The 55,654-nt window shown below is 60.1% G+C and carries 57 protein-coding genes (2 of these 57 only partly in view); 27 read left to right on the top strand and 30 right to left on the bottom strand.

Annotated elements, in window-relative coordinates; genetic code table 11:
• The 3 genes from CIB54_RS13175 to CIB54_RS13165 all read right to left on the bottom strand — a co-directional run.
• On the bottom strand, positions 1–1,350 hold the 5' portion of the coding sequence (locus tag CIB54_RS13175) for an amidase family protein (RefSeq protein WP_420094156.1). The gene continues 192 nt to the left of window position 1, outside the view; only the first 1,350 of its 1,542 coding nucleotides appear in the window; the start codon lies at positions 1,348–1,350; the stop codon falls past the left edge of the window.
• A gap of 110 nt (positions 1,351–1,460) precedes the next feature.
• Complete coding sequence (locus tag CIB54_RS13170) at positions 1,461–2,198, bottom strand: hypothetical protein (protein WP_178084445.1); 738 nt, start codon at positions 2,196–2,198, stop codon at positions 1,461–1,463.
• Positions 2,199–2,307: 109 nt separating this feature from the next.
• Positions 2,308–3,366, bottom strand: coding sequence for an MBL fold metallo-hydrolase (locus CIB54_RS13165; RefSeq protein ID WP_101219983.1), 1,059 nt, complete (start codon positions 3,364–3,366; stop codon positions 2,308–2,310).
• Positions 3,367–3,487: 121 nt separating this feature from the next.
• On the opposite strand from CIB54_RS13165, the gene CIB54_RS13160 reads away from it, so the two are divergent.
• The 3 genes from CIB54_RS13160 (at position 3,488) to CIB54_RS13150 (ending at position 6,302) form a co-directional block, all read left to right on the top strand.
• Positions 3,488–4,114 (top strand): TetR/AcrR family transcriptional regulator, encoded by a 627-nt coding sequence (locus CIB54_RS13160; protein WP_101219982.1) that lies wholly within the window; start codon positions 3,488–3,490, stop codon positions 4,112–4,114.
• Positions 4,115–4,391: 277 nt separating this feature from the next.
• The gene (locus CIB54_RS13155; protein WP_065949433.1) at positions 4,392–5,711 is read left to right on the top strand and encodes a methyl-accepting chemotaxis protein; all 1,320 of its coding nucleotides are present in this window, start codon (positions 4,392–4,394) and stop codon (positions 5,709–5,711) included.
• A gap of 72 nt (positions 5,712–5,783) precedes the next feature.
• Positions 5,784–6,302, top strand: coding sequence for a DUF1003 domain-containing protein (locus tag CIB54_RS13150; RefSeq protein WP_065949432.1), 519 nt, complete (start codon positions 5,784–5,786; stop codon positions 6,300–6,302).
• Here CIB54_RS13150 and CIB54_RS13145 read toward each other — a convergent pair.
• Positions 6,299–7,183: a LysR family transcriptional regulator gene (locus CIB54_RS13145; RefSeq protein WP_065949431.1), complete on the bottom strand. Its 885-nt coding sequence runs from the start codon at positions 7,181–7,183 to the stop codon at positions 6,299–6,301. The genes CIB54_RS13150 and CIB54_RS13145 overlap by 4 nt on opposite strands.
• Positions 7,184–7,263: 80 nt before the next feature.
• Between CIB54_RS13145 and CIB54_RS13140 the strand changes: the two genes are divergently transcribed.
• Both CIB54_RS13140 and CIB54_RS13135 read left to right on the top strand, forming a co-directional pair.
• Positions 7,264–7,971 (top strand): CTP synthase C-terminal region-related (seleno)protein, encoded by a 708-nt coding sequence (locus CIB54_RS13140; protein ID WP_101219981.1) that lies wholly within the window; start codon positions 7,264–7,266, stop codon positions 7,969–7,971.
• Entirely contained in the window at positions 7,968–8,288 is a 321-nt protein-coding gene (locus CIB54_RS13135; RefSeq protein WP_065949429.1) for an antibiotic biosynthesis monooxygenase family protein, read from the top strand. The genes CIB54_RS13140 and CIB54_RS13135 overlap by 4 nt, the downstream gene beginning before the upstream one ends.
• Positions 8,289–8,333: 45 nt before the next feature.
• On the opposite strand, the gene CIB54_RS13130 is transcribed toward CIB54_RS13135, so the two are convergent.
• Complete coding sequence (locus tag CIB54_RS13130) at positions 8,334–8,657, bottom strand: DUF2025 family protein (protein WP_065949428.1); 324 nt, start codon at positions 8,655–8,657, stop codon at positions 8,334–8,336.
• Positions 8,658–8,889: 232 nt separating this feature from the next.
• Between CIB54_RS13130 and CIB54_RS13125 the strand changes: the two genes are divergently transcribed.
• From CIB54_RS13125 to CIB54_RS13110, 4 genes are all read left to right on the top strand, one after another.
• Positions 8,890–10,041: a glycerophosphodiester phosphodiesterase family protein gene (locus CIB54_RS13125; protein WP_101219980.1), complete on the top strand. Its 1,152-nt coding sequence runs from the start codon at positions 8,890–8,892 to the stop codon at positions 10,039–10,041.
• Between the two features lie 91 nt (positions 10,042–10,132).
• A complete protein-coding gene (locus CIB54_RS13120; RefSeq protein ID WP_101219979.1) occupies positions 10,133–10,441 on the top strand; it encodes a PepSY domain-containing protein in 309 nt (102 codons plus the stop codon).
• A gap of 148 nt (positions 10,442–10,589) precedes the next feature.
• Entirely contained in the window at positions 10,590–11,618 is a 1,029-nt protein-coding gene (locus tag CIB54_RS13115; RefSeq protein ID WP_065949425.1) for a transporter, read from the top strand.
• Positions 11,619–11,714: 96 nt separating this feature from the next.
• Positions 11,715–13,319 carry an inorganic phosphate transporter gene (locus tag CIB54_RS13110; RefSeq protein WP_065949424.1) on the top strand — a complete coding sequence of 535 codons (1,605 nt, stop codon included), beginning with the start codon at positions 11,715–11,717 and terminating at the stop codon, positions 13,317–13,319.
• A gap of 160 nt (positions 13,320–13,479) precedes the next feature.
• Here the strand turns inward: CIB54_RS13110 and CIB54_RS13100 are convergent, their stop codons facing one another.
• Positions 13,480–14,376 (bottom strand): LysR family transcriptional regulator, encoded by an 897-nt coding sequence (locus CIB54_RS13100; RefSeq protein ID WP_101219978.1) that lies wholly within the window; start codon positions 14,374–14,376, stop codon positions 13,480–13,482.
• Between the two features lie 105 nt (positions 14,377–14,481).
• Between CIB54_RS13100 and CIB54_RS13095 the strand changes: the two genes are divergently transcribed.
• Positions 14,482–15,243 carry an SDR family NAD(P)-dependent oxidoreductase gene (locus CIB54_RS13095; protein ID WP_101219977.1) on the top strand — a complete coding sequence of 254 codons (762 nt, stop codon included), beginning with the start codon at positions 14,482–14,484 and terminating at the stop codon, positions 15,241–15,243.
• A gap of 11 nt (positions 15,244–15,254) precedes the next feature.
• Here the strand turns inward: CIB54_RS13095 and CIB54_RS13090 are convergent, their stop codons facing one another.
• On the bottom strand, positions 15,255–15,692 hold the full coding sequence (locus CIB54_RS13090) for a multidrug/biocide efflux PACE transporter (protein ID WP_065949422.1): 438 nt from the start codon (positions 15,690–15,692) through the stop codon (positions 15,255–15,257).
• Positions 15,693–15,780: 88 nt separating this feature from the next.
• On the opposite strand from CIB54_RS13090, the gene CIB54_RS13085 reads away from it, so the two are divergent.
• Both CIB54_RS13085 and CIB54_RS13080 read left to right on the top strand, forming a co-directional pair.
• Positions 15,781–16,635: a LysR family transcriptional regulator gene (locus CIB54_RS13085; protein WP_101219976.1), complete on the top strand. Its 855-nt coding sequence runs from the start codon at positions 15,781–15,783 to the stop codon at positions 16,633–16,635.
• 93 nt (positions 16,636–16,728) lie between these two features.
• Positions 16,729–17,226, top strand: coding sequence for a GNAT family N-acetyltransferase (locus CIB54_RS13080; RefSeq protein ID WP_101219993.1), 498 nt, complete (start codon positions 16,729–16,731; stop codon positions 17,224–17,226).
• A gap of 8 nt (positions 17,227–17,234) precedes the next feature.
• Here the strand turns inward: CIB54_RS13080 and CIB54_RS13075 are convergent, their stop codons facing one another.
• Complete coding sequence (locus tag CIB54_RS13075) at positions 17,235–17,717, bottom strand: GyrI-like domain-containing protein (RefSeq protein WP_065949420.1); 483 nt, start codon at positions 17,715–17,717, stop codon at positions 17,235–17,237.
• A 195-nt stretch (positions 17,718–17,912) separates the two neighbouring features.
• Between CIB54_RS13075 and alaC the strand changes: the two genes are divergently transcribed.
• Positions 17,913–19,130 (top strand): alanine transaminase, encoded by a 1,218-nt coding sequence (gene alaC / locus CIB54_RS13070; protein ID WP_101219975.1) that lies wholly within the window; start codon positions 17,913–17,915, stop codon positions 19,128–19,130.
• Positions 19,131–19,251: 121 nt separating this feature from the next.
• Here the strand turns inward: alaC and CIB54_RS13065 are convergent, their stop codons facing one another.
• Positions 19,252–20,604, bottom strand: a complete 1,353-nt coding sequence (locus CIB54_RS13065) for a GntP family permease (protein ID WP_065887726.1) — start codon at positions 20,602–20,604, stop codon at positions 19,252–19,254.
• A gap of 82 nt (positions 20,605–20,686) precedes the next feature.
• Positions 20,687–21,220, bottom strand: a complete 534-nt coding sequence (locus CIB54_RS13060; RefSeq protein ID WP_101219974.1) for a gluconokinase — start codon at positions 21,218–21,220, stop codon at positions 20,687–20,689.
• A gap of 212 nt (positions 21,221–21,432) precedes the next feature.
• On the opposite strand from CIB54_RS13060, the gene CIB54_RS13055 reads away from it, so the two are divergent.
• The 6 genes from CIB54_RS13055 to CIB54_RS13030 all read left to right on the top strand — a co-directional run bounded on the left by CIB54_RS13055 (position 21,433) and on the right by CIB54_RS13030 (position 26,596).
• Entirely contained in the window at positions 21,433–22,464 is a 1,032-nt protein-coding gene (locus CIB54_RS13055) for an HTH-type transcriptional regulator GntR (protein ID WP_175413236.1), read from the top strand.
• Positions 22,465–22,776: 312 nt separating this feature from the next.
• The gene (locus CIB54_RS13050; protein ID WP_101219973.1) at positions 22,777–23,016 is read left to right on the top strand and encodes a DUF6124 family protein; all 240 of its coding nucleotides are present in this window, start codon (positions 22,777–22,779) and stop codon (positions 23,014–23,016) included.
• Between the two features lie 169 nt (positions 23,017–23,185).
• Complete coding sequence (locus tag CIB54_RS13045) at positions 23,186–23,818, top strand: glutathione S-transferase family protein (protein WP_101219972.1); 633 nt, start codon at positions 23,186–23,188, stop codon at positions 23,816–23,818.
• A gap of 15 nt (positions 23,819–23,833) precedes the next feature.
• Positions 23,834–24,571 carry an NAD-dependent epimerase/dehydratase family protein gene (locus CIB54_RS13040; RefSeq protein WP_101219971.1) on the top strand — a complete coding sequence of 246 codons (738 nt, stop codon included), beginning with the start codon at positions 23,834–23,836 and terminating at the stop codon, positions 24,569–24,571.
• A gap of 11 nt (positions 24,572–24,582) precedes the next feature.
• Complete coding sequence (locus tag CIB54_RS13035; protein WP_065949413.1) at positions 24,583–25,992, top strand: MFS transporter; 1,410 nt, start codon at positions 24,583–24,585, stop codon at positions 25,990–25,992.
• A gap of 133 nt (positions 25,993–26,125) precedes the next feature.
• A complete protein-coding gene (locus CIB54_RS13030; protein ID WP_101219970.1) occupies positions 26,126–26,596 on the top strand; it encodes a hypothetical protein in 471 nt (156 codons plus the stop codon).
• Positions 26,597–26,625: 29 nt separating this feature from the next.
• On the opposite strand, the gene CIB54_RS13025 is transcribed toward CIB54_RS13030, so the two are convergent.
• Positions 26,626–27,552, bottom strand: a complete 927-nt coding sequence (locus CIB54_RS13025) for an aliphatic sulfonate ABC transporter substrate-binding protein (RefSeq protein ID WP_101219969.1) — start codon at positions 27,550–27,552, stop codon at positions 26,626–26,628.
• 184 nt (positions 27,553–27,736) lie between these two features.
• Here CIB54_RS13025 and CIB54_RS13020 point away from each other — a divergent pair, with 184 nt between their 5' ends.
• On the top strand, positions 27,737–28,135 hold the full coding sequence (locus CIB54_RS13020; protein WP_101219968.1) for a GNAT family N-acetyltransferase: 399 nt from the start codon (positions 27,737–27,739) through the stop codon (positions 28,133–28,135).
• Between the two features lie 140 nt (positions 28,136–28,275).
• Here the strand turns inward: CIB54_RS13020 and def are convergent, their stop codons facing one another.
• The 3 genes from def to CIB54_RS13005 form a co-directional block, all read right to left on the bottom strand.
• On the bottom strand, positions 28,276–28,815 hold the full coding sequence (gene def, locus CIB54_RS13015) for a peptide deformylase (protein WP_065949410.1): 540 nt from the start codon (positions 28,813–28,815) through the stop codon (positions 28,276–28,278).
• Positions 28,812–29,765 carry a YihY/virulence factor BrkB family protein gene (locus CIB54_RS13010; protein WP_065949409.1) on the bottom strand — a complete coding sequence of 318 codons (954 nt, stop codon included), beginning with the start codon at positions 29,763–29,765 and terminating at the stop codon, positions 28,812–28,814. The genes def and CIB54_RS13010 overlap by 4 nt, the downstream gene beginning before the upstream one ends.
• 179 nt (positions 29,766–29,944) lie before the next feature.
• The gene (locus tag CIB54_RS13005) at positions 29,945–30,130 is read right to left on the bottom strand and encodes a CsbD family protein (RefSeq protein ID WP_065949408.1); all 186 of its coding nucleotides are present in this window, start codon (positions 30,128–30,130) and stop codon (positions 29,945–29,947) included.
• Between the two features lie 201 nt (positions 30,131–30,331).
• On the opposite strand from CIB54_RS13005, the gene CIB54_RS13000 reads away from it, so the two are divergent.
• On the top strand, positions 30,332–30,709 hold the full coding sequence (locus CIB54_RS13000; protein WP_065949407.1) for a hypothetical protein: 378 nt from the start codon (positions 30,332–30,334) through the stop codon (positions 30,707–30,709).
• Between the two features lie 71 nt (positions 30,710–30,780).
• On the opposite strand, the gene fadD1 is transcribed toward CIB54_RS13000, so the two are convergent.
• Together fadD1 and fadD2 are read right to left on the bottom strand one after the other, a co-directional pair.
• Positions 30,781–32,472, bottom strand: a complete 1,692-nt coding sequence (fadD1, locus tag CIB54_RS12995) for a long-chain-fatty-acid--CoA ligase FadD1 (protein WP_065949406.1) — start codon at positions 32,470–32,472, stop codon at positions 30,781–30,783.
• 379 nt (positions 32,473–32,851) lie between these two features.
• Positions 32,852–34,540 (bottom strand): long-chain-fatty-acid--CoA ligase FadD2, encoded by a 1,689-nt coding sequence (fadD2, locus tag CIB54_RS12990; RefSeq protein ID WP_101219967.1) that lies wholly within the window; start codon positions 34,538–34,540, stop codon positions 32,852–32,854.
• Between the two features lie 213 nt (positions 34,541–34,753).
• On the opposite strand from fadD2, the gene CIB54_RS12985 reads away from it, so the two are divergent.
• The 3 genes from CIB54_RS12985 to CIB54_RS12975 all read left to right on the top strand — a co-directional run bounded on the left by CIB54_RS12985 (position 34,754) and on the right by CIB54_RS12975 (position 37,913).
• Complete coding sequence (locus CIB54_RS12985; protein WP_065949404.1) at positions 34,754–35,698, top strand: alpha/beta hydrolase; 945 nt, start codon at positions 34,754–34,756, stop codon at positions 35,696–35,698.
• A gap of 57 nt (positions 35,699–35,755) precedes the next feature.
• Positions 35,756–36,226, top strand: coding sequence for a MaoC family dehydratase (locus tag CIB54_RS12980; RefSeq protein ID WP_065949403.1), 471 nt, complete (start codon positions 35,756–35,758; stop codon positions 36,224–36,226).
• Between the two features lie 328 nt (positions 36,227–36,554).
• Positions 36,555–37,913 carry a sialidase family protein gene (locus tag CIB54_RS12975; RefSeq protein WP_101219966.1) on the top strand — a complete coding sequence of 453 codons (1,359 nt, stop codon included), beginning with the start codon at positions 36,555–36,557 and terminating at the stop codon, positions 37,911–37,913.
• A gap of 172 nt (positions 37,914–38,085) precedes the next feature.
• On the opposite strand, the gene CIB54_RS12970 is transcribed toward CIB54_RS12975, so the two are convergent.
• Positions 38,086–38,553, bottom strand: a complete 468-nt coding sequence (locus tag CIB54_RS12970; protein ID WP_065949401.1) for a ferritin-like domain-containing protein — start codon at positions 38,551–38,553, stop codon at positions 38,086–38,088.
• A gap of 205 nt (positions 38,554–38,758) precedes the next feature.
• Between CIB54_RS12970 and CIB54_RS12965 the strand changes: the two genes are divergently transcribed.
• On the top strand, positions 38,759–38,995 hold the full coding sequence (locus tag CIB54_RS12965; protein ID WP_065887770.1) for a DUF3820 family protein: 237 nt from the start codon (positions 38,759–38,761) through the stop codon (positions 38,993–38,995).
• An 18-nt stretch (positions 38,996–39,013) separates the two neighbouring features.
• Positions 39,014–40,189: an aminotransferase class V-fold PLP-dependent enzyme gene (locus tag CIB54_RS12960; RefSeq protein WP_101219965.1), complete on the top strand. Its 1,176-nt coding sequence runs from the start codon at positions 39,014–39,016 to the stop codon at positions 40,187–40,189.
• A 199-nt stretch (positions 40,190–40,388) separates the two neighbouring features.
• Here CIB54_RS12960 and CIB54_RS12955 read toward each other — a convergent pair whose 3' ends face one another.
• From CIB54_RS12955 to zwf, 3 genes are read right to left on the bottom strand one after another with little or no spacing between them, the layout of a single operon-like run.
• Entirely contained in the window at positions 40,389–41,054 is a 666-nt protein-coding gene (locus CIB54_RS12955; protein WP_065949399.1) for a bifunctional 4-hydroxy-2-oxoglutarate aldolase/2-dehydro-3-deoxy-phosphogluconate aldolase, read from the bottom strand.
• Positions 41,055–41,071: 17 nt separating this feature from the next.
• Positions 41,072–41,785 carry a 6-phosphogluconolactonase gene (gene pgl / locus CIB54_RS12950; protein ID WP_101219964.1) on the bottom strand — a complete coding sequence of 238 codons (714 nt, stop codon included), beginning with the start codon at positions 41,783–41,785 and terminating at the stop codon, positions 41,072–41,074.
• Entirely contained in the window at positions 41,772–43,238 is a 1,467-nt protein-coding gene (gene zwf / locus CIB54_RS12945; protein WP_065949397.1) for a glucose-6-phosphate dehydrogenase, read from the bottom strand. The genes pgl and zwf overlap by 14 nt, the downstream gene beginning before the upstream one ends.
• A gap of 220 nt (positions 43,239–43,458) precedes the next feature.
• Here zwf and CIB54_RS12940 point away from each other — a divergent pair, with 220 nt between their 5' ends.
• Positions 43,459–44,319 (top strand): MurR/RpiR family transcriptional regulator, encoded by an 861-nt coding sequence (locus CIB54_RS12940; protein ID WP_170039859.1) that lies wholly within the window; start codon positions 43,459–43,461, stop codon positions 44,317–44,319.
• 121 nt (positions 44,320–44,440) lie between these two features.
• Here CIB54_RS12940 and CIB54_RS12935 read toward each other — a convergent pair whose 3' ends face one another.
• The 10 genes from CIB54_RS12935 to CIB54_RS12890 all read right to left on the bottom strand — a co-directional run.
• Positions 44,441–45,286, bottom strand: coding sequence for a D-hexose-6-phosphate mutarotase (locus CIB54_RS12935; RefSeq protein ID WP_065949396.1), 846 nt, complete (start codon positions 45,284–45,286; stop codon positions 44,441–44,443).
• Positions 45,287–45,386: 100 nt separating this feature from the next.
• Positions 45,387–46,733 carry a carbohydrate porin gene (locus tag CIB54_RS12930; protein WP_065949395.1) on the bottom strand — a complete coding sequence of 449 codons (1,347 nt, stop codon included), beginning with the start codon at positions 46,731–46,733 and terminating at the stop codon, positions 45,387–45,389.
• A gap of 85 nt (positions 46,734–46,818) precedes the next feature.
• On the bottom strand, positions 46,819–47,979 hold the full coding sequence (locus tag CIB54_RS12925) for an ABC transporter ATP-binding protein (protein ID WP_065949394.1): 1,161 nt from the start codon (positions 47,977–47,979) through the stop codon (positions 46,819–46,821).
• Between the two features lie 2 nt (positions 47,980–47,981).
• Entirely contained in the window at positions 47,982–48,827 is an 846-nt protein-coding gene (locus CIB54_RS12920; protein WP_065949393.1) for a carbohydrate ABC transporter permease, read from the bottom strand.
• The gene (locus tag CIB54_RS12915) at positions 48,820–49,728 is read right to left on the bottom strand and encodes a carbohydrate ABC transporter permease (protein ID WP_065949392.1); all 909 of its coding nucleotides are present in this window, start codon (positions 49,726–49,728) and stop codon (positions 48,820–48,822) included. The genes CIB54_RS12920 and CIB54_RS12915 overlap by 8 nt, the downstream gene beginning before the upstream one ends.
• Positions 49,729–49,848: 120 nt before the next feature.
• Complete coding sequence (locus tag CIB54_RS12910; RefSeq protein WP_065949391.1) at positions 49,849–51,135, bottom strand: ABC transporter substrate-binding protein; 1,287 nt, start codon at positions 51,133–51,135, stop codon at positions 49,849–49,851.
• 104 nt (positions 51,136–51,239) lie between these two features.
• Positions 51,240–52,499 carry a D-mannose isomerase gene (locus tag CIB54_RS12905; protein ID WP_101219963.1) on the bottom strand — a complete coding sequence of 420 codons (1,260 nt, stop codon included), beginning with the start codon at positions 52,497–52,499 and terminating at the stop codon, positions 51,240–51,242.
• Between the two features lie 264 nt (positions 52,500–52,763).
• Positions 52,764–53,588 carry an ATPase gene (locus CIB54_RS12900; RefSeq protein ID WP_101219962.1) on the bottom strand — a complete coding sequence of 275 codons (825 nt, stop codon included), beginning with the start codon at positions 53,586–53,588 and terminating at the stop codon, positions 52,764–52,766.
• Between the two features lie 127 nt (positions 53,589–53,715).
• Positions 53,716–54,714, bottom strand: a complete 999-nt coding sequence (locus tag CIB54_RS12895; RefSeq protein ID WP_065949388.1) for an NAD-dependent epimerase/dehydratase family protein — start codon at positions 54,712–54,714, stop codon at positions 53,716–53,718.
• Between the two features lie 97 nt (positions 54,715–54,811).
• Positions 54,812–55,654, bottom strand: partial view of a LysR family transcriptional regulator ArgP gene (locus CIB54_RS12890; RefSeq protein WP_065949387.1) — the 3' portion only. It continues 54 nt past the right edge of the window; only the last 843 of its 897 coding nucleotides appear in the window; its start codon lies beyond the right edge, outside the window — the gene reads right to left on this strand; the stop codon is at positions 54,812–54,814.

Here is a 55,654-nt window from a genome sequence, read left to right as displayed (position 1 = left end):
ATCCATGCCCGAGGGAACGGACATTGCGGGGTAACCTGCCGCAGCACTGAAAAAATAATTGTTTGAGAGGAAATTCGACACCATGGCGTCGAGCTTGTGCTCTTTCATCGGATCATCGATGGTCTTTTGAAAAACAGGGAGGACGGCGTCCCACAGCTTATCGCGCTGGTCCTCGGTCGTTTCCAGGCCGTTGATAAGCTCAAGCAACTTGTGATCAGGCTCACCAGGTTGCTGGTTACGCTTATTGAATGCGATCAGCTCGGTGAGCGATTTGACAGGCAAGCCTTCGCGTCCGGCAAGATACTCTTCCAAGTGATGCTTGACGTCTGAAAACAACGCTTCGTTGTAATCGGTGTAGGTTTGCTCCTCGACGCCATCCTCGAGGGTGCCAACGGGCACCAGGATCGCACCTTGAGCCCGCAACACCTCAAGCGCCTGTGCGTAATGCTTGCTGTCGGCCCGCTTCGCGGGGTCCCTGGCCTCCTCTGCAGACAATTCAGGCACAGGCGTGTAGCCAATGCGCTTGCCTTTCAACGCGTCGGGCCGCAAGCCTTCGGTATAGACACGGGTTTCGGCCATGGCGTTGAGCGCTTCTGCCGCATCACAGACATTACGGGTGAATGTGCCAATCGTATCCATGCGTGAACTGGTCATGACCCCCTCGTTGCTCAGCAAGCCTACGGAGGTTTTCAAGCCAAAAACGCCGTTATAAGCCGCTGGAGTAATGACCGACCCGCTGGTTTCCAGCCCCAACGCCAGCGGCACATGCCCCTGGGCAACTGCCACTGCTGAGCCTGAACTCGACCCTGCCACCGCCCCTCCGAGGCGATGTGGGTTCAGCGTTTGGCCGCCTCGCGAACTCCAGCCATCCACGGGCAGTTTGGAGCGGAAGTTAGACAGTTCGCTCATGTTGGTTTTACCAACCACCACTACCCCTGCCCCCAGCAAGTTGTCCACAACCCTGGCATTTTTAGTCGCGCTCTCTCCCACCAACGCCTTGGAACCAGCGCTTGTCTGCATACGGTCCCCGGTTTCGAACACATCCTTGAGTGCAATGGGAACGCCATGCAAATACCCGCGCAAATGGCCCTTTTTACGTTCCAGATCGCGAGCCCTGGCGTCCTTGAGGGCATCCGGGTTGGTTTCTACAAACGCGTTACCGCCCTGCAGTCCACGATCAACATTAGCGATTTGTCTGAGGGAGTCCTTCACCAGCGACTCTGAGGTGACCGCACCACGGCTGGACATCTCCCCTGCCATTTGACAGGCGCCCTTGAAGCCCTGCGGCGGATTTGAAAGTTCTTGCACCAGGCCTGACGCCCACCCACCTGCCGAAACGGGTCCGATCATAAAATACCCCTTTAAGTGACTGAATGAGGGCTATCGTCCGATAACCCGACAGCAGTCTAAGAGGTTGTTCCGGCAGCTCTATGCAGAGCTAATCCCACTGCCCGGTATGATCATTCCATAACTGCTGTAGGTACGCTGGATGCTATCAGTTGAGCATAAATTCGCAGCAGAACCTTCACCCGCTCACCCGCCCAGCGGGCCCCATAAAACCAGAGCCTGGCCCCCTCTTCCAGTGCCTGGCAGCCACTGGGGTAGCCGCTTCTGCAAGCGGCATGAAACGCCTGGCTTTGCTCGTCTGACATCAAGGCATCCAAACGATGACGGGTCACAAGCCCATCGATGGCAGTGCCGGATTCAAGCGGGTCGCTCGTACACTGCGCGTCCACTGCTACTAACTGCACGCCCGCCTGGCGCAGGATGACGAGCGCGCGCTGCAGGGTCGCACTGTGATCGGCGGGTTCGATTTGACCATCGCGTACATATCGGCTGGCATAACCGATACGCCATCCCTCCAGCACCAGGGATGCATCCGAAGCGCTGCTGTTTTGCACCAGGGGGACTTCAACCATCACGGGCTCAGTGGGGTCGACACCACTGATTGCGATCAGTGATAAAGCCGGGTCTCGCGTGGGCCTGATCATTGGCGCCAAAGCATTGTAGCCGGGTATGAGCACCGCTCCCTCAGCGCGCGTAGCACCGAAGACGATAGCACCGGAGTTGGCGTTGTCGGTTCGCGCCTGGATGGGGCTGGAAGAACCAGGATCAGCGCTCTCATGCGCAACGGCGTGCGTGCACGCCGGTAAGCAGGGTATGCCCAATCGCCACACTTTCTTGCAGTTATCGTTCATGACAACGTCTCCCCCTACATTAAATTTCCGAGGGATCATCGCACTCCCGTCCGACGTTTGTCGCAGCGTTGAAACACCCTGAAAACACCTTTTTCCCCACGCTCGTTAATCAGCCTGCAGCGTGTTCTTTTGCATCTTGAGTCTCTACTTCCAGCCACCACGCATGCCCTCGCTCGGGCTGGTTGAGCCTGAACGCCTGCCCCATGGCCGGTGTAGTGATCGACACATTGCGCTCCCAGGCCAGTGCCATGATGCGGTCGAACGGCTCGTGCCAGGCGTGGAACGCCAGGTCGAACGTGCCGTTGTGAATCGGTAGCAGCCAACGGCCCCTGAGGTCGATATGCGCCTGCAATGTTTGCTCCGGCTGCATATGCACGTGAGGCCAGTCGACGTTGTAGGCCCCGGTTTCCATGAGGGTCAGGTCAAACGGTCCGTATTGCTCGCCGATCCGCTTGAAGCCGTCGAAATACCCCGTATCGCCGCTGAAAAATATCCGCCGCGCGTCATCGATCATCACCCAGGAACACCATAGAGTCTGATTGCCGTCAAACAGGCCACGCCCGGAAAAATGCTGCGCCGGCGTGGCAACAAAACGGATGCCATCGACCTCGATGCCCTGCCACCAGTCCAGTTGCCGCACTTTGCCGGCATCCACACCCCATTTGACCAGCGTGTCTCCCACCCCCAAAGGCGCCAGAAAGTAGCGCGTCTTGTCGGCTAATTGGACGACCGCCGCGCGGTCGAGGTGGTCGTAGTGATTGTGGGACAGGATCACCGCCTCCAAGGGCGGCAATGCTTCAAGGGTGATAGGCGGTGGGTGGAAACGCTTGGGGCCGGCCCAACTGAACGGCGAGGCGCGCTCGGCGAACACCGGATCGGTGATCCAGAACTTGTCGCGCATTTTCAGCAGCACGGTTGAATGGCCCAGGCGGAACACACTGTGATTGGGGGCTGCCTCCAGGTGTTCACGGGTCAGGCTCTGTACCGGGATGTTGCCCACAGGCCTTGTAGTAAGCGGTTTGTTAAACAACATGTTCCAAAAGATGCGCAAGGTCTTGCCAAAGCCACCGTGCGGCACCGGCGCATCGTTATGGAAGTGGCCCTGCTCCCGCTCGGCAGGCTTGAGCGCAGTGGGTGCGGGATCGAGACGGGTTGAAAGGGTGCCCATTACACAGTGACTCCTACGTCTGCTCATGAATTACACTGCACAGTGTAGTTTCTACATTGCAACAAAATCCTGAACAAGTAAACTGCCGAGTGTAATTTCATTTTTGAGCCGAACGTCCTCCATGAATGCCTCCCCACGCCTCACCGACCGTAAACGCGAAGCTATCGTGACGGCGGCCATCGCCGAATTTCGCAAGAATGGCTTCGAGGTCACCAGCATGGACAGGATCGCCGCCACTGCCGGCGTTTCCAAGCGTACGGTCTACAACCACTTCCCCAGTAAAGAAGAGCTATTCGCCGAAATTCTCCATCAGTTGTGGGCCAGCAGTGCCGCGCAGCTGGATGTGGCATACAGCAGCGATCAACCGTTGCGCGATCAACTGCGCAAGTTGCTGGAAGCGAAAATGAAGATGATGTCGGACGCCAACTTCCTCGACCTGGCGCGCGTGGCCATTGCGGCCACCATTCATTCGCCGGAACGCGCCCAGGACATGGTCAGCCGCCTGAGCGCGCGTGAAGAAGGCTTTACCCTGTGGGTACGCGCCGCCCAGGAAGACGGCCGACTGAGTGGCGACGATCCGGCGTTCGCCGCTCACCAGATACAAAGCCTGCTCAAGGCCTTTGCTTTCTGGCCGCAGATTACCCTTGGCCAACCCACCCTCGACGCAGCGTCCCAGGCCCATGTGATCGAATCGGCGATCGATCTGTTCCTCGCAGGTTATGAGGTCAATACCCACCGTCACCGGTAAGACGTCGGCCTGAGTCGTCTTACAACTCTTCGTCTGAATCTTCCTCCGAAAGCCTGCCGAGATAGCATACTGCCACCACTGGTCACCTAGTCAGAAAAAAGCTTCCCAGGAGGCGAACTTCCTGGCTGGCCAATCACTCTGAACCCGTTGTTCCACCCCCCTCTGTCAGCACAAGGAAGCTGGCAATGAGCAAGTCAACCGTGAGGCCCAGATGCCCTACGGGGTCAGGCGCATCTACATGGAATCCTCATACGCATGCCTGCTCGAGCTCCCGAACATGCTATTCAACGCTTACAAAAAAACCATCACTGCCTTGCAACACACCACTGCGCAACAAGCCAGCCTGCTGGACGCGATCGAGCGTTCCATGGCGGTTATCGAATTCGACCTGCAGGGCACGGTGCTGCGCGCCAATGACAATTTCTTCAAGACCATGGGCTACCGCGCCGAACAGATCCTGGGCCAACCCCACCGCATGTTCTGCACACCGACGTTCGCCCGCAGCGCCGAGTACAACCAGCTGTGGACGCAGTTGCGTAACGGCCAATTCCAGTCAGGCACCTTTGAACGGGTAGGCGCCGATGGCCAATCGGTATGGCTGGAAGCCAGTTACAACCCGGTCAAGGATGAAGCCGGCCGCGTGATCAAAGTGGTGAAGTACGCGATGGACGTCACCCCACGCCTGCAGGCCGAAAGTGAAGCCAACGCCAAGCTGCAAGCCATCGACCGCGCCATGGCGATGATCGAGTTCAACCTCGATGGCACCATCATCACCGCCAATGCGAACTTCCTGCAGCGCACGGGCTACAGCCTGGCGCAGATCCAGGGCAAGCATCACCGTCTGTTCTGCACCCCGGCGCTTGCCGGCAGCGCTGCCTACAGCGAATTCTGGAAGCGTCTGAACCAGGGTGAACTGTTCAACGGCCAGTTCGAGCGCGTGGACAAGCACGGCAACGCGCTGTGGCTCGAAGCCAACTACAACCCGGTGTACGACGCCAGCGGGCGTCTGTGCAAAGTGGTGAAGTTTGCCTCGGATGTCACCGCCCGTGTGCAACAGCATGCCGCTGACGCGCAAAGCGCTGCGCAGGCGTATCACCTGTCGCTCAATACCCAGGACATGGCCGAAAAGGGCGCCGACGTGATTCAGAAAACCGCCACCGGCATGCGCGAAATCGCCGTCGATATTGACGCCTCCTCGCAACTGATCGCCAAGTTGGGTGAGCGGTCGCAGCAGATCACCACCATCGTCAACACCATTCGCGGTATCGCCGACCAGACCAACCTGCTGGCCCTCAACGCCGCCATCGAAGCGGCCCGCGCGGGGGAGCAAGGCCGTGGCTTTGCCGTGGTCGCCGATGAAGTCCGCCAATTGGCGGCGCGTACCAGCGGCTCCACGGCGGAAATTTCCGGCATGATCGCCATGATCCAGGACGAAACCCGCCAGGCCATCGACAGCATGGACGCCACCCGCGACCGCGCGGCTCAGGGCGTGGAGCTGGCCAACCAGGCCGGTACGGTGATCCTGCAGATTCGTGAAGGCACCAGCGAGGCGGTGCAGGCGGTGAGCGCGTTCGCCAATGAGCGGGGCAATCGCTGACGGCTTCTTCATGTGCCTGGCCGGGGCTCGGTCTATAGTGCGTAAGCCTTACGCCATCGACTCGAGCCTGCCATGACTTCAGATAAACCTGACCCAATCCCTGTCGACCACCTGCGTTTCCATCGCCACCACGCTCACCTGGCGCCGACCTTTGGCAACGACACCTTTGCCCTCAAGGCCGAAGCCTTCGCGCGCTTCTTTGGCACCCCAACGTTCCTTGGCGCGCAAACCGCCATTGTGGTGCTGTGGGTGGTGCTGAACATGACCGGCATCACCCACTTCGACGTCTACCCCTTCATCTTGCTCAACCTGGCCTTCAGTCTGCAATCGGCCTATGCCGCGCCGCTGATCCTGCTGGCCCAGACGCGCCAGGCGGCACGCGACAAAGCCCAGTCCGACGCCGACGCACAACACCGCGAAGCCCTGGCCACCGCCAATACCGCACGCCAGGCCCAGGCGGAACAGACCACCCAACAGCTGCTGGAACTGTTGGAGCAGAACACGCGGCTGACGGAAATGACCAAACAGCTGACCGAGCGTATCGAAACCCTGACCTGTGAAATGCATCAGCACTTTGTGCGCAAAACCTAATGGCGCAGCCAGCGCACGTGTCGCCCCAGCTCATCAAACAGCGTCACCACCGAACGCAACGCCCGGCAATCAGGGCGCGTCAACAGCCACAGCGCCGTCTCATGCCCTGCCAACGCGGGTCCCAGGGGTTGCAGGCCATCGTTTATCAGGAAATCCGGCAACGCGGCCACCCCAAGCCCGGCGCGTACCAATTCCGTCACCGACTGCATGCTGTTGCAGCGATAACCGGGACGCACGCCCGGCAGATGCTCACGGCGCCAGGCCACGGTGGGGTGGTCGGGCAAAAAGTCGTCCGGCGCGATCCAGGCCAGGTCGGCCAGTTCCTGGCCTGCATGCCGACGGGCATAGTCGGCACTGGCGCACACCTGATAGGTCACCGTGCCCAGGCAACGTCCGACAAGATGCTCCGGTGGCTTGCGGGTCAGACGCAGCGCGATATCCGCATCGCGACGGCTGAGGTTGGCGAAATCGTTGGAGGTGCTCAGTTCCAGGATCAACGCCGGATAGTCCGCCATGAACCTGGCCAGGGCGGGTAGCAGCAGACCTTGCAGCACCGAGTCGGTACAGGTCAGGCGCACCGTGCCGCTGATCACTTCACCGCCCTGCTCCACACCGATACGCGCAGCCTCCAGGGCAAGCTCCGCGCGCTCGGCCTGCTGCGCCAAGTGGTTGGCTAAACTGGTAGGCAGATAGCCAGCGCGGCTTTTTTCAAACAACGTCTGGCCCAGGGCTGCTTCCAGGCGCCGCACCGCCCGGAACACTGTGGACACATCCACCCGCAGCAACCCCGCCGCCCGCGCCAGCGTGCCGCCACGGACCAGAGCGAGGACCAGCGACAGGTCGGTGTAGTCGACCTGATAGTGCGCGGCTGCATTGACCATGTGGGAAAACGCCAATATCGATTGCGTGAGCGCCAATCTATAGTGCCCTTCAGGTCACCACAAGCCATGGGATGCACACGATGAACGACACCCCGCTGCACCTCGCTCTGATCGGCGATTACAACCCCGACGTGATTGCGCACCAAGCCATCCCGGTAGCGCTGCAACAAGCGGCCCAAGCCCTGAAGCTGAGCGTGAACCTGCACTGGCTCGGCACCGATACCCTCACCTCAACGGCCTCGCTGCACGGGTTCGACGGCTTTTGGTGCGTGCCTGCCAGCCCTTACCGCGATACCGAAGGCGCGCTGCGAGCCATCCGCTTTGCCCGCGAACAGCGGCGGCCGTTCCTCGGCACCTGCGGCGGTTTTCAGCACGCTGTGCTCGAATATGCCCGCAACGTGCTGGGATGGGCGGATGCCGAACACGGCGAGTTGGTACCGGGCGCCAGGCGCGCAGTCATTACGCCATTGAGCTGTGCGCTGGTGGAAGCAAGCGACACCGTGCGCCTGCTACCCAACACGCGTATCGCCCAAGCCTACGGCAGCCTGGATATCCACGAAGGTTATCGTTGCAGCTTCGGTATCAATCCAGAGTTCGCTCATGCACTGCTCGAGGGGGAGATGATTCCCGGCGGGCATGATGCTGCCGGCGAACTTCGTGCGATGGAACTGCAGAACCATCCTTTTTTCGTCGCCACGCTGTTCCAACCCGAACGTGCCGCCCTCAAAGGCACCACGCCACCGCTGGCAATTGCCCTGCTCAAGGCGTGCCGGGAGGCCTCGGCATGATCGCCAAGACACCGACACCCCCCTACTACGCGGTGATCTTCAGCTCACTGCGCACCGAGGGCGACCAGGGCTACGCTCAGGCCGCCACGCGCATGGTGGAGCTGGCGCGTGCACAGCCGGGATTTCTCGGCGTGGAGTCGGCGCGGGAAGAGGGATTGGGGATCACCGTGTCTTACTGGAGCAGCGAAGCGGCGATCCTGGCCTGGAAACAGCAGGCCGAACATCGACAGGTGCGAGAGCAAGGGCGTTCCCTCTGGTACACAGCGTTTCAAACCCGCGTATGCAAAGTAGAGCGGGACTACAGATTCCCGACGTGAACCTTCGGCCCGCCCCCACAGGTTGACCTTCACACAGGTGCAGGCCTAGCTGACCAGGCTACGCAACGCACTGATCTGCGGGATCTCGGCCCGGCGCATGTACACCCGCAACGGTTCGCTGATGTTGAGCCGATCGTCGATATTCTGCTCCAGCAGTAATTGAATGCGTGCGCGCGACAGGATCATGGTGTGGTCGGCAGCCGGTACCCAGACGAACTCGGCGGTGGGAATGATGCCGTCATCGGCCACGTCCATGCCGAAGGCATCTTCGCTGAAACGCACGATGTACTGACCCGTCTTGCGATTCAGGCCGACAAAACCGTGGAGTTGGTCGGCGGCCTGGCAGATAAGCTCGGAAGTGATGCGCATGGTAAACCTCACTGAAAAGTCCCACAGGGACTGGAAAGATGGTTTACACGCGTGGCAAAAAATACCGCCCTCTGACGGGGCAGCTGTGGCTAAGAGTACTGCAATACATCGCAGAAAAACCCACAAAATTGGCGCGTGCGCACGTTAATGTCGGTTTGGTGATAGCGCCTTTCGCAATCAATTGTTAAAAAGGACACCTTCTCAAAGCTACCTCCACGAAAGGACTTCGCATATGCCTGTCACGTTAACCAACGGCCCGGTGCGCACCACGATAGGGAGTGCCGTGCTGCTGGCGCTGATGCTCGGCCTTGCTCCCGCACAGGCTGCCGACCCGATCAGCCCGGCTGAACTGGCAACAAACGAAGGCATCCCCTACCCTGCCGTGATCGCCCACCGCGGCGCGTCCTATGACGCCCCCGAGTCCACCGCCGCCGCTTACAAGGTCGCGCGCGACCTGGGCGCCGACTACCTGGAACTGGACCTGCAGCGCAGCAAGGACGGCGTATTGTTCGCCCTGCACGACAACAACCTGCAACGCACCACCGACGTGGCGACCAAGTTCCCCGAGCGTAAAGACGCGCCAGCCAACGAATTCACCTGGAAAGAACTGCAAAGCCTGGACGCCGGCAGCTGGTTCAACGCCGCCTACCCGGACCGTGCACGCCCAGGTTTCGTCGGCCTGAAAATCCAGAGCCTGGATGACATCATCAAGATCGCCGAAGGCAATCCGCAACATAAGCCCGGCCTGTACATCGAGACCAAGGAGCCCAAGCAATTCCCGGGCATCGAGGCCGACCTGAAAAACAAGTTGCTGGACAAGGGCTGGTTGAGCTCTGCCGGCTCCAAGCTGGGCAAGAGCAACACCGGTGTCGGCCAGGGCAAGGGCCGTGTGGTGCTGCAAACCTTCGAGGTGGCCAGCCTGAAAGAACTGCAGAAAGAAATGCCCAACACGCCGAAGATCCTGCTGTTGTGGGTCGGTGAAGGCAGCATTGAACCCAAATCCAAAGTGACCTTCGCCGAGTCCGGTGAAGCGACCAAAGCTGCCTATTACGCCAAGCAGGAACCGAAAGACGCGGCCGAGTTCGAAAAATGGGTCGACCAGGCCAAAAGCCTCGGCGCCATCGGCACCGGCCCGTCGGCTGAACTGACCGACCATGGCGACCAGAGCTACACCGACCTGGTCAAGCCTGAGATGAACAAGCTGACCCACGACAAGGGCCTGTTGGTGCATGTGTACACCGTGGATGAGCCGGTTGATTTCGACAAAGTGATGAAGGCCGGTGTCGATGGCATCTTCACCAACCGGGCGGCCGAACTGTTGAAGTTCTACAAGCGCTGGCCGTCGTCCAGCGTGCAGGACCTGCTGAGCGATCATAAATACTGAGGCGTTGGTGTCAGTGAGCCATTAAGGATGAGTTAAGTTGCGCCGGTTAATCTGGCGCCACTTAAACAGCTCAACCAGAAGGACACACACCATGAAAACCTTGACCGCTCTGTTCGCCGCCACCGCCCTGACGCTGACTGCCGGCCTGGCCCAGGCGGATGTTCGTCCGGATCAGATTGAAGGCCTGCTCAAGTCCGGTGCCGTGATGCCATTCGAAAAACTCAACGCTGCGGCCGTCGCCAAACATGCTGGCGCAACGATCAACGACACCGAGTTGGACCACAACAACAGCGGCGTACTCGTTTATGAAGTTGACCTGACCGACACCGCCGGCAAGAAATACGAAGTCAAGCTCGACGCCAAAACCGGCGCTGTGCTGGAAGACAAACTCGATACCTGAGTTCAATCCCAAAAAAACGCGCCACCTTCGGGTGGCGCGTTTTTTATGGGCGCGCGCCGTGCTGTCACATAATCGTCATCACGCCTTGCAATGATTCGAGCATGCGAACCTGTGAAATATCCTACAGGCGCTTTCTGTGCGAGCCCCCATGAACCACAGCATTGACCACGCCCATCAGGATCCCGACCTGTTTGGCCTGCTTTACGGTTTCCGCTTTCTCCCCGGCGAAAAAGGCCAGCAGATTGACTCCGCTGCCGCGCTGCAGTGGCTGCAACAACCCGGCGACCCGCAGGCATTTCTCTGGCTGCACCTGAACCTGGCGCATGCCGCCTGTGAGCGCTGGATGCAAGCGCACCTGGAACTGCCCGAGGAGTTTTTCGAAGCGCTGCACGAGGGCTCGCGCTCCACGCGCATCGAGCATGTCGATTCGGCCCTGCTGGCGGTGGTCAACGACGTGGTATTCAATTTCAGCAGCATGGTTTCGTCGGATATATCCACGTTGTGGGTGTGTGCGCGCAGTCGCTTGCTGATCAGTGCGCGCCTGCAACCGCTGCACTCGGTGGATAAGTTGCGCTCGTCGGTGAAGGCCGGTGAACGTTTTCGCTCGCCGCTGGAGTTGCTGGTGCATTTGCTGCGCGACCAGGGCGAAGTGCTGACGCAGATCGTGCGCAAGACCAGCCTCAGCGTCGATCATATCGAAGACCAGTTGCTGTCCTCGCGCCTGTCCACCAACCGCGCCGAACTCGGTGCCGCGCGCCGCGTGCTGGTGCGTTTGCAACGCCTGCTGGCACTGGAACCGGGCTCGCTGTTGCGCCTGCTCAACCGGCCGCCGCACTGGCTGCAAAAGGAAGACGTGAAGGAGCTGCGCAAATCCACTGAAGAGTTCGCGCTGATCATCAACGACCTGACGGCCCTGGGCGAGCGCATCAAGCTGTTGCAGGAAGAGATCGCCGCCAACCTCAACGAGCAAAGCAACCGCACGCTGTTCACCCTCACGGTGGTGACAGTGCTGGCGCTGCCGATCAACATCATCGCCGGCTTTTTCGGCATGAATGTGGGTGGGGTGCCGCTGTCACAGGACCCGGAAGGCTTTTGGATATTGGTCGCGCTGGTGGCGACCTTCACCCTGATTGCCGGGCGCTGGGCATTCAGAAAGCGTAAGGATTTAATGAACTGACAGGCACTCCCCACCTAAACACTGACCTGTCGCAGCATCTCTGTAACAATTTGCAATGATCATGAACGCCATCCTCCTCACACTGGATGCTCCGGCATGGCCACCCCTTCCCTGACTGCCTCACCCTCTGCCCCAACACCGCGCCTGGACACCAAGCCCGGCCTGGTCACGGTGATCATGTTCTTCGCCGTGCTCGCCATGGGACTGCTGTTCACCGCCTACAGCCTGATGCATGACATGCACGAAATGGGCGCTCAGCTCACCACCTGGACCCCATTCCTGCTGCTCGGCGTGGCGCTGCTGATCGCCCTGGGCTTTGAGTTCGTCAATGGCTTTCACGACACCGCCAATGCGGTGGCCACGGTGATCTATACCAACTCGCTGCCGCCGCATTTTGCGGTGGTGTGGTCGGGCTTTTTCAATTTTCTCGGCGTGCTGCTATCCAGCGGCGCGGTGGCGTTCGGCATCATCGCCCTGCTGCCGGTGGAGCTGATCCTGCAGGTGGGCTCATCGGCCGGCTTCGCGATGATTTTCGCCCTGCTGATCGCCGCGATCCTGTGGAACCTCGGCACCTGGTGGCTGGGTTTGCCGGCGTCGTCGTCCCACACACTGATCGGCTCGATCATTGGCGTCGGCGTGGCGAATGCGTTGATGCATGGTCGCGATGGCACCAGTGGAGTGGATTGGAGCCAGGCGGCCAAGATCGGTTACGCGCTGCTGTTGTCGCCGCTGATCGGCTTTGCGTTTGCCGCCTTGCTGTTGCTGGCGCTGCGCGCCTTTGTGAAGAATCGCTCGCTGTACAAAGCGCCCAAGGGCGACACCCCGCCGCCGTGGTGGATTCGCGGCATGCTGATCGTCACCTGCACCGGTGTGTCGTTCGCCCACGGCTCCAACGATGGGCAAAAAGGCATGGGCCTGATCATGCTGATCCTGGTGGGCACCCTGCCGATGGCCTACGCCCTGAACCGCACCATGCCCGCCGACCAGTCGCTGCAATTCGCGGCGGTCGCCGAAGTTACCCAGGCTGCGTTGGTAAAAACAACACCGCAGCCGGCACCCGCCGATTCCCGTGCAACCTTGTCGACCTATGTGCGCACCCAGCAGGCCACGCCGGAACTGGTGCCCGCGCTCGCCGCCATCACCGGGCACATCGGCGCCGAAGTCAAAGGCTATGGCTCCCTGGCCGCAGTACCGGCTGAAGCGGTGGGCAACGTGCGTAACGACATGTACCTGACCAGCGAAACCATCCGCCTGATGGACAAGGGCAAAGTCGGCGATTTCGACGCCGACACCCAGGGCAAACTGCAGCTGTTCAAGCAACAGATCGACAGCGCCACGCGCTTTATCCCGCTGTGGGTCAAGATCGCAGTGGCCATCGCCCTGGGGCTCGGCACCATGGTCGGCTGGAAGCGCATCGTGGTGACGGTGGGCGAGAAGATCGGCAAGACCCACCTGACGTACGCCCAGGGCGCCTCGGCCGAGACCGTGGCGATGCTGACCATTGGCGCGGCGGACATGTTCGGTCTGCCGGTATCGACCACTCATGTGTTGTCATCGGGTGTGGCCGGGACCATGGTGGCCAACGGTGGCGGCTTGCAGATGCGCACCATCCGCAATTTGTTGATGGCCTGGGTCTTGACGTTGCCGGCGGCGATTGTGTTGTCGGGCAGCCTTTACTGGCTGTTCACCCAACTGTTCTGACCCTCCCTCAATCGAATGTAGGAGCGAGCTTGCTCGCGAAAAACGTCAACGATAACGCGTGCTTTCTGAATGAGCGCGGTGCCTGTGAGTTTTTCGCGAGCAAGAGCTAGGCGCCCCCCTCGCTCCTGCAAAAAGCGTTATTAGTGGTTGGCGGCGCAAGTCAAAGATGGGCTTGCAGGGTGGCGGCCAACCATTCCATGAACACCCGCACGCGCAACGGCAAATGCCGCTGGCCGGCGTAGAGCAACGACACGTCCAGCGGCGGCGCCGGGTAATCAGCCAGCACCGCGACCAATTCACCACTGGCCAGCAAGTCGCGAATGCCGAGCCGTGGCACTTGAATAATGCCAAAGCCGCCCAGGCACGCCGCCTGGTACGCATCGGTGCTGTTGACGGTCACCCGCCCGGCCATCGGCAACCGCTGCACCTTGTTGCCTTGCAGGTACTCGAACCCCGTTGACCGTGCGCCCAGCGGCCGTACGTAATGCACCAGCCGATGATGTTGCAGGTCAGCCAGGGTGTGCGGAATGCCGTAGCGCTGCACATACCCTGCGCTCACACAGTTGACCATCGCCATGCTGCACACCCGCCGCGCCACCACGCTCTGGTCGGGCTGGGCCCCCACGCGCACCACGCAATCGAAGCCTTCGGCGATCAGGTCCACCTGGCGGTCCGAGCTGCCGATTTGCATCTCGATCAGGGGGTGGCGTTCCATGAACGGGGGCAGGTTGGGCACGATCAGCGTGCGCGCTATCACGTTGGGCATGTCCACCCGTATGCGCCCGGCCAACTGGGTTTCGTCCTGTCGAAACAGGCCCTCCAGTTCCTCCATGTGCGCCAGCAAATCCTTGCTGCGCTCATACAACACCTGGCCGTCCTGGGTGGCCTGCACCTTGCGCGTGGTGCGTTGCAACAGGCGTGCACCGAGCAGTTCTTCCAGGGCGCGTACCTGTTCGGACACGGTGGAGCGCGGCAGGCCGAGGCTTTCACCGGCCTGGGTAAAGCTCGACAGTTCGGTCACGCGCACAAAAGTGCGCAGCAGCTCAAGTTTATTCATGGGATTGTTCGCCATGTCCGACCAGTGATTCCGGTACAGCGTTGTTTATCACGTTATGGGCGGACAAATACACTCAGTCCCACCATCACTCAAGAGGACTGCACCATGACCCCACGTAAAATCGCACTGATCACCGGCGCCAGCCGCGGCTTGGGCAAAAGCGCTGCACTGCACCTAGCCGCCCAGGGCGTCGATATCCTCGGCACTTACCACAGCAAGGCCGATGAGGCGCAGGCGTTAGTGGCGCAAATCGAACAACTGGGCGGCCGTGCGGCGATGGTGCAACTGGATGTCAGCCAGAGCGCAACGTTCGAAGGTTTCGCCGATCAAGTGACTGACGCGCTCAAGGATGTGTTCGCACAGGATCACTTTGATTTTCTGGTCAACAACGCCGGTATCGGCATTCACGCAAGCTTTGCCGAAACCACCGAAGCCCAGTTCGACCAACTGGTCGCTATCCAATTCAAAGGGCCCTTTTTTCTGACACAGAAGCTGTTGCCGTTGATTCGCGACGGTGGTCGCATTCTCAATGTGTCCAGCGGCCTGGCGCGCTTCAGCCTGCCGGGCTACGCGGCCTACGCGGCGATGAAAGGCGCGATGGAAGTGCTGACCCGCTACCAGGCCAAGGAGCTCGGCGCGCGTGGCATCAGCGTAAATATCCTCGCCCCTGGCGCGATTGAAACCGACTTCGGCGGCGGTGCGGTACGCGACAACGCCAACCTCAATGCCATGGTCGCCAACAACACCGCCCTGGGCCGCGCCGGTCTGCCCGACGACATTGGCGGGGCCATCGCGCTGCTGCTGGCCGATGGCGGCCAATGGATCACCGGCCAGCGGATTGAGGCCTCGGGCGGCATGTTTCTGTAAGCGGCTGACGGCTACAGGGCGATGGGTGTTTTGCGGGTGACTCGTTCCCGAATCACGTCATACGCCCAGTGGTACACATAGGTGTACGGCAGGAAGAACAGCAGCACGCCGATGTCGAGCATGAACGCCTGCAGCAGGCTGATATTCAGCCATCCGGCTACCAACGGCACCACCACAATAATCAACCCGCCCTCGAACAGCAGCGCATGCACTATGCGGGTCCGGCCGTTGTTGCTCAGTTGCAGACGCGCCTTGAGGCGGTCGAACAGGCTGTTGAAGAGGATGTTCCACGTCAGCGCGATCAGGCTGATCGCCAGGGCGACCATGCCCATCTCCAGCGCAGGCTTGTCCATGATCCACGCCAGCAACGGCGTGCACATCAACAACGCCAGCGCTTCGAAACCGATGGCCTGGCAAACACGTTCAGTAATCGACTTGGTAGGGTTCATGACCCGGCTCCTTGAGTGACGATGGTTGCCATGATCACGCGTGGAGCCGATACTTCATAACCAATAACCATCGATCAAGGCGATAGTCATGGCCTCCCATGAAGTGCTCCAGGCGTTTGTCCAGGCCGCCACCCAGGGTTCGTTTTCCGCCGCCGCACGCAAGTTGGGCAAGAGCCAGTCGACCATCAGCGCAGCGGTGGCAAGCCTGGAAATCGATCTGGATGTGATGTTGTTCGATCGCAGCAGCCGCAAGCCGGCGCTGACCCCCGCCGGCCAGGTGCTGTTGCAGCGTGCCGAACAGGTGCTGGAGGCCAGCAGCCGACTGGAACTGGCGGCCAGTCAATTGGCCCAGGGGCTGGAGCCGAAGCTGAGTATCGCCATGTCCGATACCTACCAGTCCGACCGTTTCGAAGTCGCCCTCAGCGCCTTTGAACAACGCTACCCGGACCTTGAGTTGGAATGCCTGATCGCCGAGTGCGAAGACCTGATCGCCCTGGTGCAAAGCGGCCGGGCGCACATCGCGTTTATCGAGCAGCAGGAGGTTTATCCCCCTGACCTCAGTTGCTCGCCGGTTGAAGAACGCACCGAAATCGCCTTGTTCGTCTCGCCCAAACACCCGCTGGCGAGCCTGCCCAGTCTTGATCCGCACACCCTGCAACAGCATCGGGAGCTGCGCCTGGCAAGCATCATCAACCCTGACGAAAACCGTGGCGCCCAACGCGTGTGGTCGGCGCCGAGCTACCTGATGCTGATGGAGATGGCGCAACTGGGCTTTGGCTGGGCCCCCATACCGCGCTGGTTGGTGGAGCGCTTCGGCGGCAACCAGTTGGTCGAGCTCAAGGTGCGCGGTTGGCCGCGCTCGGTGGCGGTGGACGCGATGTGGTCGCGGCAGCAACCGCCGGGCCCGGCGGGGAGTTGGTTGCTGGCGAAGATGCTTGAGTAAGCAATCAAGACCGACGTATGCAAGAGGCAAAAGCGCCGTAAGCGAATGAGGTAGAATTCCCGCCCCTTCGTAGGATTTCAGGATATGCCGCTCATGCAAACCCGCCTCGCCCCCTACGAAATGCTGAACGTTGTGCAAAAACAGCAACTGGACGGCCTGACCGTGCATCCCGAGCAACTGGCTTACTCCGGTGATATCTACTGCGCGCTGAACAGCCTGCTGGTCAATCCCAACCCCGACAGCATCAAAGGCTTCGCCCTCCTCGCCGGCGACGTGCCGGTCGCCTTCCTGCTGCTCAAACGCCCACCGTGCCTGCCCCATTGGGCCCACGAGGACAGCGCCACATTGCACGCATTGCAGGTAGACAGGCGCCAGCAAGGGCACGGCTTCGGCAAGGCCTGTCTGCAGGCACTGCCCGAAGCCGCGCTACAGGCGTGGCCGCAGATCAAGGCGCTGGAATTGTCGGTGGATGCGGACAATGAGGCGGCGATGAGGCTGTATCTGGCGGCAGGTTGGGTGGACAGCGGTGAGGCGTACAAAGGGCGGATCGGGTATGAGCGCAGATTGAGTCTGCCGCTCATACGCCACTGACATCCGCTTCAGCCCTTCTCGCCCACCGGTAGCCAAATCTCCACCGTCCCGGTGCCCTTCCTTCCATCAAAATCCGCACTGTAGCGCTCGAAATCCGCCCCCATCACCTTGTAGCCCGAGTGCGGCAGCCACTCGAACATGATGCGCTCGTAGGTTTGCTCAAGCGCTTGCACCGGCCCGTGATGAGGGAAGACGGCATAGTTCAGTGGTGGAATTTCAATGCTCTGGAAATTGCTCGGCACATCGCTTTTGCTCGGGACTTCAACACCGGCCATGTAGTCGAATTCGCCATGCCTGGGATTATGGCAAACCCCATACGTCACGCCGCCGACGCGCTTCTTGATGTCCTTGACGCAGTCATCGAACAATTCCCATAGCCGTGGAATATCCCCCACGGTGGCCTTCGAATAACGCCCTTGGACGCCTGCGATCACCAGGGCCTTGCCGGCTTCCATGCGTGGCTCCAACGGTTGTCTTGTCTGCTGATCCATACGAACAGTCTCCTTCTTATGAGGGAACAAACCCGTAACGAGTATAGGGGCATATCCGCGCGGTACTCCATGTAGAAATTTTTCCAGCGCATCTGGACAACTTGCCATCATCGACCGTATTGTCTGCCCCGCAGGCCACCGCAGTGGCCGACGTCGCTCGGACGGTTCCGGGCGCTTACGTACTTCGAGGCCACAATGGCAAACCCAGGTTCGCCGCGCCGCTTTGCGCGCATAGATCGACTCCCCCCCTATGTTTTCAATATCACTGCCGAGCTGAAGATGGCTGCGCGTCGGCGCGGCGAAGACATCATCGACTTGAGCATGGGTAACCCCGACGGCGCCACGCCACCGCACATCGTGGAGAAAATGGTCACCGTCGCCCAGCGCGAGGACACCCACGGCTACTCCACCTCCAAAGGCATTCCGCGCCTGCGCCGCGCTATTTCGCGCTGGTACAAGGACCGTTATGAAGTGGACATCGACCCCGAAACCGAGGCCATCGTCACCATCGGTTCCAAGGAAGGCCTGGCGCACTTGATGCTGGCCACCCTGGACCAGGGCGACACGGTTCTGGTGCCGAACCCGAGCTATCCAATTCACATCTACGGTGCCGTGATTGCCGGCGCCCAGGTGCGGTCGGTACCGCTGGTGCCCGGCGTGGACTTCTTCGACGAACTGGAACGGGCGATTCGCGGCTCGATCCCCAAGCCAAAGATGATGATCCTCGGCTTTCCCTCCAACCCCACTGCGCAGTGCGTGGAGCTGGATTTCTTCGAACGCGTGATCGCGCTGGCCAAGCAATACGATGTGCTGGTGGTGCACGACCTGGCCTACGCCGACATCGTCTATGACGGCTGGAAAGCGCCGTCGATCATGCAGGTGCCCGGCGCCAAGGACATCGCGGTGGAGTTTTTCACCCTGTCCAAGAGCTACAACATGGCCGGCTGGCGCATCGGCTTCATGGTGGGCAACCCGGAACTGGTCAACGCCCTGGCGCGCATCAAGAGCTACCACGACTACGGCACCTTCACCCCGTTGCAGGTGGCGGCGATTGCTGCGCTGGAAGGCGATCAACAGTGCGTCAAAGACATCGCCGAGCAGTATCGCCAGCGCCGTAACGTGTTGGTCAAAGGCCTGCATGAGCTGGGCTGGAAGGTGGAAAATCCGAAGGCGTCGATGTACGTCTGGGCCAAGATTCCCGAGCAGTATGCCGCCATGGGCTCGCTGGAGTTTGCCAAGAAACTGCTGCTGGAGGCCAAGGTGTGTGTATCGCCGGGGATCGGCTTTGGCGAGTATGGCGATGATCATGTGCGCTTTGCGCTGATCGAGAACCAGGACCGGATTCGCCAGGCGGTGCGCGGGATTCGGGGGATGTTCAGGGCCGATGGTCTAGCACCGAAAGCCAGCGTCTGACTCGGTCAAAATGTGGGAGGGGGCTTGCCCCCGATAGCGGTGTATCAGTCACCAAATACAGTGACTGACACTCTGCTATCGGGGGCAAGCCCCCTCCCACATTTGTCTTGCGGTGTGTCTGTCAGACCACCAACGACAGCAGCATGATGAAGATCAACGCCACCACCGACAGAATGGTCTCCATCGCCGTCCACGTCTTGAACGTCTCGGCCACGGTCATATTGAAGTACTGCTTGACCAGCCAGAACCCCGCATCGTTGACGTGAGACAGAATCAACGACCCCGCCCCCGTCGCCAGCACCAGCAGTTCACGGTTAACCCCGGGGATCATCCCCACCACCGGCACCACGATGCCCGCGCCGGTAATGGTCGCCACGGTGGCGGAACCTGTGGCCACGCGAATCACCGCCGCCACCAGCCACGCCAGCAGGATCGGGTTGATCTGTGCGTTCACCGCCATGTGGCCGATCACGTCACCCACACCGCTGGTCACCAGCATCTGCTTGAAGCCGCCACCGGCACCGATGATCAGGATGATCGCGGCGGTCGGCGCAAGGCTGGCGTCGAGCAGTTTGAGGATCTGCTTGGAATGGATGCCCTGGCGATGGCCGAAGGTGTACAGCGACAGCAGCAACGCCAGCAGCAGCGCGGTGATCGGGTGACCGATCATGTCCATCCAGTTGCGCACCACGTTGCCTTCGGCAAAGGCGATGTCGGCAAAGGTTTTGAGCAGCATCAGGAACACTGGCAGCAGCACGGTGACCAGAGTAATGGCGAAGCTGGGCAGCGCCTTGTTATCGGTCTCGCGGGCCAGTTGGTCGACCAGTTCCTGGGACGGGTTGCCCGGGATGTACTTGGCGATGAAGGTACCGAAGATCGGGCCGGCAATGATGGCGGTCGGCAAGGCGACGATCAGGCCGTACAGAATGGTCTTGCCGATGTCCGCGCCAAACACGCCGATGGCCAGCAGCGGGCCCGGGTGCGGTGGTACCAGGCCGTGTACGGCCGACAGGCCGGCGAGCAACGGAATGCCGATCTTGATCAGCGACACGCCGGTACGCCGCGCCACGATGAACACCAGCGGGATCAGCAGCACAAAGCCGATCTCGAAGAACAGCGGGATGCCCACCAGGAACGCGGCGAACATCATGGCCCACTGGACCTTTTCCTTGCCGAAGGCGCGGATCAGGGTCTGGGCGATCTGATCGGCACCGCCGGACTCGGCCATCATCTTGCCGAGCATGGTCCCCAGCGCGAGGATGATGCCGACAAAGCCGAGCACGCCGCCGAAGCCGTCCTGGAACGCCTTGATGATCTTCTCCACGGGCATGCCCGAGGTCAGGCCGAGAAAGCCCGCCGCGATGATCAGTGCGATGAACGGGTGCACCTTGAACTTGGTGATCAAAACGATCAAGCCGATGATAGTGACGACTGCATCCAGCAGCAGGTATGACTCGTGGGACATGCCAAACATGGGGGTCTCTCCTGTTTGTTGTTGTTATTAAAGCGGGTGTTGAACTTCCTGCCGGGGATAGCGCTATCTTTCCGGCAAAAAATCAATGAGTGGGTTCAAAGCCGTGCTCGCGCCACCAGGCATTGGTCTGCTCGGCCAATTGCTCGACGCTGTCTTCGCTGGCGTTGAGGGCCAGGGTCAGCGGCTCGCCCTTGGGCGACTCGAGGGTGGCGAACTGGCTGTCGATCAGGCTAGCCGGCATGAAATGGCCGGGGCGATGGGACACGCGGTCGGCGGCCACTTCACGGGTCAGCTCCAGGAATACAAAGCCCAGGCCCGGCGCGGCTTCGCGCAGGTGGTCACGGTATTTCCTTTTCAGGGCCGAACAGGTGAGCACCGGATGTTCACCGGCCTTGAGCGAGCGGCGCAATTCATCGCAGAGGATGTCGAGCCAGCCGGCACGGTCGTCGTCGTTGAGGGGGTGGCCGGCGCTCATCTTTTCAATGTTCGCGGCGGGGTGAAAGCTGTCGCCTTCAATGGCGGTGGCACCGTTCAGACGGCACAGGGCCTCGCTGACGCTGGTTTTGCCACAGCCGGCAACACCCATGATGACCAGGGCGGTAACAGGTTGACTCATAAACACCTCAGGACGCAGATAGCGCTACCTTTGCACAGCATAAGGCTAGTGCAAAAACAGGCTTTTCCCGCGCCGTCTTGTCTTTTTTTATGGAGTGACGCGTGCATCCGCTCCAATCATTTGAACGGGATCAGGCAACCCAACGTTCAAGCATTTGCAGCCGTTTGGAGACAGCGCTACCTTAGTGCCTCGATTTTTGTTTGGCAAGCCGCCTGATGACCTCCAAGAACGATAAAAATACCCGCACGACCGGTCGCCCTACATTGAATGAAGTTGCCCGTCTGGCCGGCGTCAGCCCGATTACCGCCTCCCGCGCCCTGCGTGGCATCAGCACGGTCGCCACCGAACTGGTGGAGAAAGTGCAGCAGGCCGCCGCCGAACTCAGCTACGTGGTCAACCCCGCCGCCCGCGCCCTGGCGTCGGCCCAAAGCCATTCGGTGGTGGTATTGGTGCCGTCATTGTCCAACCTGCTGTTTATCGAAACCCTCGAAGCCATCCACCAGGTGCTGCGGCCCAAGGGCTTTGAAGTGCTGATCGGCAACTTCCACTATTGCCGCGACGAAGAAGAAAACCTGCTGCGCAACTACATGGCTTACCAGCCTCGGGGCTTGCTGCTGACCGGGTTCGACCGCACCGAAAGCGCGCGACGGATGGTCGAGACCAGTAATGTGCCCTGCGTGTACATGATGGACCTGGACCCCAACGCCGGCGTCAACTGCGTGGGCTTTTCGCAACTGGCCGCGGGTGAAACGGCGGCGGCGCATCTGCTCGCGCGCGGGCGCAAGCGCCTGGCCTATATCGGCGCGCAATTGGACCAGCGCACCTTGCTGCGTGGCGAAGGCTTCCGCCGCGCTTTGCAGCAAGCGGGCCTGTACGACCCGGCGCTGGAATTGCTGACGCCCCGCCCTTCTTCCGTGGGCCTGGGTGGCGAACTGTTCCTGCAATTGCTGGCGACGCATCCGGACGTGGATGCCATTTTCTTCGGCAACGACGACCTGGCCCAGGGCGCCTTGCTGGAAGCCCTGCGCCACGGCATCAAAGTGCCGGAGCGCGTGGCCGTGCTGGGTTTCAACGACCTGCCCGCCTCGTCGTTCATGGTGCCGCGCCTGAGCAGCATCAGCACACCACGCGAAGCCATTGGCCGGCGTGCGGCGGAGCATTTGCTGACGATCATGGCGGGTAACAGGATCGCCAAGCCGGTGGTGGATATGGGGTTTGAGTTGCAGGTGCGGGAGAGTACGTAGGACAGCTGTAGGAAGTGGCTGACATTACGGCAAGCGCCTTGCTCCGTTACCTACGCTTACGTCAGAATCCGCCGGCTTGTGTGCCTGGGTGGCGGTCTTTAAGGTTTGCCGGTCACTGAATGTCTCGGTGATCGGGTTTAGTAGCCTGAGTTTGGTCACTCCAAGTGCATAAGTCTGCCCGCGTTAATGGCGGCTGTGCGTAGGGCACTTTCGAGTGCGCCGGCTTTGAGTGTCCACCGGTCTACTAACCTGCGTACAGTTGCCACCCTCGTTTAGTAGCGATACGGCGGCAGCCCATTCCAGGATGCTCTCATGATCAAAAAAATCGATACGCCGCCAACCACCCTCTTCACCCTCGTCCCCGATGTTTCCACCGAAACCCTGCTGATCAACAGCTACGAAACCGTATGCTCCGTCAGTACCTTGCTGCTCGACCTGTCCGACGACCTCACCGGCAAGCAGCGCGATATAGCACTCGCCATTCATCAATTGAGCGAGCTGAGCGTCTTGCTGGTGGGCAAAGCCATGGACCAGCACACACCACGCGCTTAAGTCCCTACTCGATCAAAATGTGGGAGGGGGCTTGCCCCCGATAGCGGTGGGTCAGTCAACTTATCTGTGGCAGACCCACCGCCATCGGGGGCAAGCCCCCTCCCACATTTTTTAACCGTGCCCACTTGGCCCCTGCTAGATTAACCACTCTCCAAGCCAGGGAAGCACCATGGGACACTCACTGAAAATCTTGGGTCGCACCTCTTCCATCAACGTGCGCAAAGTACTCTGGACCTGCCAGGAACTGGGCATCGACTATGTGCGCGAGGACTGGGGCATCGGCTTCAAGCCTACCCAATCCGCCGAGTTCCTGGCCCTGAACCCCAACGCCCAGGTGCCGGTGCTGATCGACGACCACGGCGTGCTGTGGGAGTCCAATACCATCTGCCGCTACCTCGTCGGCCTGTATCAACGCACTGACCTGCTGCCCTTCGAGCCCGCGCCCCGCGCCCGCGTCGAGCAATGGATCGACTGGCAAGCCATTGAGCTCAACCGCGCCTGGGGCGACGCATTCACCGCGCTGGTGCGTAACAATCCCGATGGGCTGGACGCAACGCAAATAGCCGCCGCCGTGCAGGTGTGGAACGACAAGATGGGCATTCTCGAACAGCAGTTGGCCAGGACCGGCGCTTATGTGGCCGGCGATGAGTTCACCCTCGCCGATATCCTCATCGGCCTCTCGGTGCACCGCTGGCAGGCGACGCCCATGGCGCGTCCGCCCTACCCGGCCATTGCCGCCTACTACCAGCGGCTCAGCCAGCACGCCGGTTTCAAGACCTTCGCCCTCGACGGCCACAACTAAGCAAGGCACAACCTCTTGAACGGACTCAACGTACTCCTCACCGGCGCCTGCGGCAGAATCGGCAAGACATTTTTCCAGGCGTCGAAAGATCGCTACCGTTTCACCCTCACTGACCGCATCGCGCCGGACTTCGACGTGGGCGGGCACCGCTTCGTACACGCCGATCTCAGTGCTAAATCCAGCCTCGCAACCCTGCTCGAAGGCATCGATGTGATCGTGCACCTGTCGGGCATCCCCCATGCCAGCGCCTCGTTCGACGAACTGTTGCCCAATAATATCCTCGCCACCACCTACCTGTTCGAAGCCGCCGTGAACGCCGGCGTGCAGCGCCTGGTATTCGCCAGCAGTGCGCAAACCATCGAAGGCTACCCGGTGGATCGCCAGATAACTCCGGGTATGCCGGTGATGCCCGCCAACCTGTATGGCGTGAGCAAATGCTACGGCGAGGCGCTGTGTGGCTACTATGCCGCCAAGACGCCACTGTCGACCATCGCCCTGCGCATCGGCGCGTTTGAATTCCCCGAAAGCCACGACCTGAACAACGCCCGCGACCTCAGCGCGTGGCTCAGCCCCCGCGATGCCGTGCAATTGCTGCAGCGTTCGGTAGAGGCGCAGGGCGTGAAACACTTGATCGCCCATGGCATTTCCAATAACCGCTTCAAGCGCCTGGACCTGAGCGAAACCACGCGGGTGCTGGGTTACCAGCCGGTGGATGATGCGTTCCAGATAGTTGAAATCCCGATCACTTACTGAGTTCTGTCACCATGCCTGCACCTACCGCCATCGATGGCATCGACCCGACCCGCGCTGCCCACATCAGTGCACGCATCGACCGTCTGCCCGCGGTCGCCAGCATCTGGCGCCTGGTGGCGTTGCTGTCGATCGGCGGTTTTTTCGAGCTGTATGACCTGTTCCAGACGGCCTATATCAGCCCCGGCCTGATCAGCGACGGGCTCTTCCACACCGGCAGCGAAGGCGTGTTTGGCTTCTCCGACCAGGCTGCGTTCGCCTCGGCCACGTTCTTCGGCCTGTTCCTCGGCGCCAGCCTGCTCAGCCCCGTCGCCGACCGTTTCGGACGCCGGGCGATCTTCACCTTTGCCTTGATCTGGTACACCGTCGCCACGGTGTTGATGGGCCTCCAGACATCGGCGCTGGGCATTATCTGCATGCGCTTTCTGGTGGGTATTGGCCTGGGCATCGAGTTGGTGACCATCGACGCCTATCTGTCGGAACTGGTGCCCAAGCGCATGCGCAGTTCGGCGTTTGCCTTTGCGTTTTTCATCCAGTTCCTGTCGGTGCCGGCGGTGGCGCTGATGTCGTGGTGGCTGGTGCCCCAGGCGCCGTTCGGTATCTCCGGCTGGCGCTGGGTGGTGCTCAGCAGTGCGGTGTTTGCGCTGTTCATCTGGCAACTGCGCAAGCGCCTGCCGGAGTCACCGCGCTGGCTGGCGCAGAAAGGTCGTTTCGAGGAAGCCGGCGCGATCATGGACAACCTGGAGGCACGCTGCCTGAAGGATCACGGCCAGCCTCTGGATACACCGGAACCGGAGGCTGTCAGCGTGCAGGGCAGCGGCCGTTTCGCCGATATCTGGCAGCCGCCCTACCGTCGCCGCGCTTTGATGCTGATTGTGTTTCACGTGTTCCAGGCCATCGGTTTCTTCGGCTTTGGCAACTGGTTGCCGGCCTTGCTGTCGGGCCAGGGCGTCAGTGTGACCCACAGCCTGCTTTACGCCTTCATCATCACCCTCGCCTACCCGCTGGGCCCGTTGCTGTTCGTCAAGGTCGCCAACCGTTTTGAAAACAAATGGCAGATCGTCGGCTCGGCCATGGGCGCGGTGATCTTCGGCAGCCTGTTCGCCCTGCAAACCACGGCGGTGGGGCTGATTTTCTGCGGGGTGATGATCACCTTCTGCAATGCCTGGCTGAGCTTCAGCTATCACTCGTATCAGAGCGAGTTGTTCCCCACCAATATCCGAGCGCGGGCGGTGGGGTTCTGTTATTCGTTCAGCCGCTTGTCCACGGTATTCAGCAGCCTGCTGATCGGCTTTATCCTTGAACACCTGGGCACGCCGGGCGTGCTGGCGTTTATTGCCAGCAGCATGTTGATCGTGATGATTACCATCAGTTGGTTCGGGCCGCGTACGCGTAACCTGGCGTTGGAGCATATCGCCCACTGACGGCAACGCTTGGCCGTCGATGGGACAGTGTTTGCCGCGACGGCGGCTTCTACCCCAGTAAAAGCACGTACACACTGCCCGGCATGCTAATTGCTCCAGCTGTCACACCGCATATTTGCACAGGTGACCGATCATGCTGGTTAACACCACCACCCAAGCCGTTTCGACGGTTCAACAGATCAAACGACCCGACATGGACCCGGCCAACGCGGCCGCCAGCGCGTTGTACAGCGGCGCCCTGCAGGGTGCGCAGCAAGGCGTGACGATGCCGGCCGCGCAGAAGGAGCTGGACAAGGCGAGCGATCGCATCGATGAGGCCTTCGCCAAGACTCGCGTGCAGCTGCAGGCCACCGCGCCGACCTCGGGGGCACGGGCTGAATTCACCGAGTACATGAGTAAAACCCCGGCCGAACGCATCCGCGAACAGTTGCTCAAGGAGCAGGGGATGACCGAGGAACAAGTGCAGGCCCTGCCGCAGGAAAGGCAAGACGCCATTGCCAGCCAAGTGGCTGAGCGTCTGAAGGAGCAGCAACAGCAGCAAGTAGCGGCGAAGACGGCTGCTCCACAAACCCAGGCACTGAAAGACACCTTGGCAGCTATCTAAGCTACACCGCAGAACAACTCACCCTGGGGTTATGGGCCTTTGAACACCACCTGCTGCACATCGATCTTTTTCGGGATCAGGCCATTGGCGAAAAACAGGTCGGCGGTGCCTTGCTGAGTGGCGATGTCGCCCCCCTGCAGCGGCCGGATCGGCGCCGGCGAGCGGTGCTCGAAGTAGCTTTTGACCACGGCCGGTTGCAGGCCCAGGGTCTTGGCCATCAGCGCGATGCTGGCCTCGGGCTGGTCCAGCGACAGACGCTGCGCCTTGCCGAGGGTCTGGAGGATGGTGGCTATGGCCTGGGGGTTTTGCCGGGCAAACGCGCCGCTGGTCACGAAGAAACTGCCGGCAGGGTTCAGACCTTCGCCGGTGCCCAACACACGGGCGGCACCGTCGACCACGGCGGCCGAGTAATACGGGTCCCACACGACCCAGGCGTCCACCTTGCCTTGCTCGAATGCGGCACGCCCGTCGGACGGTGACAGGTACACCACGTTCACATCCTTCCACTGCAAGCCTTCGCGCAGCAGGCTCTTGAGGAACAGGTTGTGCGCGCTGGAACCCTTGAGCAGTGCCACGCGCTTGCCCTTGAGTTCGGCCACGCTCTGAATCGTACTGCCTTTGGGCACAAGCACGGCTTCGGTCTTGCCGTCATTGGGTTCGACGGCGATGTACTGCAACTCGATACCGGCGGCCTGGGCGAAAATGGGCGGGATGTCGCCGATATTGCCGATGTCCAGGCTGCCGGCGTTCAGCGCCTCGATCAGCGGCGGGCCACCGAGGAACTCGGTCCACTGCACCTGGGTGCCGGGCAGTGCGGCTTCGAAGAGCTTGTGCTCACGGGCGAGCACCATGCTCACCGAGCTTTTCTGATAGCCAATGCGCAGAGTGGACGGATCGGCGGCCAGCACGTTGGCAGCGACCAGCGAAAGAATGGCGACAACAATTATTTTCAGCATAAGAGCGCTTCCTTGGCCTTGGCGGGGGGTGCGGGTTGGGAGCGATCCTAACAAGCCCTCTTATTCTTTAATAATATTTAAAAGTCATTTTCTTATAACTTTATAAAAGGAAAGGGTAGCCGTTGTTTGCGCTTTGCCGGCACCGGTTACAATGCGCGCCTTGCCCTCTCCATTTGGTTTGACCATGCATATCGAACGGCTGGCAGCGCCGCTATGGCCGTTGCTGAACAAGTTTTACCGCAACCATAACTCGTCGATGAAGGCGCTCAAGGGCGGGCAGTTATGGGTGGCGAGAGACGGTGAGATCGTGGCCGGGTTGTGCCTGACACCCGTGGTCGGTGGGCAATGGCTGACGGGGGTATTCGTTGACCCGGCCTATCGCGGCCAGGGGCTGGCGGCGCGATTGATCCACCAGGCGGTGGCGGGTGTGGACGGCACGGTCTGGCTGTTGTGCCATCCGGACCTTGAAGGGGTGTACCAGCGCATGGGGTTTTCTCAAGACACCGTGCTGCCGCAATCGCTCAGCGAACGGCTGGTGCGCTACAAGCGGAATAAGCCGATGATCGCGATGGGACGTCAATAACCTGGATGGCTTGCGCCCGATAGCGGTGGGTAGGAGCGAGCTTGCTCGCGAAAAACTCACAGGCACCGCGTTCATTCAGCAAGCACGCGTTATCGTGACGTTTTTCGCGAGCAAGCTCGCTCCTGCAGAGGGCCTGCAGGTCATTCGTCGGCGGTTGGGTCCATTTCCGGGAACATCACCTCGATAAACCCGAATTTGCTGAAGTCGGTAATCCGCGACGGGTACAAGCGACCGATCAGGTGGTCGCATTCATGCTGCACCACCCGGGCATGGAAGCCCTCGGCGAAGCGTACGATCGGCTCGCCCTTGGGGTCGAAACCTTCGTAGCGGATCTGCTGGTAACGGTCCACGGCGCCGCGCAGGCCGGGAACCGACAGGCAACCCTCATAACCCTCTTCCAGCACCGGGCTGAGCGGCGTGATCAGCGGGTTGATCAGGATAGTCTGCGGTACCGGTGGCGCCTCCGGGTAGCGTTCGCTGGCCTCGAAACCGAAGATCACCAGTTGCAGGTCCACGCCGATCTGCGGCGCAGCCAGGCCGACGCCGCCCACATGTTCCATGGTCTGGAACATGTCATCGATCAGTTGCCACAACTCGGGGCTGTCGAACATTTCCGGTGGTACGGGCGGGGCGATGCGCAGCAGACGTTCATCGCCCATTTTGAGGATTTCACGGATCATTGATCAGGCTCGGCGAGGGGCTTGGAGTGGTCCCGGCCTAGGCCTGAGACATGCTGTTTTTCAGAGGTATGACCCGGTTCGTCGATTTCCTTCTCGCCGGGGTCCTTGCCCTCGGCGGACATGTGTTCGATCACGGCGTTCATCTCCGCACCGAGCAACAGCACGGCGGCGGATATATAGAAGTACAGCAGCAGGACGATGATCGCACCGATACTGCCATACATGGCGTTGTAGTCGGCGAAGGTCTTGACGTAGTAGCCAAAGCCAAGGGAAGCGACGATCCACACCACCACCGCCAGTACGGAGCCCGGTGTGATAAAGCGAAACTCCTGTTCGACGTCCGGCATCACGTAATACATGAGGGCCACGGCGAACATCAGCAGGATCACGATCAGCGGCCAGCGCAGGATGGTCCACAGCGTGACGACGAACTCCTGCATGCCGATCTGCCCCGCCAGCCACTCCATCACTTGCGGGCCGAGCACCATCAGCGCAGCGGCGGCCAGGAGCATGCCGGCGATGCCGACGGTGTAGAAAATCGACAGCGGAAAACGCTTCCAGATCGGCCGCCCTTCCACCACGTCATACGCCGCGTTCATCGCACTCATCATCAGGCGCACGCCGGCGGAGGCGGTCCACAGAGCGATCACGATACCCACCGACAGCAGCCCGCCCTTGGATTGCTGCAGTTGGTCGATCACCGGGTTGACCTGCTCCAGGGCCTGGGGCGGCAATACCAGCTCCGACTGCAGGCGCAGCCAGGTGAAAAAGTCCGGCAGATGCAGGAAACCGATCAGCGCAATCAGGAACAGCAGGAAGGGGAACAGCGAGAACAGCATCTGGTACGCCAGTGCCGAGGCATAGGTGGGCATCTCGTCGTCGACGAATTCGGTGACGGTGCGCACCAGCACCTTGTGCAGCTTGAGACCATCGAGTACCGGAAAAATCATTAGCGTCTCCTTTCGCCGCAAAGAGTTGAAGTCGTGGGCGACTCAGGGGCCGTTTTCTACATCAAAGTAGCCCATTTGGCGACTTTGAAACAATTTCTAAAGTTTAGTTGCGCCAGTACCCACAAAAACGGCCATCCGTGGATGGCCGTCGGGCTGCTGGAGGAGCCAGCCAAGCCGCTTTACTCGGTGGCTTTTTTCACCGCATCCTTGGTCTTGCCGACTGCCTGCTGTACTTCGCCTTTCTTTTCCTGGACCACGCCTTCAGCACGCAGCTTGTCGTTATCCGTAGCCTTGCCGACGCCTTGCTTGACGTTACCGACGGCTTCGTTAGCCATGCCTTTTACCTTATCGGAAGTGCTGCCCATGGTATTACTCCTGATAACAATCAAATGGTTTTTGGTCACTACGCTGCGGTTGACTCAAAGCCAAGCGCCAGAGTTTCAATTATTTTCAGCGGCCATTTCATCGAAAGGGGCAGGTTTGCCTTTATGTTTTGCGGCCAACCCACGAGAATGCCCGGCACATTCAGGCTCACACGCTGAATAACAGATCCCCGTAGGAAGGTTATGAAACTCGATAAAGCACAGGCCATCGCCCGCAGAAACCAGGAACTGGGGGGTGCCGTACTCGGCGTCAACAATTGCCATTTCACCGACCTGGACCGCAAACGCAACATCTGGTGGTTCGACCTGCCAGTGGCGCGGATCGCCGTGGGCCAGTACGAGTGGATCCACCTGTTGATGCACAACGCCGAAACCGACCAGTTGCTGCACCTGAAGGTGCCGACTGTGTTCCTGCGCGAAAACCTCGAAGGGCTGGTGGTGCGCAATGCCGGCAAACGCAAGCCGGAGATCACCCTTGAACTGAGCGCCGACAAGGACTCGTTCCTCAAGGACGTGCGGCCGGCCGGTGCGGGAATCAGCTTCGCCCAGTTCGCGCTGTAAGAACGCGTGCAAAAAATGTGGGAGGGGCGGTGCGACGATTCGACTTGCCCCCCTCCCAACTTTGAATTGCGTTACTTTTTAAGACCGAGCTTCTTCAGTTCTTCATCGCGCAATTCACGCCGCAGGATCTTGCCCACGTTGGTGGTCGGCAATGCATCACGGAACTCAACGGCCCTGGGCACTTTGTAGCCGGTGACGTTGGCGCGCATGTGCTCCATCACCTGCTCCTTGGTCAGGGTGGCCCCTGGCTTGACCACGATGAACAGCTTGATGTGCTCCCCGGACTTTTCGTCCGGTACGCCGATGGCCGCGCACTGCAACACACCCGGCAGGCCTGCCAGCACGTCTTCCAGCTCGTTGGGATACACGTTGAAGCCCGAGACCAGGATCATGTCCTTCTTGCGGTCGACAATTCGCATGTAGCCATCGGGCTGGATGATCGCGATGTCACCGGTCTTCAGCCAGCCTTCGCTGTCGAGCATCTCGGCGGTGGCGTCTTCACGCTGCCAGTAGCCCTTCATCACTTGTGGGCCTTTGACGCACAGCTCGCCGGTTTCACCCAGCGCCAGCTCGGTGCCATCGTCAGCAATAACCTTGCACACGGTGGACGGCACCGGAATGCCAATGGTACCGATCTGGATATGCTGGATCGGGTTCACAGTGGCCACCGGGCTGGTTTCGGTCATGCCGTAGCCCTCGCAGATGGCACAACCGGTCACGGCCTTCCAGCGTTCGGCCGCCGCCAGTTGCAGCGCCATGCCGCCGGACAGGGTGACCTTCAGCGCGGAGAAATCCAGCTTGCGGAAACCTTCGTTATTGCACAGCGCCACAAACAGGGTATTAAGGCCGACAAAGCCGCTGAACTTCCACTTCGACAGTTCCTTGACCATCGCCGGCAGGTCGCGCGGGTTGCTGATCAGGATGTTGTGGTTGCCGATCAGCATCATCGCCATGCAGTGAAAGGTGAACGCATAGATGTGATAAAGCGGCAGCGGCGTGATCAGGATTTCGCACCCTTCATTGAGGTTGGAACCCATCAGCGCCTTGCATTGCAGCATGTTGGCGACCAGGTTGCGATGGGTGAGCATCGCGCCTTTGGCCACGCCGGTGGTGCCGCCGGTGTATTGCAGCACCGCCACATCGCCGCTGGCCGGGTTGGCATCGCTGACCGGTTGGCCGTGCCCCTTGGCCAGCACGTCATTGAACTTGATCGCTTGCGGCAAGTGGTACGCCGGGACCATTTTCTTCACGTACTTGATCACGCTGTTGATCAACAGGCGCTTGAACGGCGACAGCAGGTCGGCCACTTCGGTAACGATCACGTGTTTGACGGCGGTCTTGGGCACGACTTTTTCGGCCAGGTGCGCCATGTTGGCCAGGCAAACCAGGGCCTTGGCACCGGAGTCGTTGAATTGGTGTTCCATTTCCCGCGCGGTGTACAGCGGGTTGGTGTTGACCACGATCAGCCCGGCACGGATGGCGCCGAATACGGCGACCGGGTACTGCAGGACGTTGGGCAGTTGCACGGCGATTCGATCGCCGGGCTTCAAGTCGGTATGCTGTTGCAGGTAGGCGGCAAATGCGCCGGACAATTGGTACAACTCACCGTAGGTGATGGTCTTGCCCAGGTTGCTGAAAGCCGGTTTGTTGGCGAAGCGTTGGCAGGACTGCTTCAGTACCGCCTGAATATTCGGATACTCGTCTGGATTGATTTGTGCAGCAATCCCGGCGGGGTACTTATCCTTCCAAAAGTCTTCGTTCATGGAAGCCCACTCCTCAGCGACGCGAATTCATCATCGCATTTGATGCGATTATTATTGGTGTGTGTTTTAAGGTGAATCTGGCGCTTTCAAGCAGGCCTAGACGTCACAAAGCGCGCCGAGAGTAGCAGCTTTGCCAAGGCCCGCCTAGAGCCAAAAGAGGGCCCTACAGTCATAAACATGACTCAAGAATATCCAATGGTCATTTTTAGAGCAAAGATTCTATATCACTGAAATCCGCTCTGGAATGGGCTTACTGGGCAACAAATACCCAATGTGGGAGGGGCTTGCCCCCGATAGCGGTGTATCAGTCACCCCATATGTCGACTGAACCACTGCTATCGGGGGCAAGCCCCCTCCCACATGTTGAGCCTGTTTCACATCAGGCGATGTCGCGTAGCTCCCGCCGCAGAATCTTGCCCACCGGCGTCATCGGCAGCGAATCCCTGAGCACAATATGCTTGGGCACCTTGTACCCGGTGAAATTGGTCTTGCAGTACGCCTTCAACTCCTCAAGGCTCACCCCCTGGGCACGCGCCACCACAAACAGTTTCACCGCCTCCCCGGTACGCTCGTCCGGCACGCCGATCACCGCACAGTTGGCCACGGCGGGATGCGCCATCACCACGTCCTCGATTTCGTTGGGATACACATTGAAGCCCGACACGATAATCAGGTCTTTCTTGCGGTCCACAATACGGATAAAGCCATCGGCATCGATCACGGCGATATCGCCGGTCTTGAGCCAGCCTTCGGCGTCCAGCGCTTCGGCGGTGGCCTGCGGTTGCTGCCAATAGCCCTTCATCACCTGCGGGCCCTTGATGCACAGCTCACCGCGCTCGCCCAACGGCAGCTCGGCGCCCTCGTCATCGATCACTTTCATGGCCGTGGCCGGCACCGGAATACCGACGGTACCCAGTCGTGACTTATGGCCATACGGGTTGGTGCTGGCCACCGGCGAGGTTTCGGTCAGGCCATAGCCCTCGCCGATCGCACAACCGGTGATGTGCTGCCAGCGCTCGGCGGTGGCCTTGATCAACGCCGTGCCGCCGGAGTTGGTCAGCTTGAGATGGGAAAAGTCCAGGTTCTTGAAGTCCGGATGGTCCATCAGCGCCACAAACAAGGTGTTGAGCCCCAGCAACCCGGTGAAACGCCACTTCTTCAACTCCTTGATGAACCCGCCAATGTCCCGCGGGTTGGTGATCAGCACGTTGTGGTTGCCGGACACCATCATGCACATGCAGTTCGCGGTGAACGCATAGATGTGGTACAGCGGCAGCGGCGCAATCATCACCTCCTGCCCTTCCTTGATCAACGGGTGACCATCGTCGCCGGTCTGGGACATGCACGCCCGCACCTGCTGCATATTCGCCACCAGGTTGCCGTGGGTGAGCATCGCGCCCTTGGCCAGGCCCGTGGTGCCACCGGTGTATTGCAGCACAGCGATGTCGTCGAGCGTCACCGGATGGCGGGTCACGCCCAGGCCGGCGCCCATGCGCAGGGCGCGCTTGAACAACACCGCACGCGGCAGGTGATAGGCCGGGACCATCTTCTTCACTTTGTCGACCAGTGTGTTGACCAGCCAGCCCTTCACGGCGGGCATGAAGTCGCCCATTCTGGCTTCGATCAGGTAGTCGATCTCGGTGTCGGCACACACCTCCTGAACCCGCGCACCGAACAGATTGAGGTAGACCAGCGCGCGCACGCCGGCATCCTTGAACTGGTGGCGCATTTCACGCGGGGTGTACAAGGGGTTGGTATTGACCACGATCAGCCCGGCGCGCAGTGCGCCAAAAACGGCAATCGGATAATGCAACACATTGGGCATCTGCACCGCGATGCGCTCGCCGGGCTTGAGGTCGGTGTGCTGTTGCAGGTAACCGGCGAACGCCGCGCTGTGGCGCTCAAGCTCGGCGTAGGTGAGGGTAATGCCCATGTTGCTGAACGCCGGACGGTCGGCAAAGGTCTTGCAGGAGCGCTCGAAGACTTCGATCACCGAGGTGTAACTGGTGAGATCAATGTCATTGGGAACGCCCGCGGCGCGTTTGTCATTCCAGAAATCAGGTTGCATTATTCTTGTCCTCTTTACCTGAACAGGTCCGGCCGCTTTTCTATGCAGCTATAAAGAGCGGAGCTTTGAGGACGTTAGCAGTAATGGCCAAACAGGCAAATACGCTGAACTGTGTCATTGATTGTATGAATCTTGTTGCTGAGGCGTAGGCAGATACCCCGCCCTCGGGCAGATGAGCTATACACTGCAACGACCCTGAGCAAAGGAACCGCCATGAACCACAGCACTTTCTGGCTGACCGCGAACGACCACAGCCGCCTGTACGTCAATCAATGGATGCCTGACGTTCCGCCCAAGGCCCTGGTGATGCTGTCCCACGGCATGGCCGAGCACAGCGGCCGCTATGCACGCCTGGCCCAGGCAGTGTGCGGCGCCGGCTATGGTGTATATGCGCTGGACCAACGCGGGCATGGCCGCACCGCCGACGAGGGCACCCTGGGGCTTTATGCCGATAACGATGGCTGGAACAAGGTCGTGGGCGATCTGGCCAGCCTCAATCAGCACATCGGCCAGCAGCATCCGGGGCTGCCGATCATCTTGCTGGGCCACAGCATGGGCAGCTATATCGCCCAGGCGTACATGCTGCATCACAGCGCCAGCTTGCACGGCGCGATTCTGAGCGGTTCGAATTTCCAGCCGGTGGCGCTGTATCGCGCAGCGCGGCTGATTGCACGTATCGAACGCGCACGCCAGGGCCTGCGCGGGCGCAGTGCGTTGATTGACTTCCTCTCGTTCGGTTCATTCAACAAAGCGTTCAAACCCAATCGCACCGCCTTCGACTGGCTCAGCCGCGACCCGGTTGAAGTCGACACGTACATCCATGACCCGCTCTGCGGTTTTCGCTGCACCAATCAACTGTGGGTCGACCTGCTCGGCGGCTTGCAGCACATCGGCAAAGCGTCCAACCTCGCGCAGATCGACCCGGGCCTGCCGATTCTGATAATCGGCGGTGAATGTGATCCGGTGAGTGAAGGCAAGCGTCTCAAGAGCCTGGCCCACGCCCTGCGTGAGGCCGGCTGCCAGCACCTGCAATTGACGATCTATCCGCAGGCGCGTCATGAAGTGTTCAACGAAACCAACCGCGACGACGTCACCGCGGATGTACTGACGTGGCTCGAGTACGCCCTGACATTGCGCAGGCCCACCCGCTGCGAATGACTTTGCGTTTAAAATCAGCCGATTAAATTCCCGATTAGCCACAGGATGCACGTTTAGATGACCCAGGTAACCAACACCCCCTATGAGGCCCTTGAAGTCGGCCAGACCGCCAGCTTCAGCAAGACTGTCGAAGAGCGCGATATCCAGTTGTTCGCCGCCATGTCCGGCGATCACAACCCGGTGCACCTGGACGCCGACTATGCCAAGGCAACCATGTTCAAGGAGCGTATCGCCCACGGCATGTTCAGCGGTGCGCTGATCAGTGCGGCCGTTGCCTGCGAACTGCCTGGGCCGGGCACGATTTATATCGGCCAGCAGATGAGCTTTCAGAAGCCGGTCAAAATCGGCGACACCCTGACGGTACGCCTGGAAATCCTGGAGAAGCTGCCGAAGTTTCGCGTACGCATTGCCACTCGCGTGTTCAACCAGCGTGATGAACTGGTAGTGGATGGCGAAGCGGAGATCCTTGCGCCGCGTAAGCAGCAGGTTGTGACGCTGACCGAACTGCCGCCGATCAGCATTGGCTGACCCATGGCATCGGGTAAGGGACGGCCTTCCATTGGCCGTCCTGATCGATAACCCCGGACTTCACGTCCGGCACCTGCTTTACACCCGTCTTATTCATACCGTGCAACTAACCTAGTACACATACACTTGCCCGCGGGTAATCCCCACGCAACGACCCTCAGTGAACAGGGCGTTGTCCCACGTCCAGCGCCCGCAATACGGACTGGCCCGGTCCTGTACGTTCGATAAAAATCAACAGGCTTTCAATATGTATTGCCGGTTGCCTATTCAGTCGCCGTCTCCACTGTACGACTGACAACGTATCTAGAACACGCCAGGAAACTATACAATGAAGAACCCACTCGACAATGTGGTTTATGAAAACAACACGTTCAAGGAATCGGGAACTTGGTTCAGCGGTACACACCTGCCGGACAGATCGTCGGCCAGTATCAGCGCGGTGGTCTTCAAAGGCGACCTGTATGTATTTATTCAACATTACGGCAGTATCGACAACGGCAAAGTGGATTACCTGATCTTCCAGCGTATGCCCTCGGGCCAACTGAAAAACACTGCCAAACACACCATCCCCCATATCTATGTCACCGGTACGCCTGCAGTAGCGGTGTACGACAATAAAATCTATTGCGCGTTTCGGCCCGGTGGCGACTCGCAAAAGTTAACGTACACGACCTTTGACGGAGACACCTGGTCAAACGTCATTACCACGAAGAAAGGCATCTTGACCTCCCCCTCCCTGGCGGTTTATCAGGATAAATTATATTGCTTCCATCAAGGCTGGGAGGAAGACCGTGGCACCCTGTGGTATTCGACATTCAATGGCACCGACTGGGACCAGGATCAGCATATCCGCAACCTTGAGATAACTGAATCACCCACCCTTGCCGTGTACAAGGGCGAACTCTACTGCGCCTATCACAAGGCAAGTACCAAAACTGCCTGGTGCATTAAATTCGACGGTATACAGTGGTCTCACGAAATGAGCCTGTCTGCCAATGTTTCGGAAAGCCCTTCCCTTTATGTTTACAACGACAGCCTCTTCAGCGCACGTACCGTAAAGTCCGAACACACCAGTCTCTGCGTCAACTATCTGGATAATGGAACGTGGTGCCCTGACAAGATTATCGTGAAGGACGGCATCTCAAACAGTCCGTGCCTGGTAGAATACGAAGGGCTGCTTTATTGCTTCTATCGAAATAATGACCACTCCCTGTCATACGCCTTCCAGCATTATCAAATTATTAACCGAACCGTGCCTCTACTCGATGTCTGGGGAGAAGGACGCATCCACGCAGGTACCTTGATATCCGGTTTCGACGCGGCCGTTAATCTGAATTTATACCGTCAGCCCGTTTCCAATGGCGTCAACCGCCACAGTGCAATCCCGAATATCATGCCGGTCGCTACTTACGATGATCCTGATTTTCCCCTCGCCTGCGAGCAAGTTAAAATCATTACCTTGATGGGGGCGCCTATTACCGAACGCGTTGCGGATGAAATAGGCCGAGTGCTCGACATTGAGGGCATGGTGTTTTTATTTGCACCGGATGACAAGGAGAGGGAAATGTTTCAAATCAGGAACAAGTTTCGGCTCAAACCCATCAGCACCGCCACGCTTCCCTCGCCAATCGACCAGATCTCCAAAGACTTCCACCCCGTGTACGCCTATAAAAAACACAGGAGCTGAGCCGCAAGCGCCGAGGTCACGCTTATCAAAACCTGACAACGTGGTATCTCTTGAGCCTTGAAGGCTGGCGGCGCTGCGTGCAGGCGAAAAAAATCCGAGGCCCAAAGGGGACCTCGGATTTTTTTACGCGTTAGCTATCAGTCAACGCGCATGCAACCGTACAGCGCTCAAATCAAGACTGAGCACGTGCCTGGTTACGCAGGGCTTTCACCTGATCGTGGTTACGCTGCACGCCGTGATACTGACGTTCAACCAGATCACGAATACCCAGCAGGTTGTGCTTGTTGATCTTCTCGATCGCTTCACGGTAAGCCTTCAGAGCGTGATCTTCACCGCGCTCGGCTTCGTTGAGCACGGACTCTTCGTCCTTGCCGGTCACCATGGACTTCACGTCAACCCAACCGCGATGCAGGGCACCGGCCATGCTGCCGGAATCTTCCGGATCGCCACCCAGGGCACGTACTGCAGTTTTCAGCTCGGCAGCAGCAGTGGCGCAGTCGGCGGAGCGCTTGGTGAACAGTGCTTTGAGTTCAGGATGCTTGATGTCTTCTGCGCACTCTTGGAAACCTTTCTGGCCATCGATGCTGGTTTCGATCAGGTCGTTGAGTACAGAGATCGATTCTTTGTTGATGTCAGTCATTTTTCAATTCCTTGTGTGGATTGAGGAAGGTTGCCTTAATGATTGCAGCCCCCGTGCCAGGTTTTAAAAAACTACTTTTGTCTTATAATTCAATAACTTACGAATAATTGAACCATCTGTATGTATGTTATTTGCATGATCTGTCATTTGGCCTTCATGCAGAATGCCTGTATTTTCGAAGACCCCGCCTTCACGGCTCAACACCATGAACCCCGAAAAACTCGAATTGCTGATTACCCGCCAAATGCCTTTTGGCAAATACAAAGGCCGGATCATCGCCGACCTGCCCGGCCCTTATCTGAACTGGTTCGCTCGCGAGGGATTTCCCCACGGAGAACTGGGCGGCTTGCTGGCACTGATGCAGGAAATCGACCACAACGGCCTGGCCGAATTGCTCGAACCGTTACGCGTCAAACACGGTAAACCCGCCCCTCGCCACTAATTAACCGAGAGCCACGCCATGCCAAGGAATGCGAACAACGAACCTCACTGGCAGGCCATCGCCCAGCGCTACGAACTGGAGCCGGGCCCGATCAATCTGGAAAACGGCTACTTCGGGCGCATGAGCCGTGCAGTCCAGGCGCAGTACCTGGAACACGTGGCGTTTATCAACCGGAGCAACTCGGTGTATGTGCGTCAGCGCTTCGAACAAGGGGAAAATATCGAGATTCGCCGCCAACTGGCCGCGTTGATCAATGCAGATCCCGACTCGGTGGCCTTCACCCGCAACGCCACCGAAGCCTTGCAGTCGCTGATCCGCAACTACAACCGCCTGCAACCGGGCGATCAGGTGCTGATCAGTGATCTGGAGTACGACACGGTCAAAGGTGCGATGCGCTGGCTGGCCGGTGTGCGCGGTGTCGAAGTGATCGAAATCTCCCATACACACCCGGCCAGTTTCGACAGCCTGTTGCAGACTTATCGCGATACCTTCAATCAATACCCGCGCCTGAAGTTGATGGCGCTGACCCATGTCACCCACCGTACCGGCCTGGTCATGCCGGTGGCGGCGATTGCCAGGGCCGCGCGTGAACAAGGGGTCGACGTGATCCTCGACGGCGCCCACGCCCTGGGCCAGATCGATTTCAACCTTGCCGAACTGGGTATTCAGTTCGCCGGTTTCAACCTGCACAAATGGATCGGCGCGCCGCTGACCCTGGGCTTTCTCTACATTGCCCCCGAACGCCTGCCGGATATCGACCCGGACATGGGCGAATTCCACTACCCCGCCACGGATGTGCGGGCACGTACGTCCTACAGCACACCGAACTTTCCGGCGTTGATGAGCTTGCCAATGGTGCTTGAAGAGCATCGGCAACTGGGTGGCGCGGCGGCCAAAGGTGCACGGGTCAACTATCTGCGGGACCTGTGGGTGAGCCAGGTGCGCGGGTTGCCGGGGATTGAGGTGCTGACGCCGGATGACCCGAGGCTGTATTGCGCGATTACTGCGTTCAAGTTCATTGGGCGCGATCAGCAGGTGATGGTCGACAGATTGCTCAAGGACTACGGGTTATTTACTACCACACGCACAGGCGCCGCGTTTGGCACCTGTATCCGGGTGACACCGGGGTTGGTGACGTCGGCGCAAGACATCGGCATGCTGGTCAACGCTATTACCGAACTGAGCAGAGATTAAATGTGGGAGGGGGCTTGCCCCCGATGGCAGTGGTTCAGTCAATATACTGGGTGACTGATACACCGCCATCGGGGGCAAGCCCCCTCCCACATTGTTTTTGTGGTGATCTTGATTTCTACAGGCAAAAAAAAGCGGTACACCGACCAAGTGCACCGCAAAAATGCCGTTAAGCACAGCAACAACGATTCGATAAATCAGATCAATCCAGCAGCGCCAGCGCCTCGGCGGTGACTTCCTGGATGCGTGCCCAGTCGCCGTTCCTGACCCACTCAGGATCAAGCATCCAGCTACCGCCCACGCACATCACGTTTTTCAACGCCATGTAGCTTTTGATGTTAGCCGGGCCGACGCCACCGGTCGGGCAGAATTTCACTTCACCGAACGGGCCACCCAAGGCCTTGATCGCAGCCACACCGCCGCTGACCTCGGCCGGGAACAGCTTGAAGCGGCGATAACCCAGGCCATAGCCTTCCATGATGCCGGAGGCATTGCTGATGCCGGGCAGCAGCGGGATCGGGCTGTGCACCGAGGCTTCCAGCAGGTCGCGGGTGATGCCGGGGGTGACGATAAATTGCGAGCCGGCCACTTCGGCCGCTTCGAGCATATGACGGTCCAGCACAGTGCCGGCACCGGTGCACAGTTCAGGGCGCTGCTCGCGCAGCACCTGAATGGCCTTGAGGCCGAACTCGGAACGCAGGGTCACTTCCAATGCGGTCAGGCCACCGGCTGCCAGGGCATCGGCCAGCGGCAGGATGTCCTGTTCGCGGGCGATGGTGATCACCGGCAGGATCCGCGCCTTGGCGCAGAGGCTGTCGATCAGGGCAACTTTATCCGCCATGGACACGGTCGGTTGAGGGCTTTTCATAGCGGCTGATCCTTGGCTCATGGGCACCAGTAAATCTCTAATGTAGGTTGCAAAAACGCGCGAATCGGCATGGCGGCGACGTCGTCACCCGCCAGCGCGGCGCTCAAGGTGGTCAATTTCGAGCTGCCGGAAATCGACAGCACGGTGTACTGGGCCGTCGCCAGCAATGCGCGACTCAGGGTCAGGCGCTGGTGCGGCACGGTCGGCGCCAGCATCGGCCAGCAACGGCGGGTACCGTCGGCCTGCAACGCTTGGGCAAGGTTCGGGCTGTTGGGAAACAGCGATGCGGTGTGGCCGTCATCGCCCATGCCCAGCACCAGCACATCGATGGCCGGCAACTCGGCCAGCAGGCGATCGGCCTGCTCGGCGGCGTCTTCGAGGTTGGCGGCAGCGCTGTACAGGCTGAGAAACCTGGCCTCGGCCGCCGGGCCTTGCAACAGGTGCTGCTTGAGCAAGCCGGCATTGCTGTCAGCGTGCTCCACCGGCACCCAGCGCTCATCGGCCAGGGTGATGGTGACCTTGGACCAGTCCAGGACCTGTCTAGCCAGGTTCTGGAAGAACGCCACGGGGCTGCGGCCACCGGACACGACCAACGTCGCCTCACCACGGGCGCTGATGGCCGTGCGCAATTGTTCGGCCACGTCATTGGCCAGACCGTCCGCCAATAGCACGGGCGTGCGGTACTCATGGGCAGTGACGCCCTGAGGCAGTTTCAATTCAGATATCGCCATACCACGACCTCCCATCCCGCGTGATCAGTGCAATCGAGCTCATCGGCCCCCAGGAACCCGCCGCGTACGGCTTGGGCGCATCGCCGGATTTCTTCCACCCGGCGATCAACTGGTCACACCACTTCCACGCGGCTTCGATTTCATCTTTGCGAACAAACAGGTTCTGATTGCCGCGCATCACTTCCAACAGCAAGCGCTCGTAGGCATCGGGGATGCGTGCGCTGCGATAAGTGTCGGAAAAATTCAGTTGCAGCGGACCGCTGCGCAGTTGCATGCCCTTGTCCAGGCCCTGCTCCTTGGTCATCACGCGCAAGGAAATACCTTCGTCCGGCTGCAGGCGGATGATCAGCTTGTTGCTGATCTGCAAGCGCTGCTCGGGGGCGAAAATATAGTGGGACGGTTCCTTGAAGTGGATGACAATCTGCGACAGCTTTTGCGGCATGCGCTTGCCGGTACGCAGATAGAACGGCACCCCGGCCCAACGCCAGTTACGGATATCGGCGCGCAGGGCAACAAAGGTCTCGGTGTCGCTCTGGGTGTTGGAGTTCTCTTCTTCCAGGTACCCCGGCACGGCTTTACCGGCGCTGTAGCCGGCGATGTACTGGCCGCGCACCACCTGGGTGGTCAGGCCTTCCGGGCTGATCGGCGCCAGGGCCTTGAGCACCTTGACCTTCTCGTCACGGATGCTGTCGGCGGACAGGTCGGCCGGCGGGTCCATGGCGATCAGGCACAGCAACTGCAGCAGGTGGTTCTGGATCATGTCGCGCAGTTGGCCGGCCTTGTCGAAGTAGCCCCAACGGCCTTCGATGCCGACCTGCTCGGCCACGGTGATTTCCACGTGGGAAATGTAGTTCTGGTTCCACTGGGTTTCGAACAGGCTGTTGGCGAAACGCAGGGCGATCAGGTTCTGCACCGTCTCTTTGCCCAGGTAGTGGTCAATGCGATAGGTGCGATTTTCCGGGAAGAACTGCGCCACGGCGTCGTTGACCTTGCGCGAGGATTCCAGGTCCGAACCAATCGGTTTTTCCAGCACCACGCGGGTGTTTTCCGCCAGGCCGACCTTGGACAGGTTCTCACAGATCGCGCCATACACGGCGGCCGGAGTGGCGAAGTAGGCGATCAGACGCTGTTCGCCACCGACCTTCTCGGCAAGGCCGACGTAGTCGTCGGCCTTCATGAAGTCGACATGCACATAAGCCAGGCGCGCCAGGAAACGCTGGGCCACGGCTTCGTCGAGTTCCTTGCCGACGTATTTGCGCAGTTCTTTTTCGATATGGGCCAGGTGCTGCTGCTCGGACCCGGCTTCGCGGGCCAGGGCCAGGATACGTGTGTCATCGTGCAGCAGGCCGGCACCATCGAGTTGATAGAGGGCAGGAAATAACTTGCGCAGCGCCAGATCACCCAAGGCGCCAAACAGGGCAAAGGTGCAGGGTTCTACGGTTATCGAAGGCATGATGTTTGTTCTTTTATCAAGTTAAGCTACAAATACCTTTTTTCAAGGCATCACTCAAGGAAAAATGTAGTAATAACCACAACATTTTCCGCAAATACGCATTGCGAGTGGTGGTGTTCGGCTACCCTCAGTAGGATAGGCCACCGCGAAATGCCACTCATCGATTGGTTACCGCCTTTTTATTTGCATCGTCGCCCGAAGGAAAGACTGAATGGACCGCGTGCGAAATCTTCTGGAACAGATCCGGAACCGCCTCGAAGAATTGAACAAGGCCGAGAAAAAAGTCGCCGAGGTCATCCTGCTCAACCCGCAGCAGGCCACCCGCTTCTCGATCGCCGCCCTTGCCCAGGCCGCCTCGGTCAGTGAACCGACGGTCAACCGTTTCTGCCGTTCGTTCGGTGTCAGCGGCTACCCTGAACTTAAATTGCAGCTGGCGCAAAGTCTGGCCAGTGGCGCAGCGTATGTCAGCCGCGCCGTGGAAGCCGATGATAACCCCGAGGCCTACACCCAGAAGATCTTTGGCAGCGCCATTGCATCCCTGGACAGCGCCTGCCAGGCCCTGGACCCGGCCCTGATCAGCAAGGCCGTGGATTTGTTGATCCAGGCGCGGCAGATCCACTTTTTCGGCCTGGGCGCCTCGGCGCCGGTGGCGATGGACGCGCTGCACAAATTTTTCCGTTTCAACCTGGCGGTGACCGCCCACGCCGACGTGCTGATGCAACGCATGATCGCCTCGGTCGCCCACACCGGTGAGTTGTTCGTGATCATTTCCTACACCGGGCGTACCCGTGAGTTGGTGGAAGTGGCGCGTATCGCGCGGGAAAACGGCGCGTCGGTGCTGGGGGTGACGGCCGAGAACTCACCGCTGGCCAAGGCCAGTACCGTGAGCCTGAACATTCCGCTGCCGGAAGACACCGATATCTACATGCCGATGACGTCGCGGATCATTCAGCTGACGGTCCTGGATGTGCTGGCGACCGGCATGACATTGCGCCGTGGCGTGGATTTCCAGCCACACTTGCGCAAGATCAAAGAGAGCTTGAATGACAGCCGGTATCCGGTGGGGGATGAGTTCAACTAAGCCGGTAGGTGTGTGGGCTTCAACGGCCTCATCGGGGGCAAGCCCCCTCCCACATTTTGATTTGTGAACCCATTCAAAAGTGGGACGGGGCTTGCCCCCGATGAAGCCATCAGCCACACAGCTAGGCCCCAGCCCTGGCCTGCAAGCTCAAATGCGCGCGCTCCCCCGGCGCCAGGCTCGCACCGGCCATCGCCGACTCCACACACACAAACCCCGATGCCTCATTGAAACTGACACCCAGCAACGGCCGGCTGCCCGGATGCCACACCACCGTGTCGGCGCTGTCGCCGGTATCGATGCACAGTTCACGCTGCCAGGCATGGTCCTTGAGCTGCAATTCGCCCTCATGCTGGAACACCCGCTGGCATCCACCATCGACCCGCAACTCGCCTTCCTGCTGGCAAACCTGACGATTGAGCTGGTCATAACCCTGCGCGCCGTCAAGCCCAGACAGCGCTACCTCGTCAACGTGACCGATACGCCAATAAGCGTGCAACGCATGGCTCAACTGGCACGGCAGCTCGTCCTGATGCTCAGTGCTCAGGCGCAGTTCCAGGGTGTCGCCCAACTGCGCGTGCAGGTCCACCTGCCAGTCACACAACTGCAACTGCCAATGCAGACGCACGCCCTCGTCATCGGTACTGCTGTCGAGCAGTTTCCAGTCGATCAAGCGCGCCCAGCCGTGGGACGGCCATGCGTTTTCGCTGGGGTGACGGCCATACCAGGGCCAGCATACCGGCACGCCGCCGCGGATCGCGCCGACTTGCGGCCATTTGGCCGCACACCACAGCCAGGGTTTCTGGCCGGTGGGCTGAAAGTGCAGCAATTGCGCGCCTTGGCGACTGAATACCGCCTGGCACAGCGGGTGGTCGATCACCAACACATCGCGCATCTGAAAGCGCTCCCAGGCGAACACCGGACGCTCGCGCAGGGACTTGAAAAAGCGTTGCAGCGGTTGCTCATGCATGTGCACAGGTCCTGAATATCACGGTGCCACTCAAAAAAAAGCGGATAGCCATGGCTACCCGCAAAATGCGCACAGAGAGAAGGAGCTTATCGCAACAGCGTTAGAACGTAGACTGAATCTTCAGGCCCGCTACCAGCGCGTTGTCGACTTTGTCCACGCCACCTGGCTGGACAACGTATTGCAGGTTAGGACGCACGGTCAGCCAGTTGGTGACGTGGAAACCGTAGTTCAGTTCGACGTTGTACTCGGTCTCGCGAATCGGCGTGTACAGCGGATTGTCGTAGTCGCTGATGCCATTGGCGGCATTGAGCAGCTGCGAGTTCTTCTTCACGTCATCGTTGACGTGCAGGCGAGCGACGCCAATGCCGACGTCATCTTTTGGACGCGCGTCGAATGGGCCCTTGTACACCAGCATCAACGACTGGTAGTTGTCGACCAGGTTGGTTTCCTTGTCGTGGAAGGTCGCGTTGGCCGCGATGTTCAAGCCGCGCGAAGCGTCGCCGTTGTGGGTGGTGAGTTGCTGTTGGGCAACGAACCAGTAGCCTTTTTTGCTGCTGCGGGTACGCAAGTTTGCGCCAGTGAGGACCGCATCGTTGCCGTTGACGTCTTCACGTACATCCGGAGCATCGGCCGCGCTTTTGTAGTAACCCACGCGGTATTCGCCCGGCAGGTTGTTGACCTTCGGCGACCAGACCAATTCCACCGGAATCACGGTGCCTTTGGTACCACTGCCGCTGAGTTTGAAGCCGTTGCCGTGCTCCAGTTGCGACGGGTTCTGGTTATAGGCGCCGATTTGCGCATACAGCTCAGGCGTGATGTTGTACTTCACGCGGATGGCGGCCTGGGCGACCGGCCAGTTGTACCAGGTGTTTACGTAGTTACCGACCTGGGAGCCACAGAACGACAGGTTCTGGAAGTCGCACGGGAAGGTGTTGAAGTCTTCGCCTTCACCGAAGTAGCCGAGTTTCACGTCGAGTTTGTTGTCGAACATCTGGTGCTGAACCCAGAACTGGGTCAGGCGCACCATGTGGCCACGGCCATACACTTCCTGCGACGAGCTCAAGGTGCCGGCACGCGGGTCGCCAATACGGTCATTGGAGATGTTCTGGCCATTACGGTTGGTAAACTGGATCTTGGCCTGGGTGTTATCCCAGCCCCACAGCTTTTGCAGGTCCAGTGCCACGCCCAGACCGAACTGGTCGGAGTAACGACCGGTCTTGTCGTCGTTGTAGCCACCGTGGGCGTTGTAGCCCATTTCCCCTACGTAATCGGCCTTGATGTCGATACCTTGCTCGATCAGCTTGGTACGCTCGCCGCCCCAATCGCCGGTCATCCACTTGGAATCGGCGCTGAACGCATCGGCCGCCATCGCATTGGCGGACAATACAAGGGCTGCTGCTGCTGACAGTTGGCAGAACAGCCGAGTGTTGTTGTGTTGCTTTTTCATCCCTACATCCTCGTCTTTATTGTTATTAAACTGTTTTTATCTAACGCGGGTTACATTTTTTAATTAAAACAATCAGTTATGTTGCTTAACGGCCCTTGAAGCGGGTTACGTTGCCGGCATGCCCCTGTGCCGGCGATGCAGCGGCGGTGCCCAATCGCTCACCGGTCTTGGCGTCGAACAGCAACACCTTGGCCGGGTCGAATTGCAGGGTCAGGGTCTCGCCTACCTGCGGTGCCACGTCCGGCGCCAAACGGCAGCAGACCTTGGTGTCGTTGAGCTGCACGAACACCAGGGTGTCCGGGCCGGTCGGCTCGGTCACCTGGACTTCGGCACGAATGCTCGACGCGCCGTTGCCCTCGCCCGCCGCCAGCACGATCTGCTCCGGCCGCAGGCCCAGGATCACATCGCGGTCTTCCAGACCTGCGTCGTTCATGCCCAGCGCCAACTCGCAACGGGCCTGGCCGCTGTCGAGCACTGCCACCAGACCACCGTCCTGGCGTTTTAGGCGCATGGGAACGAAGTTCATCGGTGGTGAACCGATAAAGCTTGCCACAAATAGGTTGGCAGGGTCGTTGTAAATTTCTTTCGGCGTGCCGAATTGCTGGATGATCCCGTCCTTCATCACCGCCACTTTGTCGCCCAGGGTCATCGCTTCGATCTGGTCGTGGGTCACGTAGACGGTGGTGGTTTTCAGGCGCTGGTGCATCAGCTTCATTTCGGTGCGCATCTCGACGCGCAGCTTGGCGTCGAGGTTCGACAGCGGCTCGTCGAACAGGTAGATCTTCGGCCGACGCGCCAGCGCCCGGCCCATGGCCACGCGCTGTTGCTGGCCGCCGGACAGCTGGCCAGGCTTGCGGTTGAGCAGGTGCTCGATCTGCAGCAGCTTGGCCACGCGCGCCACTTCGGCGTCGATGTCAGCCTGGGGCATCTTGCGAATCTTCAGGCCGAACTCGATGTTCTCGCGCACGCTCATGGTCGGGTACAGCGCGTAGGACTGGAACACCATGGCGATGTCACGGTCCTTGGGGCTCATGCCGCTCACATCCTGATCACCGATCATGATCGCGCCGCCGGAGATGGTCTCAAGGCCGGCGATGCAGTTCATCAAGGTGGACTTGCCGCAACCCGAAGGGCCGACCAGGATCAGGAACTCGCCTTCCTTGATCGACAGTTCGATGTTCTTCAAGGTGTCGGGCAGGCCGGCGCCATAGGTCTTGTTTACATTGCGAAGTTCAAGCGTAGCCATGATTACCCCTTGACCGCGCCGGCCGTGAGGCCGCGCACGAAATACTTGCCTGCGATCACATAGACCAGCAGGGTCGGCAGGCCGGCGATCATCGCCGCCGCCATATCCACGTTATATTCCTTGGCCCCGGTGCTGGTGTTGACCAGGTTGTTCAGCGCCACCGTGATGGGCTGGGAGTCGCCGCTGGAGAACACCACACCGAACAGGAAGTCGTTCCAGATCTGGGTGAACTGCCAGATCAGGCAGACCATGATGATCGGCGTCGACATCGGCAGAATGATCTGACGGAAGATGGTGAAGAACCCGGCGCCGTCCAGGCGGGCCGCCTTGATCAGCGCATCCGGAATGCTCACGTAGTAGTTACGGAAGAACAGTGTGGTGAACGCCAGGCCGTAGACCACATGCACAAATACGAGGCCGGTGGTGGTACTGGCCAGGCCCATCTTGCCGAGGGTAAACGAGGCCGGCAGCAGCACCGTCTGGAACGGCAGGAAGCAGCCGAACAGCAGCAGGCCGAAGAACAGCTGCGAACCACGGAAGCGCCAGAACGACAGCACGTAGCCGTTCAACGCGCCGATGGCCGTGGAGATCAGTACAGCCGGCACGGTGATCTTGATCGAGTTCCAGAAGTAGCCGTCCACGGTGTCCCAGGCCTTGACCCAGCCGATGCCGCTGACCACGGTCGGCCAGCTCAGCAGGTTGCCGGTGCTGATGTCTTCCGGGGTTTTGAAACTGGTGAGCAGCATCACCACCAGCGGCACCAGGTACAGCAGCACCGCGAGGATCAGCACCGCGTAGATCGCGATACGACTCAGGCTGATGGCAGGTTTAGCGGCGAGACTAGTCATTACGCTTGGTCCTCAGCTCGGAATACAGGTACGGCACAATGATCGCGAGGATCGCACCGAGCATCAGGATTGCACTGGCCGAGCCCATGCCCATCTGGCCGCGACTGAAGGTGAACGAGTACATGAACATTGCGGGCAGGTCGGACGAATAGCCCGGGCCGCCGGCCGTCATCGCCGCCACCAGGTCGAAGCTCTTGATCGCAATGTGCGCCAGGATCATCACCGCACTGAAGAACACCGGGCGCAGGCTTGGCAGCACCACGCTCCAGTAGATGCGCGGCAGGCTCGCGCCGTCGATCTGTGCGGCGCGGATGATCGATTGATCAACACCGCGCAAGCCGGCGAGGAACATCGCCATGATAAAGCCCGAGGCTTGCCACACAGCGGCGATCACCAGGCAGTACACCACGCGGTCGGGGTCGATCAGCCAGTCGAGACGGAAGCCTTCCCAGCCCCAGTCGCGCAATAATTTGTCCAGGCCCATGCCCGGGTTGAGCAGCCATTTCCACGCGGTACCGGTGACGATCATCGAGAGCGCCATCGGGTACAGGTAGATCGTGCGAATGAAACCTTCGCGGCGGATTTTCTGGTCGAGGAAAATCGCCAGCGTCACGCCGATCACCAAGGTGATACCGATGAACATGCCGCCGAACATTGCCAGGTTCTTGCTCGCCACCCACCAACGGTCGTTGTCGAACAACCGTTCGTATTGAGCCAGGCCCGCCCACTTGTAGCTGGGCAGGAACGTGGAGGTGGTGAACGACAGCACGAACGTCCACAGGATGTAGCCGTAAAAGCCCACCAGCACGATGAACATGCTCGGCGCCAGCACCAGTTTGGGGAGCCAGCGCTGCAGTGCATCGAACGGCGAGGCCTTGCTGAACACAGCAACAGAACTCATGGGAAAATCCAATAAAAGACTGAGGGCAGCTGCAAGCTGCAAGCGTCAAGACAACCGCGCCCGCTTGCAGCTTGTAGCTTGTAGCTTGTAGCTTGCAGCTTGCAGCTTGTAGCTTGCAGCTTATTTGGCCGATTTGATCGCAGCGCCCAACTTCTTGGCGGTGTCGGCCGGGTCGGCTTTCGGGTCGTTGATGTAGTTGGTCACCACGTCAAAGAACGCACCTTGCACCGCCAGGGTGGTGGCCATGTTGTGCGCCATGCTTGGCTGCAGGCCACCGGTCTTGGCGTCGGCCAGGAAGTCCTTGGCGGCGGTCTGGGCGCAGGAGTCGAAGCCGAGCTTGTCCATTTCATTGAGCATGTCGGTACGAACCGGGATCGAGCCCTTGTTGATGCTGAAGACTTTCTGGAAGTTTTCACCCAGCACGACCTTGGCAATGTCCTGCTGACCGGCAGCGGTGCCTTTGTCTTTCTGCTTGAACACCGCCAGGGAGTCGATGTTGTAGGTGAAGGCCTTGTCGGTGCCCGGGAAGGCTACGCATTCGTAGTCCTTGCCAGCGACTTTCTTGGCGGCGGTCCATTCGGACTTGGCCCAGTCACCCATGATCTGCATGCCGGCCTTGCCGTTGATGACTTTACCGGCCTCCAGGTTCCAGTCCTGACCTTTGCCGTCAACGTCCATATAGGTCGCGACCTTTTTCAGCTCAGTCAGCGACTTGACCATTTCCGGGCCGGTCAGCGCAGCGTTATCCAGGTCGACCAGGGCTTTCTTGTAGCCATCGGCCCCCATCACCGAAAGCACCACCGCTTCGAACACGGTGCTGTCCTGCCAAGGCTGGCCGCCGTGAGCGAGCGCGATGAAACCCGCCGCTTTCAGCTTGTCGCCGGCGGCATAGAATTCTTCGAGGGTGGTCGGGTTCTTGGTGATGCCGGCTTTCTTGAAGACTTCCGGGTTGATCCACAGCCAGTTCACGCGGTGGATGTTGACCGGAACGGCAACGTAGTCACCGTCGTACTTCACGGTGTCGGAGACTTTCTTGTCGAGCAGGGAGTCCCATTTTTCTTCTTTGGCGACGTCTTTGAGCACGTCGGTGTCGAGCAGGCCGGTGGACGCCCATTCCTGGATGTCGGGGCCTTTGATCTGGGCAACACCTGGCGGATTGCCGGCAACCGCGCGGCTTTTCAGTACGGTCATGGCAGTGGCGCCACCGCCACCTGCGACCGCACCGTCTTTCCAGGTGAAGCCGTCTTTCTCAACTTGGGCCTTCAGCACATCCACAGCCGCTTTTTCACCGCCCGAGGTCCACCAATGCACCACTTCAACCGTACCTTTGGAGTCGGCGGCAAATGCACTGAGGGGAAACAACGAGGCAATGGAAATAGCAACGGCGAGGCGATTAATCGCGTTCATCTGAGTACCTTTTCTTGTTGTTATGCATGCAAGTCTAGAGCTTGCGCTGCACGGAGTTTAAACAGGGATTTTCCCGACGCAGGTAACAAAGGGACGCACAAATGTCACCAGCTGGTGACATAACGTCCGCTGCCCAATGCGCTGGCCAGGCTGGGTGCCAAGGGTAACGCAGGCAGCAACACGGCTTGCCACGCATGGTACAGGTCCGGCTTGCCACCCCAGATCCTGTTGCTGGGTTGGTTATGCGGGCTGAGTTCGTGGTGCCAACTGCCGTGGCGTCGGTCGATGAAGTGGGTTTCGCAGAACTCCCAGAACCGCCGATACCAGGTTTCGTAATGCAACTGGCCGGTGCGCTTGAGCAGCGCCTGGGCAGCGGCGCTAGCTTCGGCATGGGTCCAGTGCAGGCGTTCGCGGACAACCGGGCGCTGGTTCCAGTCCAGGGTGTAGACAATGCCCGGCGCGCCATCCACGGCCCAGGCATAGTCACAGGCACTGGCAAACAGCCCTTGGGCATCGGTCACCAACCAGTCCGGTGTGACCAACCCGGCCTGCTCGCGCGCCGCTTCCAGGTGCAGTACCAGCCGTGCCCATTCGAAGCCATGGCCGGGGGTGATGCCATAGGGACGGAAACCGTCGGCCGGGTTGTCTTCGTTGTAACCGAGCAACGGATTCCACTGGGCGTCGAAGTGCTCGATCACCATGAAGCGGTTACCCGCGGCGTGGGCATGGATGACACGTTCGACGATACGCAATGCGCGATCCAGCCAGCGTGTGTCGCCCGTGACATCGGCGAGGGCGAGGAACGCTTCGGTGGCGTGCATGTTGCTGTTGGCACCGCGATAGGCTTCGACGCCGCTCCAGTCCCGGGCGAAGGATTCGAGCATCGCGCCCTCCTCCTCACTCCAGAAGAACTGGTCGATGATATGCACCGCATCGTTCAACAGGCTTTGCGCGCCGGGTACACCAGCCACCACGGCAGAGCTCGCGGCCAGGGCCACGAAGGCATGCAGGTAAGCGGCCTTGCCGGTATTGCCATCAAGGGCATCAGGCGCGGCGAACCAGCCACCGTGTTCGCTATCGTGCAACGGGCCGCTCAGGGCCGCCACACCGTGCGCCACCCAATCAGCGTAGCCAGGCAAACCCATGGCGTGGGCCATGGCGAAGCTGTGAGTCATGCGGGCGGTGTTCATGGTTTCGGCGCGCGCGTCGGCCGGCAATTGGCCCTTGTCATCCAGATTGCCGAAGCCGTCCGGCAAGCGCGAAGCCTTGGCAAAGGTCAAAAGGCGCTGGCCTTCGGCCGCGAGCCAGGCGTAATGGGCAGGTGCGTTCAGCCAGCTGCTGGCAGGCAGCGGTTGCGTGGTCATGGGGGGCCCTTGTTGTTTTTTGTGGGGTGACCGGAGTCTAAACAAGGGCGTGGGAGTGGCAAGTAACGAAGGGGACAAGAAATGTCACCGGGCGGTGACAAAGCTGCGAGCAACCGCGATTTCCCTGACTGATACAGGTTCAAATGTGGGAGGGGGCTTGCCCCCGATTGCGGTGTTTCAGTCACCACAATATTGACTGACTTACCGCTTTCGGGGGCAAGCCCCCTCCCACATTTGGATCTCGTTCACAGCCCATAGCTCAGATCATTGACCCAGCGGTGTAGCCGTCGCCGGCGCATTGAGGCGCTGGTTCAGATTCTGCACCTGGCTCTGCAACGTCGTGATATTGCGCGTGGTCTGGATGCGGAATACGTCGAACTCCTTATTGGTCGGCGCATCCGTGGTGGCGGGCTGGTTTTCCTGCGCACTCTTGAGCACCAGCAGGTCCTGCTCGAGTCGGGCGATGGCGGCAGTCGGATTGCCTTGTTTCTTCAAGGCCGCCACATCAGTGGCCAGGTCCTTGATCTCGCCCTGTGCCGCCTTGAGCGTGGCGACGGCATCGGTCAGGGCCTGGACCTGGCCCTGTAAGCTGGCATTCGCATTCGTCAGTTCGGTGGTGCTGGCGCTCATCTGTGCCAGACGCTGGTCCAGCTCGGTGGCCTGGCCGGCTACGCCCACTTGTTGCTTGCCCTGCTCAAGCAACTGGGTTTCCAGCTGCTTGATCTGCACTTTCAGGGCTTCGCTGCCGTTGTTCACATTGGCCTCGCTGGCCACGACCTTGCCGGAAATATCCTGCAGGCGCCCCGCCGCTTCTTCGCTGATACGCGCAAAGCTTTCCTGGGTGGCGACCAATTGCTGGCCCATCAGGGAAATCTGCTGGAAGCTCCACCAGGCAAGGCCGGCAAAGGCGATCAGCAACGCGCCGACCATCGCCCACAACGGGCCGGTACTGGCCCTTTTAACCTGGACCACGGGCGTGGTGCGCGAGCGCACCGAAGTGGCGGCAGTCGGCACGAAATCATCATCGTCCCCCGGGTCTGCCCGCAGGCTGGGAACGTTGTCGAAATCGTCTTTAGCATCGTTACGCATGAATCTACCCTGAATCAATAAGATGGCTAGCTGGGAAGCCGAGCGGCGGGAGTATAAACCGTGCTCCCGGCGCATGGGTCGACATGAGGTCCGCCCTTCGGTTCCCGATGTGTTGCGGGTTGTAAGCTTATGGGTGGCCCGGCGCCTGGGCCTTCCACCACAGGCAGAACTCGTCGAGGGCGCTCCACAGGCTGACCTTGGGCTCGTAATCGAGATAATGCCGCGCCCGGCTGATGTCGAGGGTGAAATCCTTGTTCATCACCTGCATGCCCAGGCGCGTCAACGACGGCTCGGGCCGCCCCGGCCAGAGCGCACAGAACGCTTCGTTCAATGCCGCCGCACTGTAGGACAAGCCATAGGATCGGTAGCGAGTCACCTGCGGCAGGTCCATTTGTCGCATCACATAGTTGACCACGTCCCACACCGGCACTGGCGTGCCGTTGCTGATGTTGTAGGCCCTGCCCAGTGCAGAACCGGGAGCCAGCAAGCTGCTGAGCAACGCCTCGTTGAGGTTGTGCACGCTGGTGAAGTCGACCTTGTTAAGGCCGTCACCCACGATGGCCAGGCGATTCTTGCGCTGCATCTTCAACAGACGCGGGAAGATGCTCATGTCACCGGCGCCGGTGACGAAACGCGGGCGCAGGGCCAGTACTTGCAGACCGAATTCCTGGGCGCCGAACACCTTCTGCTCCGCCAGGTATTTGGTCGCGGCATAGGGATGCTTGAAGCGCTTGGGCACCTGCTCTTCGGTCAGCCCCAGGTGATCGCGCCCATCGAAATAGATGGAAGGCGACGACAGATGCACCAACCGCCCGACCCGCTGCTTGAGGCACGCTTCGACGACGTTCTCGGTGACCAGCACATTGCCTTGATGGAAATCCTGATACTTGCCCCACAGCCCGACCGCACCGGCACAGTGCACCACGGCCTCGACGTCACGGCACAGGTTGCGCACCAGGTCGGCATCGTTCAGATCACCCTGGATAAACTCGGCACCACGTCGTACCAGATGTTCGACACCCTCGGCCCGTCGTCCGTTGACCCGCACGTCCAGGCCCTGCTCCAGGGCGAAACGCGCAAAGCGCCCGCCGATGAAGCCGCTTGCGCCGGTGACCAGAATTTTCATGGTGTCTCCTACAGATACAGCTGCAAGCCTCAAGCTATAAGCTGCAAGTTAAATACGGGCGCAAGCTGTTCTCTTGCCGCTTGCAGCTTGACGCTTGTCACTGCTGACAGGGCACCAACCATTGCCCACAGACCCGGGCCAGATGCTCGGTCAACAGGCCCAACAGGCGCCCGCCACTGCGCCAATGATGCCAGTACAGCGGCACATCGATGGGCTTATCTGGCAGTAACTCGACCAGCAGGCCTTTTTCCAGCGGGTCGCGCACCTGCAATTCAGGCACCAGGCCCCAGCCGAGGCCGGCTTCCATCAGGCGGATGAAGCCTTCGGATGACGGGCATAAATGATGCTCGAAACCGCCGGTTACCCCGAGAGAAGCCAGGTAACGGTGTTGCAGGAAATCATCCGGCCCGAACACCAGCGCCGGCGTACCGGCCAATTGGTCGGCCTGTACCCCGGCCGGGAAGTGCCGCGCGATAAACGCGGGGCTGGCGAATGCGCGGTAACGCATGGCGCCAAGTGCCAGGCTGCGGGCGCCGGCAACCGGACGCTCGCTGGCGCAGATACAGGCTGCCACTTCACCGGCACGCATGCGTTTGAGGCCCACGGTCTGGTCTTCTACCACCAGGTCCAGCAGCAGGTGCTGTTCGCCGCAGAAATCGCTGACCGCCAACGCCCACCAGGTGGCGAGGCTGTCGGCATTCAGCGCAATGCGCAAGCGCTCGGGCATGCCCTCTTCGTCCAACGCCGGCACCTGGCTTTGCAGGTCGCGCTCCAGCAGACGCACCTGTTGCACATGGTTGAGCAAGCGTCGGCCAATATCGGTGGGGGTCGGCGGCGTCGCCCGTACCAATACCGGCTGGCCGACGCGTGCCTCCAGCAACTTGATGCGCTGGGACACAGCCGACTGCGACAGCCCGAGCACCTGTGCGCCACGCTCGAA

Source organism: Pseudomonas fluorescens, assembly GCF_002837185.1.
Classification (GTDB): domain Bacteria; phylum Pseudomonadota; class Gammaproteobacteria; order Pseudomonadales; family Pseudomonadaceae; genus Aquipseudomonas; species Aquipseudomonas fluorescens_AM.
Note: the sequence above shows the minus strand (reverse complement) of the source record. Positions and strands in the feature narration are given on the sequence as shown.

Bases quoted from the DNA above. Each gene is read 5' to 3' on its own strand.
- fadD2 (WP_101219967.1), bottom strand. From the start codon at position 34,540: ATGCAACCTGATTTCTGGAATGACAAACGCGCCGCGGGCGTTCCCAAT.
- CIB54_RS13035 (WP_065949413.1), top strand. From the start codon at position 24,583: ATGCCTGCACCTACCGCCATCGATGGCATCGACCCGACCCGCGCTGCC.
- CIB54_RS13075 (WP_065949420.1), bottom strand. From the start codon at position 17,717: ATGGATCAGCAGACAAGACAACCGTTGGAGCCACGCATGGAAGCCGGC.
- CIB54_RS13090 (WP_065949422.1), bottom strand. From the start codon at position 15,692: ATGAACCCTACCAAGTCGATTACTGAACGTGTTTGCCAGGCCATCGGT.
- CIB54_RS13025 (WP_101219969.1), bottom strand. From the start codon at position 27,552: ATGCTGAAAATAATTGTTGTCGCCATTCTTTCGCTGGTCGCTGCCAAC.
- alaC (WP_101219975.1), top strand. From the start codon at position 17,913: ATGGCAAACCCAGGTTCGCCGCGCCGCTTTGCGCGCATAGATCGACTC.
- CIB54_RS13045 (WP_101219972.1), top strand. From the start codon at position 23,186: ATGGGACACTCACTGAAAATCTTGGGTCGCACCTCTTCCATCAACGTG.
- CIB54_RS12970 (WP_065949401.1), bottom strand. From the start codon at position 38,553: ATGACTGACATCAACAAAGAATCGATCTCTGTACTCAACGACCTGATC.
- CIB54_RS12905 (WP_101219963.1), bottom strand. From the start codon at position 52,499: ATGACCACGCAACCGCTGCCTGCCAGCAGCTGGCTGAACGCACCTGCC.
- CIB54_RS12955 (WP_065949399.1), bottom strand. From the start codon at position 41,054: ATGAAAAGCCCTCAACCGACCGTGTCCATGGCGGATAAAGTTGCCCTG.
- CIB54_RS12920 (WP_065949393.1), bottom strand. From the start codon at position 48,827: ATGACTAGTCTCGCCGCTAAACCTGCCATCAGCCTGAGTCGTATCGCG.
- CIB54_RS12985 (WP_065949404.1), top strand. From the start codon at position 34,754: ATGAACCACAGCACTTTCTGGCTGACCGCGAACGACCACAGCCGCCTG.
- def (WP_065949410.1), bottom strand. From the start codon at position 28,815: ATGATCCGTGAAATCCTCAAAATGGGCGATGAACGTCTGCTGCGCATC.
- CIB54_RS12980 (WP_065949403.1), top strand. From the start codon at position 35,756: ATGACCCAGGTAACCAACACCCCCTATGAGGCCCTTGAAGTCGGCCAG.
- fadD1 (WP_065949406.1), bottom strand. From the start codon at position 32,472: ATGAACGAAGACTTTTGGAAGGATAAGTACCCCGCCGGGATTGCTGCA.
- CIB54_RS13010 (WP_065949409.1), bottom strand. From the start codon at position 29,765: ATGATTTTTCCGGTACTCGATGGTCTCAAGCTGCACAAGGTGCTGGTG.
- CIB54_RS13145 (WP_065949431.1), bottom strand. From the start codon at position 7,183: ATGGTCAATGCAGCCGCGCACTATCAGGTCGACTACACCGACCTGTCG.
- CIB54_RS13150 (WP_065949432.1), top strand. From the start codon at position 5,784: ATGACTTCAGATAAACCTGACCCAATCCCTGTCGACCACCTGCGTTTC.
- CIB54_RS13005 (WP_065949408.1), bottom strand. From the start codon at position 30,130: ATGGGCAGCACTTCCGATAAGGTAAAAGGCATGGCTAACGAAGCCGTC.
- CIB54_RS13110 (WP_065949424.1), top strand. From the start codon at position 11,715: ATGGCCACCCCTTCCCTGACTGCCTCACCCTCTGCCCCAACACCGCGC.
- CIB54_RS13125 (WP_101219980.1), top strand. From the start codon at position 8,890: ATGCCTGTCACGTTAACCAACGGCCCGGTGCGCACCACGATAGGGAGT.
- CIB54_RS12910 (WP_065949391.1), bottom strand. From the start codon at position 51,135: ATGAACGCGATTAATCGCCTCGCCGTTGCTATTTCCATTGCCTCGTTG.
- CIB54_RS13000 (WP_065949407.1), top strand. From the start codon at position 30,332: ATGAAACTCGATAAAGCACAGGCCATCGCCCGCAGAAACCAGGAACTG.
- CIB54_RS13135 (WP_065949429.1), top strand. From the start codon at position 7,968: ATGATCGCCAAGACACCGACACCCCCCTACTACGCGGTGATCTTCAGC.
- CIB54_RS12915 (WP_065949392.1), bottom strand. From the start codon at position 49,728: ATGAGTTCTGTTGCTGTGTTCAGCAAGGCCTCGCCGTTCGATGCACTG.
- CIB54_RS13085 (WP_101219976.1), top strand. From the start codon at position 15,781: ATGGCCTCCCATGAAGTGCTCCAGGCGTTTGTCCAGGCCGCCACCCAG.
- CIB54_RS13080 (WP_101219993.1), top strand. From the start codon at position 16,729: ATGCAAACCCGCCTCGCCCCCTACGAAATGCTGAACGTTGTGCAAAAA.
- CIB54_RS13115 (WP_065949425.1), top strand. From the start codon at position 10,590: ATGAACCACAGCATTGACCACGCCCATCAGGATCCCGACCTGTTTGGC.
- CIB54_RS12895 (WP_065949388.1), bottom strand. From the start codon at position 54,714: ATGAAAATTCTGGTCACCGGCGCAAGCGGCTTCATCGGCGGGCGCTTT.
- CIB54_RS13050 (WP_101219973.1), top strand. From the start codon at position 22,777: ATGATCAAAAAAATCGATACGCCGCCAACCACCCTCTTCACCCTCGTC.
- CIB54_RS13120 (WP_101219979.1), top strand. From the start codon at position 10,133: ATGAAAACCTTGACCGCTCTGTTCGCCGCCACCGCCCTGACGCTGACT.
- CIB54_RS13155 (WP_065949433.1), top strand. From the start codon at position 4,392: ATGCTATTCAACGCTTACAAAAAAACCATCACTGCCTTGCAACACACC.
- CIB54_RS13100 (WP_101219978.1), bottom strand. From the start codon at position 14,376: ATGAATAAACTTGAGCTGCTGCGCACTTTTGTGCGCGTGACCGAACTG.
- CIB54_RS13170 (WP_178084445.1), bottom strand. From the start codon at position 2,198: ATGAACGATAACTGCAAGAAAGTGTGGCGATTGGGCATACCCTGCTTA.
- zwf (WP_065949397.1), bottom strand. From the start codon at position 43,238: ATGCCTTCGATAACCGTAGAACCCTGCACCTTTGCCCTGTTTGGCGCC.
- CIB54_RS12960 (WP_101219965.1), top strand. From the start codon at position 39,014: ATGCCAAGGAATGCGAACAACGAACCTCACTGGCAGGCCATCGCCCAG.
- CIB54_RS13095 (WP_101219977.1), top strand. From the start codon at position 14,482: ATGACCCCACGTAAAATCGCACTGATCACCGGCGCCAGCCGCGGCTTG.
- CIB54_RS12900 (WP_101219962.1), bottom strand. From the start codon at position 53,588: ATGCGTAACGATGCTAAAGACGATTTCGACAACGTTCCCAGCCTGCGG.
- CIB54_RS13065 (WP_065887726.1), bottom strand. From the start codon at position 20,604: ATGTTTGGCATGTCCCACGAGTCATACCTGCTGCTGGATGCAGTCGTC.
- CIB54_RS13130 (WP_065949428.1), bottom strand. From the start codon at position 8,657: ATGCGCATCACTTCCGAGCTTATCTGCCAGGCCGCCGACCAACTCCAC.
- CIB54_RS12975 (WP_101219966.1), top strand. From the start codon at position 36,555: ATGAAGAACCCACTCGACAATGTGGTTTATGAAAACAACACGTTCAAG.
- CIB54_RS13030 (WP_101219970.1), top strand. From the start codon at position 26,126: ATGCTGGTTAACACCACCACCCAAGCCGTTTCGACGGTTCAACAGATC.
- CIB54_RS13160 (WP_101219982.1), top strand. From the start codon at position 3,488: ATGAATGCCTCCCCACGCCTCACCGACCGTAAACGCGAAGCTATCGTG.
- CIB54_RS13060 (WP_101219974.1), bottom strand. From the start codon at position 21,220: ATGAGTCAACCTGTTACCGCCCTGGTCATCATGGGTGTTGCCGGCTGT.
- CIB54_RS13140 (WP_101219981.1), top strand. From the start codon at position 7,264: ATGAACGACACCCCGCTGCACCTCGCTCTGATCGGCGATTACAACCCC.
- CIB54_RS12965 (WP_065887770.1), top strand. From the start codon at position 38,759: ATGAACCCCGAAAAACTCGAATTGCTGATTACCCGCCAAATGCCTTTT.
- CIB54_RS13020 (WP_101219968.1), top strand. From the start codon at position 27,737: ATGCATATCGAACGGCTGGCAGCGCCGCTATGGCCGTTGCTGAACAAG.
- CIB54_RS12930 (WP_065949395.1), bottom strand. From the start codon at position 46,733: ATGAAAAAGCAACACAACAACACTCGGCTGTTCTGCCAACTGTCAGCA.
- CIB54_RS12935 (WP_065949396.1), bottom strand. From the start codon at position 45,286: ATGCATGAGCAACCGCTGCAACGCTTTTTCAAGTCCCTGCGCGAGCGT.
- CIB54_RS13165 (WP_101219983.1), bottom strand. From the start codon at position 3,366: ATGGGCACCCTTTCAACCCGTCTCGATCCCGCACCCACTGCGCTCAAG.
- pgl (WP_101219964.1), bottom strand. From the start codon at position 41,785: ATGGCGATATCTGAATTGAAACTGCCTCAGGGCGTCACTGCCCATGAG.
- CIB54_RS12925 (WP_065949394.1), bottom strand. From the start codon at position 47,979: ATGGCTACGCTTGAACTTCGCAATGTAAACAAGACCTATGGCGCCGGC.